Consider the following 42,855-nt stretch of genomic DNA (forward strand, 5'->3'; position numbering starts at 1 on the left):
GCGCGAAGAAGCCGTCCAACGCGGCACGGACCTCGGGGCCACCGTCGAACCCGCGCCACAGCGAACGCAGTTGCCCCACCAGCTCGTAACAGGCGTCGATCGGCACCAGATGGCACGAACCATCGCTCTGTGCCGTACGCCGGATCAGCAGCGCCTCCACGTCCGGACGCAGCACGGCGAGCTCCGGGCTCGACTCGACGACGGCCGCCCAGGCGTCCAGCGGCAGCTCCGACTCGGTGGCCCCGGCGGGCCCGGGGTAGAACGCAACCATCCGGTCCTGGACGGAGTTGCGGAACAGGAAGGCGAGCCCCACGGGAATCTGCAACTCGTCCCAGGCGCGCCCGTCCACGGTCAGCCCGGCGAAGTGCAGATAGCGCTCCGGGACCGCCCGGTAGCGCAGTTCCGCCTTCTCGTCGGTGAACAGCAGATAGCAGGCCCGGCAGCCGCACATCAGGGCGCGGCTGTCGAGGTTCACCACATGGGGGTGGCTCTCGCCGATCGGTTCCGCGCACATCTCGCAGCGCTCACCGGCGGGCGGCCTCGGCCGGTCGCGCATGAGCCGCAACAGGGTGGAGGCCGGCGAGGCGGAACGGCCGGCGGCGATCACGGTGCCACCGCCGCGGGGACCGACACCGAGACCGCGGCACCGTCCGACAGCAGGGGCAGCGGGGTCAGGTGCGCGCTGTCCCCGTCGAGGCAGACCCCGGCCCGCCGCACGTCGTAGTGCGCACGGCACCCGGCGCAGCGCAGGACCGCGTCCCCGGACCGACCGCCCAGCCGCCGTGCCAGCGCGGCACCCTCGAACGGCCGCTCGCAACGCGCGCACCGGTCCTCGAAGGCGAAGAGGTCCGTGCCGACCCGGCAGGCCACCACCCGCATCGTGCCGACACCGAACCGGGCCACGGCGCCGGACTCCAGCCCCGACAGCTCCGGCACGACCTCCCACGACGCGCCGTCGCCGGCCGTCCCGGACTCCGCGTGCAGCCGGGCGAACAGCGAGTCCACCGGTACCAGCGGCCCCGCCGCCCCGGCGTCCTCGTCGGCCGCGGTCTCGACCTCGATGGAGGTGATCTCCGGCGCCGCCGCCTCCACAGCACCCTGCACGGCCAGCTTGAGCGTGACCGAGGACGACGGGCAGCCGTCACAACTGCCCAGCAGCCTCAACCGGACGGTGCCCTCGTCGGTGACGGCGAGCAGCTCCACATCACCGCCGTGCGACCCCAGATACGGTCGTACGCTCTCCAGCGCCCGCTCGACCCGGGTCTCCACGCCGTACGGATGCAGCCCGTGCACCAGCAGGACGCCGGCCACCAGCTCGTCGTCGGCCAGGGCGGCCAGGACGTCGTCGTCCAGCCGCCCCCGCTCGTGCACAAGGCCGAGCAGCCGTTCCAGCCCGGCACCGTAGAAGTCGGCGACGAGCCGGACCAGTTCCTCGCTGCGCTCGCGGGCGACCGCGCCGCCCGAGCTGCTGGCGGCGATCAGGGTGTCGATGCGTTCACCGGTCGTCCGCCAGTCGGGCGTGGCCGGGGACTCCTCCCGCGCCATCACTCACTGCCCGCGGACTGGGTGGGGGAGTGCAGGAGTTCCAGCTTCTTGCCCTCGCCGAGATACATGTGCACTCCGCAGGGCAGACAGGGGTCGAAGCTGCGCACCGTGCGCATGATGTCGATGCCCTTGAAGTGCTCCCGGTCGTTCTCCTCGAAGATCGGCTGGCCCTGCACGGCGTCCTCGTAGGGGCCGGGCGTGCCGTAGGTGTCGCGGGGGCTGGCGTTCCACGGAGTCGGCGGGTACGGGTGGTAGTTGGCGATCTTGCCGTCCCGGATCACCATGTGATGGGAGAGGACACCGCGGACCGCCTCGGTGAACCCGCAGCCCACGCCCTCCTCGGGCACCTCGAACTTCTCCCAGGTCTTGGTGTTCCCCGAGCGGATCTCCCCGAGCGCCTTCTCCGCGAAGTGAAGCGCGCAGGCGGCCGCGTAGGCCTGGAAGTAGCTGCGAGCCCGGTTGCGTTCGATGGTGTTGCTCCACTTCGGGACGTGCCACTCCAGCTCCACCGGCCCCTTGAGGGCGGTCTTGGGGAGGTTGATCTTCACGCTGTGGCCGGTGGCCCGGACGTAGCCGATGTCGACCAGACCGGCCAGCGCGGTGGTCCACAGCCGCGCGAGCGGCCCGCCGCCCGTGTCGAGCGCCAGGTAGTCCTTGCCGTCGAACCACCGGGGTGACATGACCCAGCTGTACTTGTCGTCCAGGTCCCGCTTCTGCGGCTGCGGGTTGGTGTGCTGGTTCCACGGGTGGCGCCGGTCGACCGGATTGCCGAGCGGGTCGTGGGAGACGAAGGTCTCCTGCTCGTCCCAGTCGTTGTAGTACGACGAACCGAGCAGGATCCGGATGCCGAGGTTGATCTTCACCAGGTCGGTGGTGACCAGCTTCCCGTCGACGACGACACCGGGGGTGACGTACATCTTCCGACCCCAGTCGGTCATGTCCTTGTACTCGAAGTTGCAGTGCTCCGGGTCCTGGAAGGATCCCCAGCAGCCCAGCAGGATGCGGCGGTTGCCGACCTGCTCGTACCCCGGCAGGGCTTCGTAGAAGAAGTCGAAGAGATCGTCGTGCATCGGCACGACCTTCTTCATGAACTCGATGTACCGCTGGAGGCGGGTGATGTAGTCCGTCATCAGCTGGATGGTCGCCACGGTGCCGACCCCGCCGGGATAGAGCGTGGAGGGGTGGACGTGCCGGCCCTCCATCAGACAGAACATCTCCCGGGTCATCCGGCTGACCTGGAGCGCCTCGCGGTAGAACTCGCCGGTGAACGGGTTCAGCGATCGCATGATGTCGCCGATCGTCCTGTACCCGTGCGCGTCGGCGTGCGGGGAGGGGGTGCGGTTGGCCTGTTCCAGTACCCCGGGGTTGGTCTCCGCGACCATCTTCTCGCAGTAGTCGACCCCGACCAGGTTCTCCTGGAAGATGTTGTGGTCGAACATGTACTCCGCGGCCTCGCCGAGATTCACGATCCATTCGCCGAGGTGCGGCGGCTTCACTCCGTACGCCATGTTCTGCGTGTAACAGGAACATGTGGCGTGGTTGTCACCGCAGATTCCGCAGATGCGACTCGTGATGAAGTGCGCGTCCCGCGGGTCCTTTCCCTTCATGAAGACCGAATAGCCGCGGAAGATGGAGCTGGTGCTGTGGCACTCGGCCACCACCTTCTGTTTGAAGTCGATCTTCGTGTAGATACCCAGGCTGCCGACGATCCGGGTAATGGGATCCCACGCCATTTCGACCAGGTCGTTCTTGCCCTGGCCGCCTCCGGCACCTCTGTGCTGTGTCGCGGTCATTGGCCGCCTCTTCCTTCTGTCCGTTGCGGTGATGTATGTGGTCGCTCACCAGGTGCGTGTGGCGCCGGTCGTGAGTTTCCCGCCGGGCCGACGCCATTTCGGTTCGCGGTCCAGGGTGTGGGTGGTGAGGTGGCGCAGCCGCCGCATCGTCGACCCGTACAGGCCGACCGCGTTGGTCGAGAGCTTTCCGCCGGGGGGCTCGTCCATGAACGGCATGAACTTGTCCGGGAACCCGGGCATGGTGCAGCCGATGCAGATGCCGCCGACATTGGGGCAGCCGCCGATGCCGTTCATCCAGCCGCGCTTGGGCACGTTGCACTTGACCGCAGGGCCCCAGCACCCCAGCTTGACGATGCACTTCGGCGAGCCGTACTCCGTCGCGAAGTCGGCCTGCTCGTAGTACCCGGCACGGTCGCAGCCCTCGTGGACCGTCGACCCGAACAGCCACGTCGGCCGCAGCGCGTCGTCGAGCGGGATCATCGGTGCCTGGTCGGTGGCCATGTAGAGCAGGTAGGTGAGCGTCTCCGAGAGGTTGTCCGGCTGGATCGGGCACCCGGGGACGCACACGATCGGGATGCCGGCCTTGGACTTCCAGTCCCAGCCCAGGTAGTCGGGAACCCCCATTGCGCCGGTCGGGTTGCCCGCCATGGCGTGGATGCCGCCGTACGTCGCGCAGGTGCCGGCCGCGACGACCGCGGTCGCCTTCGGAGCCAGCCGGTCGAGCCACTCGCTGGTCGTCATGGGCTGGCCGGTGGCGGGGTCGTTGCCGAACCCGCACCAGTAGCCCTCGTCGTGCAACCGTTCGTTCGGAATGGATCCCTCGACCACAAGAACAAACGGTTCCAGTTCTCCGCGATCGGCCTTGAAGAACCATTCGAGGAAATCGTCGGCGCCGCCGTTCGGACCGCATTCGAAATCGATGAGCGGCCAGTGGACGGCGATCTGCGGAAGTCCCGGCAGGGCGCCGAGCGCGATCTCCTCGATGCTCGGCTGTGTGGCGGCGGTCAGGGAGACGGAATCGCCGTCACAGCTCAGTCCTGCGTTGATCCACAGCACGTGGATCAGTGTGTCCTCCGCCTTTACCGCTTCCTCTGTCGGCATGGCAGTGCCGCCTTTCAGGATGACGGCCTACCGGCCGTCGGCCCCCACAGGTGGGTATGCGCACATTGCTACCATCACGCCTCGATTCGCGGGCACCGGCAACAGGGGAATTCGCCGCACCGCCCCGTCACCGGGGTCCGAATGACGGCATGCGGTCGGCCGCTCGGGTGATCCGGGCGGGGGACCGGTCCCGTCGGACGGCGCCACGGTCCTCCCGTGGCCCTACGGTCGGAGCCACCCGCGGAAGGACGAGGCACCGGTGCACGAGCTGGCCATCACACAGAGCGTCGTCGACTCGGTGTGCGAACGCGCCGGGGGGCGTCCGGTCCGATCGGTCCGCGTCCGCGTCGGCGTGCTCACGGCCGTGGTGCCCGACTCGATGCGGTTCTGCTTCGGCCTGGTCACGGAGGGAACCGCCGCCGAGGGCGCGCAGCTGGAGATCGACCAGCCGCCCGGCGCCGGCCGCTGCCGCACCTGTGCCGTCGAATTCACCTTGACCGACCTGATTCTGCTGTGTCCCTGCGGCAGCGCGGATGTGGAGATCACATCGGGACAGGAACTGCAGATCGTCTCCATGGAAGTGGGCTGAACCATGTGCGGTACCTGCGGCTGTGCCGAGGAGTCCGGCGGGACCAGGATCGTGATGCTGCGGGAGGACGGTGCACCGGACCACGGACATCCGCATCCGCATCCGGGCGCGCACCCTCATCCGCACGAGCGTCGTCAGCCGAGTGGAGCCGGTGAGACCGTCACCATCGAGCAGAAGGTACTCGCCAAGAACGACCTGCTCGCGGAGCGCAACCGGAGGTGGATGACCGACCGCGGCGTCGTGGCCGTGAACGTGATGAGCTCGCCGGGCGCAGGCAAGACGACCCTGTTGGAACGCGCCGTCACCGACCTCGGCGGCCGTCGGCCGGTGGCCGTCGTCGAGGGCGATCAGGAGACTAGGCTCGACGCCGACCGGATCAGGCGTACGGGCTGCGCCGTGGTGCAGGTGAACACGGGGGCGGGGTGCCACCTGGACGCGGAGATGATGCGGGACGCCCTCACGGCGCTGTCCCCGGCCGAGGGTTCGCTGCTCATGGTGGAGAACGTCGGGAACCTGGTGTGTCCCGCCCTGTTCGACCTGGGGGAGCGCAGCAAGGTCGTGATCATCTCGGTCACCGAGGGCACGGACAAGCCGTTGAAGTACCCGTACATGTTCGCCGCCGCCGACCTGATCCTGATCAACAAGTCCGATCTGCTGCCCTATGTCGACTTCGACGTGGAGCAGTGCGTCCGGCACGCGCGCTCGGTGAACCCGGACGTGCGCGTGCTGACGGTCTCCGCGACCACCGGCGAGGGCCTGGCCCACTGGTACGACTGGCTGGCGGAGCAGCGGTAGCCGCTCCGCCGGCCGCACCGCGGTCAGTCCCGGGGGACCGGGGGTTGCGGGACCCCGGTGCCGGGCGCGGGGCGCTCCTTGCGGACGAAGGCCCGGCGCAGCCCGTGGTACGGGTGGTGCGGGTCCGCGAAGATGCGGTGCATGCGGGCGAGTTCGGCCTCCCGGTACGGGGCCAGGTCGACCCGGTCCCGCTCCTCCTTCTTCGCGTGGATCCGGGACTGCGTCGCGGGCAGGGCCGTCAGGCGGGTCGCCAGGGCGCCGACTTCGGAGTCGAACGACCGAGGGGCGCACGGGATCACCCTGTCGACCAGCCCGAGCCGGTGGGCCGCGGTGGAGCTGACCGGCAGGGCGTCCCGCATGAGCCGGCCGGCCGCCGCCGCACCCACCCGCCGCGGCAGCGTGTACGTCCAGTACTCCGATCCGTACAGCCCCATCAGGCGATAGTGCGGATTGAACACCGCGCCCGCCCTGCACCACACCTCGTCGGCGGCGAGGGCCAGCATCACCCCGCCCGCTGCGGCGTTCCCGGCCAGGGCGGCGACGACGAGCCGGTCCGTGGTGGTCAGCACCGCCTCCACCAGGTCGTCCATGGCATTGATGTTGGCCCAGGACTCGGCGCCGGGATCGGCCGCCGCCTCGATCACGTTGAGGTGGATGCCGTTGGAGAAGAAGTCCCGGCCTCCGCCGACGACCAGCACCGAGGTGGGCCGGGAGCAGGCGAACCGGTAGGCGCGCAGCAGGCGTCGGCACTGCGCCGTGCTCATCGCTCCGCCACGGAACGAGAACGACAGGAAGCCGGTCCCGGCCTCCTCCCGGTAGCCGATCTCGGACCAGGTGTCGTCGTCCCCGGTCCGGTGCACCGGAGCCGGCCGCTCGGGCACGGCGGACAGCCGCCCGGCCAGCGCCGAGGTGGCGGGGAGCTTGAAGGTGGCCGGGCCGCCCGGCGCCCGCCGCGGCCGCAGCTCGGGGATCCACACCGCGCCGTCGGTGGTCGCCCGGCAGATCGCGCCGTCCCGGGTGGCCACCACATCCCCCGGACGCCCGCCCAGCCGGGACTCGGGGTACCCGCCGTGCAGGAACCACTCGCCGCCCAGCAACTCGTCGAGCACACCGGGCTGGGAGTCCGCCGCCCTGAGCTTACGGACCACTGTCGCGGTGGAGTCCGACTGCCAGTCGATGCGACGCAGCGACTGCCGGAACAGGGGGCGGCAGCCTTCGCCGGCGCCGGAGGCCTGCGGCACCGGGGTGTACGTCCCCGACGTGAAACGTCCGACCGCCACGAGCACCGCCTCCACGGCGGCGTCCGAGATCTCGTTGCGGTACAGGTCGCTCTTGCCCGCAGGGGGCAGCGGACAGGTCACGGACGCCCAGACGTCGCCCGCGTCCATCTCCGCGTTCGCCTGAAGTACGGTGACGCCCCAGCGGTCCGCTCCCTCGTGGACGGCCCAGTCCAGGGAAGAGGGCCCGCGGTCGCCGACCGGCCCCGGATGGACGACGAGACAGGTGTGGACCGACCAGACGTCCCTCGGAATCGCGGTCTTCAGGTACGGCGCCACAACAAGGTCCGGACACTCCCGGCGAACGGCTTCCCGGACCGGGCCCTCCTCGTGTGCGAGCTGCACGGCAACGGAGTGCCCGTGGTCCCTCAGCTCCGCCTGGACACGTTGGGTGAGGCTGTTGAAGGCGCTTGCGACAAGCAGGATGTGCACGGCGATCTCCCGGTGGCTGCGGTCCGTCCTGATCGAGCGTGAGCGTGGACGCCTGCTCGGCGGAACTCACTCGGCGGGAACATGCCGGGAATTCACCCGAAGCACACAGCGAACGGTGAGCCGACGCGCGATTTCGCTCGCGAGGCACAGGCCAAGTGCTGTGGCAGGTGAGCTGTGGTCGTCGGCGGTGCCGTCGAGGGTGAAGTGCGTCGTGCTCGCGCCTGCGAACGTACGATCGCTGTGCGGGCGGACCTGGGAGGGCACAATGGAACATTTCGAGGGCTTCGACGTAGCCGGGTTCTGGGACGATTCGGCGTACGCGCTGAAGGAGTACGTGGAGGAGAACCCACCCACGCAGGAGCTGATCGCGTCGGTGGAGGAGGAGCTCGGTGGATACCGGCTGCCCGACTCGTACATCGCGCTGATGACCGCGCACAACGGCGGCGTTCCCAACCGGGACCACTTCCCCATGGCCGAGCCGACCTCCTGGGCCGACGACCACATCGTGATCACCGGCATCAGAGGCATCGGACGGACAAGGCCGCAGTCGCTCGGCGGTGAGTTCGGTAGCCGGTTCTGGACCGACATGTGGGAGTACCCCGACATCGGTGTGTACTTCGCCGACACACCATCGGCCGGCCACGACATGCTCGCCCTCGACTACCGCGCGTGCGGCAGGGACGGCGAGCCGGCCGTGGTCCACGTCGACCAGGAGGGCGACTTCGCCATCACCTCGGTCGCGGAGAACTTCGAGGCTTTCGTCACGGGGCTGGTCGACGAGTCCGTCTACGACACCTCGGAGGAGGACCGGATCGACGCCCTGGCCACGGTGCGTGAGGGCGTATCTCCGAGACCGCCGGCGGCTGTCGCATGACGGATGCCGCTGTCACCGCCCTGCTCGACGAACTCGCCGCTGTGGTCGGCGACCGGTAGCCGCGCTCGTCGGGCGACGTCATCAGTTCCCTTCGAAGACGGATCGGGTGCTGGTGACGACGGCGCACTTGCCGGCCGCCCAGCGCAGTGCCATCGCGTGGTCCTCGGCGGAGAAGTCGGCCACCGCGTCGGCCACCACGAACGCCTGGATGTCCTGCATCCAGGCGTCGCACGCGGTCATGAGGACGCCGATGTGGGCGTAGACGCCGGAGACGACGATCTGGTCGCGGCCCTGCTCGCGCAGCCTCTCCAGGAGATCGGTGCGGACGAAACCGCTGTACTTCCACTTGGTGAGCACCGTGTCACCCTCCTCGGGCGCGACGGCATCCGCGATGGCGGCGGCGTCCGGCTCGGCCGGCAGTCCCGGACCCCAGAAGTCCTGCTGCAGACCGCGCTCGACCGCACTCTGGCCGCCGGGCTGCGCGGTATAGAGCACCGGTACGCCGAGACGCCTCGCCTCCTTCTTCAACTCCGCAACGTGCGAAAGAAGTTCGGGGATCGGCGAAGCCTGACGATCGTAGGCCGAGAGGAAGTAGTTCTGCAGATCGTGGACGAGGAGCACCGCGCGCGCGGGGTCGACGGTCCACTCGACCCGGTTGGCGGGCAGCTCATCCGCGGTCGGCATGGGGTACGGGGTGATGGCGGGCAGGGCCATGGTGCTGGGATTCCGTTCGGAGGCGGGTTGGGGGAGAGGGGGAGGCCGGGCAGGTCCGGTCCTGGGTCAGGTGTTCGGGGAGATGGCGGCGCTGCGAGCCGCGGCGGTCCGCAGGTCCTTCTTGGAGATCTTCCCGACACCGGTCTGCGGGAACACGTCCACGAACTCGACCCGGTCCGGCACCTTGTACGCCGCCAGGCCCCGTTCGCGTACGAACCGCTTGATGTCGGCCGGCTTCGGCGGAGCCGCGCCCGGGCGCAGGATCACATACGCGCGGATGCGTTCGCCCAGGTACGGGTCGGGCTCGGCCACCACATTGGCGTCGTGCACGGACGGGTGGGCGAGGATGTGGTTCTCCACCTCCTCCGCGGCGATCTTCTCGCCGCCCCGGTTGATCTGGTCCTTGGCGCGTCCCTCGACGACGATGTGCCCGCTCGCGGTGACCCGGACGACATCGCCCGTGCGGTAGAAGCCGTCCTCGGTGAATGAGCGGGCGTTGTGTTCCGGTGCTCTCCAGTAGCCGCGGATCGTGTAGGGCCCCCGCGTCAGCAGGTGGCCCGTCTCGCCCGGTGCGACCTCGCGGTCCTCGTCGTCGACGACCAGAATCTCGTCGTCCGGCGAGATGGGCCGCCCCTGGGTGGTGACGATCACCTCGACCGGGTCGTCCAGCCGGGTGTAGTTGACCAGTCCCTCGGCCATCCCGAAGACCTGCTGCAGGGTGCAGCCGAACGCCGGCCCGACCCGCCGCGCCGCCTCCTCGCTGAACTTGGCGCCACCCACCAGCAGGACGTCGAGGCTGCTGAGGCCGTACGCGGTGGTGGTCGCCGCCTGGGTCCACAACAGGGCCAGCGGCGGGACCAGCCCGGTGAGGGTGACCCGCTCCCGGTCGATCAGCGGGAAGGCCACCTCGGGCGAGGGCTGCGGGCACAGCACCACGCGTCCGCCGGCGTAGAGCGTGCCGAGCGAACCGGGTGAGGAGAGCGGGAAGTTGTGGGCCGCGGGCAGCACGCAGAGGTACACGCTGTTCTCGTCGACACCGCAGATGTCGTTGGATCCGCGCAGCGAGTAGATGTAGTCGTCGTGGGTGCGCGGAATGAGTTTCGGTACGCCGGTGCTCCCGCCGGACAACTGGAGGAAGGCCAGGTCGTCCGGGCGCGGAGGGGCGCAGCTCACCGGATCCTCCGCCACGTCGGACAGAGCCTCGAATTCGCCCGGGTCCCCGGCGGCGACGAACACATGCCGCAGTGTTCCCGCTCCGGCGCGGGTCTTGGCCGCCAGTTCACGGTAGTCGTAGCCGCCGTGCTCCGCCGCGATGACGTACGCGACCGCCTCGGTGAACTCGCAGAAGTACGAGATCTCCGTCTCGCGGTGGGCCGGCAGCGCGAAGACGGGCAGCGCGCCGATCCGGAACAGTGCGAAGACGACCTCGAAGAACTCCGCGATATTGGGCAGTTGCACCACGACGCGGTCGCCCTTGGTGATGTTCCGGGTGAGGAAGCCGGCGGCCAGCCGGTCGGCGCGCCGGTCCAGCTCCGCGTAGCTCCACCGGACCTCCGCGACGGGATCGACCACGGCGATCCGGTCCGGGTGCGCCTCGGCGCGCTCCCGGAGCATGGAGCCGAACGTCTCCCCGCGCCACCAGCCCGCGGCCCGGTACCGTTCGGCGAAATCGGGCGGCCAGGTGGGTGCGTCGTCGAGGTTCACAGTTCGGCTCCCAAGGCACTGAGAAACGTACGGAACTTGGCTGCCGTCTCGGCGGTCTCCGCCTCGGGCTCGGACGCCGCCACGATGCCGGCCCCCGCGTAGAGGCGCAGTGTGCGCTGCTCGGCCTCGGCGCAGCGGATCGTGACGACCCACTCGCCGTCACCGAAGGCGTCGCCCCAGCCCACCACCCCGGTGAAGAAACCGCGGTCGAACGGCTCGGTCTCCGCGATGACCCGACGTGCTGTTGCGGTCGGGGTGCCGCATACGGCGGGAGTCGGATGCAGGGCACAGGCGAGCGCCAGGGCCGAGGTGTCGGGGGAGGCGAGCGTGCCGGTCACCGTGGTGGACAGGTGCCACATGGTGGCGGTGCGGATCAGCGTCGGCCGGGCGGGGACGGTCAGCTCCGTGCAGTGCGGGGCCAGGGCCTGGTGGACGGCATCCACGACGACGGCGTGCTCGTGCAGGTCCTTCACGGACTCAAGCAGCGCGGCGGCCCGGCGGACGTCCTCGGCGAGGTCGGTGCTGCGCGGGGTCGACCCGGCGAGCGGATTGGCGACCACCTGTTGCCCCTGCCGGGAGACCAGCAGTTCCGGGCTGGCGCCGATGAGGGTGCGGCCGGCCCCCGTCGGCAGCGCGAAGGTGTAGCCGACGGGGTCGCGGCGGGCCAGGCGCTGGAGCATCGTGGGCAGGTCGAGAGGGGCGGGGGAGGTGAGTTCGAGGGTGCGGGCGAGCACCACCTTGCTGAACTCCCCGCGCCACATGCGCTCCACGGCCGAGGCCACGCCCGCTCCGTAGACCTCGGGGCCGGGAACCGGGCGTATCCGCCAGTCCGCCGAGCCGGACACACCGACGGGCAGGGCGATCAGCGGATCGGAGGCGAGCGGTGGCGCGACGCGCAGTGCCGCCGGCACGCTCAGGGCGGCCGGTGCCCCGTGGCCGAACGGGACGGCGCCGATGACCACGGGCGATTGCTGTCCGGCCGCGCCGGCCTCGGCCAGGGTGGCCTTCACCCGGTCGTCCAAGGGTCTCCCGTCGTGCGGCACAGGGCGTGCCGCACCGTGTGCCAGCAGGGTGCGGCCAGGGGTGGCGAGGAAGCGGTCCCCCGGTGTGTAGGCGTCCAGCAACGAAGTGGCCGCGCCTACGGCCGGGTGGGTCGGATCAGCCGGGGGTACGTGCGTGGCGACCTGGGGTGCCGTCGACACGGGGGCTCCATTCTCGATGGTTCCGTCAGTGGGTGCGGTGGATGCGGGGTACGGATGAACCGATGACCGTTCAGCGCAGGGTGGCGCCGCCGTCGACGTACAGCTCCTGCAGGGTGATGTGGCGGGCGCGGTCCGAGGCGAGGAACGCGACGGCCTCGGCGATGTCCTCGGGGGCGGCGATGCGGCCGAGCGGTATGCCGGTGCGGTAGGTCGCCGGGTCCCCGTCGACGACACGCCGCTCGGCACCGGAGTCGGTCCACAGAGCGCGTTGCATCGCCGTGTCGGTGGAGCCGGGGGCGACCACGTTGCAGCGCACTCCGCTGCGGGCGAGTTCGAGGCCCAGACATTTGGTGAACATGACGGCGGCAGCTTTCGACGCGGCGTAGGCGGCCATACCGGTGCGAGGAATCCCGGCGGCGTTGGAACCGACGGTGATGACGCAGCCGTTGCCGCGGCCGGCCATCAGAGGTGCGAGGGTCTGCGAGACATGGAAGACACCGCTGGTGTTCACCGCGAAGGTGTCCGACCAGTCCTTCGCGGAGAGTTCGGCGGCGGGGCCGGTGCGAAGGATGCCCGCGACGTTCACGAGTACGTCGACGGGGCCGAGTTCGCGCTCGGCACGCGCCACGGTGCGCTCCACCGAGGGCCGGTCGGTGACGTCCATGACGTACGTCTCCAGACGGCCTGCCGCGCAGTCGCCGCCCGGGTTCTTCTCCTGTCGCCGGTTCCACTCCGCGGCCAGGGCCTCGATGCCGTCCGGCGCGCAGTCGGTGGCGGCCACCCGGGCGCCGAGGCCGGCGAACAACTCGGCGACAGCCGCCCCGATGCCTTGTGCGGCACCGGTCACCAGGACAGTGCGGCCGTCGAACTCGCCGCTTCTGCCCGGTATGTGCTCAGGCATGAGCAACCTCCTGTGGGGAAAGTTAGGCAAGGGTAACCTAACTTATTGCTGTCGATGGAGGTGTATCGGTGGGGTGTGCGGCGACATGACGGATGGTCGCGCGGGCGGAGTTGGGGCAGGGGGGTGTGCGACGCCGGATCCCGGGTCACGCGTTCGGCGTCAATAAGTTAGGTTAGCCTTGCCTATGTTCGAGGTGGGGGTGTCGGCGTCCCGTCGAGGCCGCCGTCTTCTCCCGTTCTCCCCCCACGCCACGACCGGGCGCACGTCGCCCCGCGCCCTGGCGTCGTGACCACCACCGCCGACGCGTCGACCGCGCTGTCGGCGCCCATCCCGCAGGAGCAACCCGATGCATCAGACCTTGTCGCCCGAACGCGTCCGAGCAGACGTCGCGGAACTCCTCGACTGCGACCCCGCCGAGATCGCGCCCGAGGAGAATCTGGTCGACCTGGGCCTGGACTCGGTGCGGATCATGACCTTGGTCGGGCGCTGGCGTGCCGCCGGAGCGGTCACCCTGGAGTTTCCCGACTTGGCCGAGCAGCCCGAACTGGCGCACTGGACGGCACTTCTGACGGGCGATGCCGCATGAGCCGGGTCGACCACCGCCACCGGCACTTGGACCGGATCGCGGAGGTCCGGGCGGGTCTCCATGCCGAGAAGGTGGGCTACCCGATCGGAATCCGGGCGACCGAAGTCGTACGCGTGGTCACGGTCGGCGCCGGCCTGCTGCGGGTGACCCTGGGCGGGGCGGACACCGAGGGGTTCGAGGCCCACTCACCGGACGAACACGTGAAACTGATCTTCCCGGATCCGGACGGCACGCTGCGGCTGCCCGAGCCGAACGGGGCGATGCTGCGCTGGCCGCGGCCGGCGCCCACCTCGCGGGAGTACACCGTGCGCCGCCACGACCCGGTGGCGGGCGAGATCGACATCGACATCGCCGCGCATGACGGCGGCCTCGCATCGGACTGGGCGCGTGCGGCCCGGCCCGGCGACATCGTGCACGTCGCGGGGCCGCCCGGTGGACTGATCGTCCCGCACAGCTACGACCGATACCTGCTCGCGGGCGACATCACGGCCCTGCCCGCCATCGCGCGATGGCTGGAGGAACTGCCCAGGAGCGCGAAGGGCTGGGCGTTCGTCGAAGTCGCCGACGCCGCAGAGGAGATCGAGCTGTCCGCGCCCGACGGCGTCGAAGTGCGCTGGCTGCACCGCGGCGATCTGCCGGCGGGCGCCGGCGACGCGCTGGCAACGGCCGTGACCGCCGTGACCGTGCCCGAGGGGGAACGGGTGTACGTGTGGGTCGCGGGTGAGGCGGGACAGATCAAGCCGCTGCGCCGCTGGGTCCGCGACGAACTGCTCCTGGACCGGGCCGATCACGACATCACCGGCTACTGGAAGCGCGGCGTCGCCGACTTCGACGAGGACGACCACTGACCGGCCGGTCGGACAGGGGCAGGCGTGACGCCGCCTCCCCGTCGTACCACCACAAGGCCGTCGAACAGGACGGGCCTCAACCAGCAAGGAGCACCACATGTCCATACGCAGATCGATCGGCCTGGCCGGCGCCGTGTCGCTGGCCCTCGTCCTGACCGGGTGCGGGTCGTCGTCGGAGGGCGGGTCGGACGCCGCCGGCAAGGGGAAGACCCGCGTGTTCGCCGCGGACAACGGCAAGATCACCATCCCCGCCGATCCGACGCGCGTGGTGGCCACCGGCTATGCCGTGCCCGTCATGATCGAGGCCGGCGCGCCTCTCGTCGGGATCTCGTCGTGGAAGCGCGGTGAGCCGATGATGACCAAGGAAGACCTGGCCACGTACAAGAAGCTCACCAAGGTGGCGGGCGAGCAGGCCGCCGAGACCAATTACGAGGCCGTCGCCGAGGCCGATCCCGACCTGATCGTCATCGGTGTGCCCGCACCGGTGCTCGGCGACATCGACATCAAGCGGCTGGAGTCGATCGCCCCGGTCGTGGCGATCGGTCCGACCGTGCCCTCCGCATGGCGCGAGCTGTCCCACAAGCAGGCCGACGCCGCGGGCGCACTCGAGCAGTTCGATGTCGCGAAGAACAAGTACGAGGCCAGGGCCGCAGAGTTGGCCAAGAAGTACAAGGACGTGCTGCCCCAGCTCAAGCTGGGTCACGTCGGCGCGTACGGTGACGCCGCCAAGGGCACTTTCCAGCGCGAGTTCAACGGTTCGTGGGGCACCAACATCGCCGAGGACCTCGGCGCGAAGTACTACGGCAAGGTCAAGAAGCCCGGCCCCGGTTCGCAAGCGGTCAGCGAGTACCCGTCCATCGAGGAGCTCCCGGCCGCCTTCCGCGAGGCCGACGTCATGACGTACTCGGTCAACGCCGACGGCAGCATCCCCAAGTCCGTCCAGTACGTCCTGGACTCGAAGCTCTGGAAGAACCTGCCCGCCGTCAAGGCCGGGAAGGCCTTCCCGTTCCGCTGCACCGAGGCCGCGACCTACGGCGAGGCCATTCGGACCCTGGACGCGATCGACAAGTCGCTCGCTCCGCTGCTGAACCGGTGACCGTCGCGGGCCGCGCCTCCCGGACGGCGAGAACCGGGCGAGCCGGGCCACGGATCGGCCTGCTCGTCGGCGGACTGCTGCTGCTGGCAGCGATCGCCGTGCTCGGCATGGGCATCGGGGCCCGCCACGTTCCGCCCGCCGAGGTCGTGCGGGCACTGTTCGACCACCAGGGCACCGACGACCAGGTGATCGTGCGCGACATCCGGGCGCCGCGCGCGCTGCTGGCCATCGCGGTGGGCGCCGCGCTCGCGGTGGCCGGCGCGCTGATCCAGACGCTGGCCCGCAACCCGCTGGCCGAGCCCGGCATCCTCGGGGTCACCGCGGGCGCCGGGTTCGCCGTCACCGTCGGATCGGCGCTCGGGCTGGCCGGCGGACAGGCGGGCGAACTGGGCTTCGCGATCGCCGGATCCGTGCTCGCGGCCCTGCTGGTCGCCGCGGTCGGGCAGCGCTCACCGTTGCGCCTGGTGCTCACCGGTGTGGCCCTGACCGCGGTGCTGGGCGGCGTCGCGCTGGGCATGCGGCTGATGCTCCCGGACGTCTTCGACGCCTACCGGTTCTGGTCGGTCGGGTCGCTGGCGGGCCGTGAACAGGCACCGCTGGCACTGCCGTTGACCGCGATCGCCGTGTCCCTGCTCGGCGCGCTGCTGCTGAGCCGGGCGCTCAACGCCCTGACACTGGGCGAGAGCGTGGCCCTGACACTGGGCGCGGGTGTGGGCCGGGTACGGGCCGCCGCCCTGGTGCTGATCACCGTGCTCAGCGGGGCGGCGACGGCGGTGGCCGGGCCGATCCTGTTCGTCGGGCTGATCGTGCCGCACCTGGTACGCAGGCCGGCGGCGGGTTCGGTCCCGTGGTTGATCCTCTACACGATGGTGCTGGGCCCGATCCTGCTGCTGGTCGCCGACATCGGGTCGCGGGTGCTGCTGCCCACCGGTGAGGTGCCGGTGGCCATCGTGACCGCGTTCCTCGGCGGCCCCATGCTGATCTGGGCCGTCCGTCGCTACGGGGCGGGATCGCTGTGACCGTACTCGGTTCGAGAGTCGAAAGCCGCACGGTGCTGCTCGTCGCGGTGCTGGTGACCCTGATGCTGGGCCTGGGCCTGCTCGGGCTGTGCTACGGCGCCTCGTGGTCCTCCCCCGGCAGGGTGTTCGCCGTGCTGACCGGGGCGGAACACTCCGTGGTGATCCGGGACTGGCGGTTGCCACGGGTGCTGGCCGGGCTGGTCTTCGGCGCCGCGCTCGGGGTGGCGGGGGCGATCTTCCAGAACCTCACCCGCAACCCGATGGGCAGCCCGGACGTCATCGGCCTCGACGCGGGCGCCTACACCGGCGCCCTGGTCGCCCTCACCGTGCTGTCGGGCACGTCCGCCCAACTGGCCGTCGGCTCGGTGGTCGGCGGGCTGGCCGTCGCGGCGGCGATCTACCTGCTGTCGTTCGAACGGGGCTTCTCCGGGATGCGGTTGGTGGTCATCGGAATCGCGTTCAACGCGATGGTGACCGCGATCAACTCGTGGATCGTGCTGCGCGCGGAGCTGGAGGTGGCGATCGCCGCCGTCGGCTGGAGCGCGGGCTCACTCAACGGCGTGGGCTGGGCCGACCTGGGGATTCCGTTCTCGGTGATCGCCGTGCTGCTGATCCTGATGACCACGAGGGCGCACGCCATGCACCAGGCATCGCTCGGCGACGCGATCGCGGTGACCACCGGGGTCGGGCTCGACCGGCTGCGGCTGCTGATGGTGCTGGTCGGCGTCGGCTGTACGGCCACCGTGACCGCGGTGGCCGGCCCGATCGCGTTCATCGCCCTGGCCGCCCCGCAGATCGGCCGCAGGCTCGCGGGCGCGGCCGGGGTACCACTGCTCCCGGCCGCGCTGACCGGAGCGGTGCTGCTCCAGGGCGCCGACCTGATCGCCCAGATGCTGCTGGCGCCCGTCGCGCTGCCCGTCGGCGTGGTGAGCACCGCGATCGGCGGCTGCTACCTGATCTGGCTGCTGACCAAGGAGGTGAGGCGCGCATGACCGCACGCCTGACGGCGCGGGAGATCACCCTGCGCTACGGAGACCGGATCGTGGCCACACGTCTGAGCCTCGACATCCCCGACGGTGCGTTCACCGCCGTCGTGGGCCCCAACGGCTGTGGCAAGTCGACCATGCTGAGCGCGCTGGTCCGGCTGCTGCGCCCGGATTCCGGGCACGTGGAACTCGACGGCCGCGAGGTCGGCGGCTACGCGACCAAGGCACTGGCCAAGAAGCTCGGCTTCCTGCCGCAGGACCCGCTGGCACCCGACGACATCAAGGTCCGGCAGCTGGTGGGCCGGGGGCGGTTCCCGCACCAGTCGATGCTGGCGCTGTGGTCGCGGGAGGACGAGACGGCCGTCGACGAGGCGATGGTTGCCGCCGGTGTCGAGGACCTGGCCGGCCGGCCGGTGCAGGAGCTGTCCGGCGGACAGCGGCAGCGGGTGTGGATGGCCATGGTGCTCGCCCAGCGGACGCCCTACCTGCTGCTCGACGAACCGACGTCGTTTCTCGACATCACGCACCAGTACCAACTGCTCGGCCTGCTGGCCAGGCTGCGCAACGAGGGCCGCACGGTGGTCGCGGTCCTGCACGACATCAATCAGGCATGCCGGTTCGCCGATCACCTGGTCGCCATGAAGGACGGCCGGGTGATCGCCGAGGGCGACCCCGGGGACATCGTGGACGCCGCGCTGATCAAGGACGTGTTCGACCTGCCGAGCGTCATCGTCCCCGACCCGGTGACCGGCACACCGATGGTCGTTCCCACACTTCAAGGAGAGTAAGTTGAGCCCCGCAAGCGTGCCCTCGGACGGCCTTCTCGCCCTGACCGGCGCCCAGTTGGGCATCTGGAACGCGCAGCGCCTCGAACCCGACTCGCCGTACTACGTGGTCGGCGACGTGGTGGAGATATCCGGCAGCGAGCCGGTCGACGTGGACGCGCTGGCGGAGGCGGTCCGGGCGACCACCGAGGAGGCCGAGACCCTGCGGCTGCGGGTGTACGACACCCCGGACGGGCCGCGGCAGGCGGTGAGCGGGGAACCGGTCGGGCTGCCCGAGGTGATCGACGTCAGCGGTGCGGCCGATCCCGCGGCCGTGGCCCAGGCGTTCGTCGAGGACGAGCGAGGGCGGGCCGCCGAGGCGTGCCGGGGGATGGTCGACCGGGTGCTCTGCTCACGTACCGTCATCAAGCTTTCGGACCACGAGGTCTGGTACACCCAGCTCGGCCACCACCTGGTCTTCGACGGCTACACCGCCTCCATGCTCGCCCGCCGCACCGCCGCCCGCTACACCGCCCTGGTACGCGGGACCGAGGTGCCGCGGTCGACGTTCGGCCGGTTCGCCGACCTCGTCGCCGCCGACCGGGCCTACCGGGACAGCGACCGGTGCGCCGAGGACCGCGCGTACTGGGTCGAGCGGTTCACCCCGCTGCCCGACCTCGGCGATCCCGGTGATCCCGGCGCCGCCGCCGGTCTGCCCGGCCGCACCCTGACCGCCCGCGCCGTCGTCACCCCCGACGAGACGGCCCGGCTGCGCGCCTTCGCCGACCGGGTCGGCGTCACCTGGGGCGAGGCGCTGATCGCCGGCTACGCCGCCTTCCTGCACCGCATGCTGGGCCGCACCGATGTGGTGTTCGCGCTGCCGCTGATGTGCCGGGCCGGCTCGACCGAACTGCGCACCCCCGCCATGGCGGTCAATGTGCTGCCGCTGCGGGTGACCGTGCGCGCCGGGGACGACCTCGTGGAGCTGAGCCGGCGGGTCGCCGCCGCCCTGCGCGAGATGAGCGACCACCAGCGGTACCGGGGCGAGGACCTGCCCCGGGACCTCGCGGCGCCCGGCGCGGGCGCGCTGCTGCACGGGCGCGGGATCAACCTCAAGGCGTTCGACCTGGCGCTCGACTTCGCAGGTGCCGCAGGTGTGATGCGCAACGTCGCGGGCGGTCCGCCGGAGGACATGGGCCTCAGCGTCCTGCCGACCCGTGACGGCGGGCTGCTGCTCGGCTTCGAGGTCGACGCCCGCTCCAAGGACCAGGCCGCGGTCGACGGTCTGCTGTCCGGGCTCCGGGCACTGCTGTCCGGGCTGACCGAGGGCCTGCCCGTCGGACGGATCGCCCTGACCGACGACGTGGACCGGCTGCTGAGCGACTGGTGCCCGCCCGTGCTGCCCGGCACACCGGTGGACGTGCCGACCGCCTTCGACGCGATGGCCGCCGCCGACCCCGGGCGTACCGCCCTGGTCTGCGGGGATGACCGGCTGTCCGCAGCCGGACTGGCGTGCCAGGTACACCAGTTGGCCCGTGCCCTGCGGGCGCGCGGGATCGGGGCCGACGACGTCGTGGCGCTCGCGCTGCCGCGCTCGGCCGACTCGGTGGTCGCCCTGCTGGCGGTGCTGGACGCCGGCGCCGCGTTCCTGCCCCTGGACGCCGCGCACCCGCCCGAGCGGCTGCGCGAGCTGATCGACGACACCCGCCCCGCGCTGGTACTGACCGCCGGTGCGACAGACGGACTGCCGTGGAACACCCTGCTCGCCGAGGCCGCCGGGCTGTCCGGCACTCCCCTGACCGCCGACGAACCGGCCGCGCCCCGGCACCCCGAGCACCTCGCCTACGTCATCCACACCTCCGGGTCGACCGGACGCCCCAAGGGCGTGCTCGGCCGGGTCGGCGGCCTGGCCGCGCTGCTGCACCACCAGCGGTCGACGGTCGTCGCCGAGGCCGAACGGGCCGCGGGCAGACGGCTGCGCGCCGCCCACACCTACTCGTTCGCCTTCGACTCCGCCTTGGACCACCTGGTGTGGCTGCTGTGCGGGCACGAACTGCACGTCTACGACACGGAGACCGCCCGCGACGCCGACGCCCTGCTCGCCGCGTACACCCGCGACGGCATCGACATCGTGGACACCACACCGTCGATGGCCTCGCCACTGGTCGACGCCGGCCTGCTGGACCTGCGGCCGACGCTGCTGGTCCTCGGCGGAGAGGCCACCCCGCCCGCGCTGTGGCGGCGGGTCGCCGAGTCGGGGGTCACCGCGCGCAACATGTACGGGCCGACCGAGGCGACCGTGGACAGCACCAGCGCGCGGATCGACGGCGGCGAACCGACCATCGGCCACCCGCTCGCGGGTACCCGGATCTACGTGCTGGACAGCGCGCTGCAGCCGGTGCCGCACGGCACGGCGGGCGAACTGTACCTGGCCGGGCCGCACCTGGCCCGCGGCTACCTCGGCAGGCCCGGGGCGAGTGCCGAGCGCTTCGTCGCCGACCCGTTCGGCGCGCCGGGCGAGCGGATGTACCGCACCGGCGACCTGGCCCGCTGGGTGCCCGGCCGGGGCCTGGAGTACCGGGGCCGGGGCGACGGACAGGTCGAGATCCGCGGCCACCGGGTGGAGACCGGCGAGGTCGAGGCAGCGCTCGCCGCGGTGCCCGGGGTCACCGCGGCGGCCGCCGCGGTGCGGTCGTCCAGGCTGGTCGGCTACGTCGTGTCCACCTCGGTCACCGGGGACGGGGCGCGTGCCCGCCTGGCCGAGCGGCTGCCCGAGCACATGGTGCCCGGGGCGGTGGTGGTGCTGGACCGGCTGCCGGTCACACCCAACGGCAAGCTCGATCGCGCCGCCCTGCCCGCACCCGCGCTGCCCGGCGGCGGCCGGGAGCCGAGCACCGAGCGGGAGCGGCTGCTGTGCGCGGTCCTCGCCGAGGCGCTCGATGCCGAACGGGTCGGCGTGGACGACGACTTCTACGCCCTCGGCGGGGACAGCATCACCGCGATCACCGTCAGCAGCAGACTGCGGGCGGCGGGCCTCGGACTGCGGCCGCGGGACCTGCTGGCACGCCGCAGCTTCGCCGCTCTGGCAGCCTCCGCCGAGCTGCTGGGGGAGACTCCCGAGCCGGTGGACGACCCGGTCGGGCCCGTGCCCGCCCCGCCGATCGTGCACGATCTGCTCGCCCCGCATCCCGACGTGGACGTCGTCGCCGGATACGCGCAGTGGACCGCCCTGCGGGTCGACGGACTCGACCACGACGACCTGGTCACGGGCGTGCAGGCCGTGCTCGACCACCACGACGCCCTGCGGCTGCGGGCGGCCGACGGCCTGGAGACACTGCCCCGCGGCCTGGTACGGGCCGTTGTCGGCGAGGTCCACGGCGAGGACGTGACGGCCCTGGCCCGGCGGCTGGCGGGAGAACTCGACCCGCGGTCGGGCGACCTGCTGCGGGCAGCCCTGCTCCGTACCGACGACGACACGTCGGACCGGCTGGTCGTCGTCGTGCACCACCTCGCCATGGACGGCGTGTCCTGGCGCATCCTGCTGCCCGACCTGCACACGGCCTGCACGGGCGGCACTCTCGAACCGGTCGGGGCGTCCTGGCGGCGGCACGCCCTGCTCCTCGCCGGCCAGGGGGAATCCGGCGCACGGCGCGGCGAACTCGACCACTGGCGGACCGCGCTCGACTCCGCGTCCAGGCTGGGCGCCCGGCCGCTGGACCGGACGCGCGACACGGTGGCGACCGCCCACCGGTCGGTCACCGTGGCCTCGGCCGAGGCCACCGAGGCGCTGCTGACCACCCTGCCCGCGGCGTACCGCGCCGGTGTCGACGAGGTACTGCTGGCCGCGCTCGTGCTCGCCCTGCGGGGCTGGGGCCTGCGCGGCGACGCGGTGACCGTCTCGATGGAGGGCCACGGCCGCGAACACCTCGACCTGTCCCGCACCGTCGGCTGGTTCACCAGCGAGTACCCGGTGCGCGTCCCCGCCTCCGACGACGTGGGGCAGGCGCTCCGCGCAGCCAAGGAGGCCCGGCGCGCGGTCCCCGACGGCGGTGTCGGCTACGGCGTCCTGCGCCACCTCGACCCGGAGGCCGGCAGCGAGCTCGCGGCCACCCCGCCACCGGACGTGCTGCTCAACTACCTGGGGCGATTCGCCCCGTTGACCGGCACCGGATGGCGCCTCCCGGAGCACGACGCCTTCTCGGTGATCGAGCCCGACGCCAAGGCCCTGGAACAGGTGCTGGCCCTCAACTGCTTCGTCCACGAGGAGGACGAGCCACGGCTCGCCGTCGAATGGACCGCCGCGACCGGGGTGCTCGGCACCGACGCCGTGCAGGCCCTCCAGCAGTCCTGGGCCGCGGCCCTGGACGCGTTGGCCGCGCACGCGCTCCACACCCCGGGCGGGCTCACCCCGTCGGACCTGCCGCTGGTCGACCTCGACCAGACCGCCATCGACGTCCTCGAACGCACCGGCCGCATCGCCGACGTACTGCCCGCCACACCCCTGCAGGTCGGGCTGTCCTTCCACACCCTGGTCCGCGACGACCACGACACCGACGTCTACGTCGTCCAGGCCGTGACGACCCTGGCCGGCGAACTGGCGCCGGCCAGGATGGCCGAGGCCGCGCGCGAACTGCTGCGCCGCCACCCCGCTCTGCGCGTGTACCTGGGCACGGCCGGGGACGACGTGGTGCAGGTGGTCCCCGCCGATGTCGCCCTGGACTGGCGGGAGGACGACCGGTTTCCCGAAGCGGCCCGCGCCGATCTGGAGCGCCCCTTCGACCCGGCCCGGCCGCCACTGATCCGCTTCCTGCTGTCCCGGGTCGGGCCCGCCGAGCACAAGTTGGTGATCACGAACCACCACGCCCTGCTCGACGGCTGGTCGATGCCGCTGGTCGGTCGCACCCTGCTCGCCATCTACGCCGAGCTGAGCGGCGGCCCCGCCGCACCTGCCGCCCCGCCGCTTTCGGAGTACTTCCGGTGGCTGGCGGGCCGGGACCGGGAGGCGTCGCTCGCCGCGTGGCTGGACGCGCTGGCCGGCGTCGACGACGCGACGCGGCTGGCACCCGCGAGCACCGGGACCGGCGTCGAACGCCCCGGCCGCGAGAGCGTCGCGCTGGGCCGCGCGTTCAGTGACCGGCTGCGCGCGTTCGCCCGTGAGCGGGGAGTCACCCTGACGACCGTGCTCCAGACGGCGTGGGGTCTGCTGCTGGGCAGACTCACCGGGCGCCGCGACGTCGTCTTCGGCTGCCCGGTGTCCGGGCGGCCCGCCGAGGTCGACGGCGTCGAGTCGATGATCGGTCAACTCGGCACCACGGTCCCGGTACGCGTCAGGCACACCCAGGACCAGACCGCGCTGGACCTCATGGCACAGGTGCACGCCGAGAGCGTCCTACTGGCCGAGCACCACCATGTCGGCCTGCCCGAGATCCAGCGGGCGGTGGGCATCGGCGAGCTGTTCGACACGATGCTGGTCATGGAGAACTTCCCGCTCTCCAGCCGGAAGCGCACTCCGCTCGCCCCCGGACTCGATCTGGCCGGGGTGGACATCACCGACGCCACGCACTACGCGCTGACCGTCATCGTGATCCCGGACGAGGAGATCACCATCGGCCTCGGCTACCAGCCGCGCGCCTTCGCCGCGGCGACCGTGCGCGACTACGGCCGCTGGCTCCGCAACCTCCTGCGGGAGATCGTCGACGACCCGGCCCGGCCCGCGATCCGGCTGCCCGCGCTCGACGCCGACGAGCGGGCGCGGATGCTGCGTACCGGCACCGATGTCGTCCCCGCCAGGGCCCGCGGCCACTGGCTGGAGGAGTTCGCCGCCTGGGTGCGCCGCAAGCCCGGTGGCGAGGCCCTGGTCTGCCGGGACCGCAGCCTCAGCTACGGCGAGCTGGACCGGCGGGCCAACCGGCTCGCCCGGGCGCTCATCGCGCGAGGGGTACGGCCCCAGGACCCGGTCGCGGTCCTGCTCGGCCGCGACGTCGAGATGACCGTGGCACTGTTCGGCGTGGCCAAGGCGGGCGCCGTGTACGTACCGATGGACGCGAGCTACCCGCGCGAGCGGCTGGCCCACATGTTCGACGACATCGCCCCGGCCGCGGCCGTGACGACCGGCGCCGAACTGCCCGTCGACCGTGAGATCCCGGTCCTGCGGCTGGACGACCCGGCCACCCTCGCGTCCGTACCGGACACCGACCCGGCCGAGGCCCGCGCCGGGCTCACCGAGGACGCGCTCGCCTACGTCATCTACACCTCCGGAACCACGGGGCGGCCCAAGGGCGTCGGCGTGACCCACCGGGGAGTGCCCGACCTGATCGCGCTGCAGGAGGAGGTCGTCGGGGTCACCGAGCACGACCGGTACCTGCACTTCGCGTCGACCGGCTTCGACGTCGCGTTCTGGCAGACCATGGTGCCCCTGCTCTCCGGCGGCACGTCCGTGATCGCGCCCGAGGAGGTGCGCGTCCCCGGCGACGAACTGCTCGACTACATCGTCGAGCACCGGGTGACCGGAGTGAACCTGCTTCCCTCGTTCCTGGCTGCGATGCCCGACGACCGCACCGTCGACCCCGACGTGCTCTTCGTCGTCGGCGCCGAGCGCCTCGACCCGGAGCTGGCGCGACGCTGGGGCCGGGGCCGCCGGGCGCTGTTCAACGCCTACGGCCCGACCGAGGTCACGATCAACTCCACGACCTGGCACTACGACCCGGACGACGCCGGGCCACTGCCGATCGGCCGCCCCGACCCCAACGTCCGCGCGTACGTCCTCGACGGCGGGCTCCAGCCGGTCGGCGTCGGCGTGACGGGCGAGCTGTACCTCGGCGGGCCGAGCCTGGCCCGCGGCTACCTCGGCCGGCCCGCCCTGACCGCCGCCGGTTTCGTGGCCGACCCGTTCGGCCCGCCGGGCGAACGGATGTACCGAACGGGCGACCTGGTGCGGTGGCGGCCGGACGGACAGCTGGTCTTCCTCGGCCGCGCCGACCACCAGGTCAAGGTCCGCGGCTTCCGCGTCGAGCCGGGCGAGATCGAGTCCGCTCTGACCGGCCACCCCGATGTGCGCGCCTGCGCCGTGATCATGCGGGAGGGCAGGCTCGTCGGCTATGTCGTCCCGACCGACGACGCCGACCTGGACCTCGCACGGCTGCGCGCGTACCTGGCCGGGGAGTTGCCCGACCACATGGTGCCGACGGCGTTCGTGCCGATCGACCGGCTGCCGCTGAGCCCCGGCGGCAAGCTCGACTCCGCCGCGCTGCCGGCCCCCGGTACCGCGGTCACCGCGCGGCGCGAACCCGTCACCGAGGCGGAGGCGGTGCTGCTCGGGGTGTTCCGCGACGTCCTGGGCACCGACGACATCGGCCCCGACGACAGCTTCTTCGACATCGGCGGGGACAGCATCGTCTCGCTTCAGCTCGTCTCGCGAGTCCGGCGCCAGGGGCTCGGCCTGACCCCGCGGGACGTCTTCGAGGGAGCGACGGTCGCCGGGATCGCGGCGCGGGCGCGCGCCCTCGACGGCGGTGAGGCACCCGCCGTCGGGGACGCACCGCTGACCCCGGTCATGCGGGACCTGCTGCGCCGGGCGGGGGCCGCCGCGGACGGATTCTGCCAGTGGGTGGAGATCTGCGTCCCGCCGGGCGGCGACGAGACGACCTGGCAGGCCGTGCTCGACGACCTCCTGGCCCGTCACGACGTGCTGCGGGCCCGCCTGGCCGGCGACATGCTGCACATCCCGCCGGTCGGCGCGGTGACCGGTGCCGAGGTGCTGACCCGCGTACGGGCGGCGGACGACCTGCGGGCCACCGTCGACTCCGGGATCGCCGCCGCCCGGGAGTCGATGGACCCGCGCACCGGCCCCGTGCTGCGGGTGATCTGGGTGGACGCGGGACCGGACCGGCCGGGCCGGCTCGTCCTCGTCGCTCACCACCTGGTCGTCGACGGCGTGTCCTGGCGCATCCTGCTGGACGACCTGGAACACGCCCACTCCGGCGGATCACTGACCCGGCACGGCCAGTCGTTCCTCGGCCGGGCGCGTTCGCTGCGCGACGCCGACCGGCGGGCCGAACTGCCGCACTGGCAGCGGATGAGCGCCACACCGGCCCTCACCCGCCCGCTCGACCCGGCCCGGGACACCGTGGCCACCGCGACGCACCACGAGATCGCGCTCGACGCCGAGTCGACCCGTGCCCTGATCACGAACCTGCCGGCCGCCCACCGCACCACCCCGGACGCCGTGCTGCTGACGGCGCTCGCCCAGGCCGTAGGGGCCTGGCGCGGGACGCCGGAGGTGCTGGTCGCGCTGGAGAGCCACGGCCGCCCGCGGGAGGTCGACCTGTCCCAGACCGTCGGCTGGTTCACCGCCGTCCATCCCGTGCGGCTCGACGCGGGCGACGACGTGACGGTGGTCAGGGAGCGGCTGCGCGCGCAGGGCGACGGCCTCGGCCACGGCATCCTCACCGCGGCGGGCCTCCTGGACCCCGTGGAACCCGAGATCGCCTGGAACTACCTCGGCCAGTACCCCGGCGCCCCGGACCGGGAGACGCCGTGGCAGGCGCCCCCGGACGCCGACCCGCTCGGTTCGGGCGGCTCCGACGCGATGCCCCTGCCGTACAGCCTGATGGTCAACGCCCTCGTGCGCGACGACGCGCTCGGGGTCCGGATCACCTGGCCGTCCGCGCTGTTCACCGCCGCCGAGGTCGAGGACCTGGCCGGGCACCTGCGGACCGCTCTGCTGCGGATCGCCGCCGCACCGGAGATCGGGCCGCTCGACCGGGACCGCCCGGTCGCCGGCGTACAGCCGCTCACCCCGCTGCAGGAGGTGATACTGCGGCACTCGCGCACCGAGCGCCCCGACCCGTACACCGTGCAGTCGGCGTTCTCCCTCGCCGGCCGGCTCGACACCGACGCCCTGCGGGCCGCGGGCGACGACCTGCTGGCCCGTCACCCGAACCTGGGCGCCGTGTTCCCCGCCTCCCTGGCGGTGATCCCCACATCGCCCCGGCCGGACTTCCGCGTCTGCGACGGGCCGGCCGACGAGGTGCTGGCGGCCGACCTCGCCGAGCCGTTCGATCTCGCCCGGGGCCCGCTCTTCCGCCTGACCGTGATCCGGCGCGGCCCCGAGCGTGCCGACCTGGTCCTGACCAGCCACCACGCGCTCTTTGACGGCTGGTCGGCCCCGCGCATCCTCACCGAGCTGTTCGCCCTCTACACGGCGAGGGTGCGCGGCGAGGCTCCGGATCTGCCGGCCCCCGTGCCGTTCGCCGACTACCTGAGCTGGTGCGCCGAGCACGAGCCCGACCTCGGCGCCTGGGCGGCCGAACTCGACGGACTGCCCGAGGGCGACTACCTGGGCGGCGGCGAACCCGGTCCGGCGTGGCAGGAACCCGAGGTCATCGAGTTCGACGCGGCGCTGGTGGCCGACCTCACGCGCCTCGCCGCCCGGCGCGGTCTGACCCGGAACACACTGGTGCAGGGCGCGTGGGCGGTGCTGCTCGCGCGGCGGTCCGGCCATGCCGACGTCTGCTTCGGCGCCATGGTCTCCTGCCGGCCCCCGGAGCTGGAGGGCGTCGAGGAGATCATCGGGCTGCTGGCCAACACCGTGCCGGTCCGGGCACGGCTCGACGGCACCCTCGCCGACACCCTCACCGAACTCCAGTGCCGGCAGCGGGCGCTGATCGAGCACCACCACGTGGCCCTGCCCGACCTGGAACGGCTGACCGGGCGGCGCAGGCTGTTCGACAGCCTGGTGGTGTTCGAGAACTACCCGGTCGACCCGGACCGGCTCCGTGAACCCGCCCCCGGGCTCACGGTCGTCGCAACCCGCTTCCGGGAGTCCACGCACCACCCCGTGACCCTGACCGTCATGCCGGACGGGGACGGCTGGACCGGCGTGTTCGCCCACCGGGCCGGCACGGACGCCGACGGGCTCGCCGAGGAACTGCTCGACCTGCTCCGCACCCTGGACAAGCACCTCGACAACGACGTGCGCGACCTGCTGGAGGGCCGATGAGCCGGAACACCGCGCCACCGGCCGAGCGCGTGGACAAGCAGTTGCTGAGGACCGCGTTCATTCTGGTGCTCGGCACCTTCATGGCCACACTGGACGCCACGATCGTCAGCGTCGGCATCGACGGCCTGGCCCACGATTTCGGCGCCTCCGTCGCCGAAATCCAGTGGGTCACCACGGCCTACCTGCTGGCCGTCGTCGCCGCCGTGCCCGCGTCCGGCTGGCTGGCCGACCGGTTCGGCGGCCGGCGGACGTGGCTCGTCGCCGTGGGCGTGTTCCTGCTCGGCTCGGCCCTGTGCGCGTCCGCCCGGTCGGTGACCAGCCTGATCGTGTTCCGGGTGATCCAGGGCCTCGGTGGCGGGCTGCTGCCCGCCACCGGGCAGGCCCTGCTGGCCCGGATCGCGGGCCCCGGCCGCACCGGGCGGGTGATCAGCGTCGTCGCGGTGGTCCCGCTGCTGTCACCGGTGCTCGGCCCGCTGGCCGGCGGCTCCATCCTCGCGGTGGCGCCATGGCCGTGGCTGTTCCTGGTCAACCTGCCGGTCGGCGCCGTCGCGGTCCTGCTCGCCCGCCGCCACGTGCCCGCGGTGCCGCCGTCAACCCGGCGCACGGCATTCGACCTGCGAGGAGCCCTGCTGCTCTCGCCCGGCCTGGCCGTGCTGGTGTTCGGGCTGACCGAGGTGGCCCACGGCCGCACCCTCCCGGCCACGGCCGGCGTGACCGCGGGGCTGGCGATGCTGGCCGGCTTCACCGTGCACGGGCTGCGGACCCGCCGCACACCGCTGGTCGACCCCCGGCTGTTCGCCAGGCCACCCTTCGGGGCCGCCGCCGTCGCGCTGCTCGTCCTGGGCGCCTCGGTGTTCGGCACGATGTTCCTGCTGCCGCTGTACTTCCAGACCGGCCGCGGCATGTCGGCGTGGGGGGCCGGACTCCTCCTGGCCCCCCAGGGGCTCGGCGCGGCGGCCGGGTCGGTGCTGGTCAACCGCACCATCGACAAGGTCGCGCCGCGAACCCTCGTGGTCACCGGCATCGTGCTGATTCTCGCAGGTACGGTTCCGTTCACCCAGCTCGGCCACGAGGTCCCGGACGCTGTGATCGCCCTGGCCCTCGCGGTCCGTGGCGTCGGGATGGCCATGGTCGGCGCGCCCGTGATGAACATCGTCTACAGCCGCATCGAACCCGAATACCTCCCGCGCGCGTCCGGAGCGCTCAACCTGCTCAACACCGTGGGCGGTTCGGTCGGCACCGCTGCCCTCGCCGTGGTCCTGCAGAACCGGCTGTCCGCCCGCGGCCCGGACATCTCCGGGGCGTTCGGCGACACCTTCTGGTGGGTGCTCGGCTTCTGTCTGCTGGCCGCCGCCGGAGCCACGAGGCTGCCCCGGACCCGGGCCGCGAAGTCATGACGTGACCGCCGGACGCCGACCGGTGGTCATGGGAAACCACGGCTCTGATAGGTTCCGGGCCTTGATCCGCCGGATCGGTCGATCCTGGCAGTGGGACTGGGGGAGGGGGCTCCGTGGACCGGGTGCCGTCATGGTTGCGCAAGCCGCTGTTCATAGGGGTGCCGCTCGTGCTGGTGGTCACCGGGGCGGTTTTCCTCTCCGGTGCCGACCGGTCGGACGGCAGTGGTCATTCGGCGGCGAACCGGGCGCAGTTGAAGCGTGCCTGTGCGGGACTGCTGCCGTACGAGGAGCTGCGGGGCCTCGTGCCCGACGACGTGGCGGGCGTGGTGAGCCAGTACGGCACCGTGCTCGATCCAGATGAGGAGAGCCGCTCCCTGGTGAACTGCTCCGTCGCCTGGCCGGGGCATGGGTCGGTGCGGGTCCGGGCCGTCGCGCTCGTCTCCCGGATACCGATGACGGTGCGGGCCGAGGACATCCTGCCCGGCGGTGACGACGAGGGGTACGAGGCGCCCGGAGTCACCGGCCGGGTGGACAAGCGCGGGCGGACATGGGTGGTGGCGGAGTGCCCCGGCGGGCTGGAGGGACGGGTCCGTGAGGTGTCCGGGATGTATGTGACGGCAGATGTCGATCTGCCCGTGCCCGGCAAGGGCGAGCAGGCCGAGTACCTCGCCGACTTCCGTACCGCCGTCCAGGTCGCCAACGGGATCACCGCCGCTCAGAAGTGCGGTGGCTCGCCCCTGAAGATGCCCACCCGGGTCGTCGGGACGTACGAGACCCGTGTCACCACGGACGCGGACGGTGGCGACACGAAGGTCGAGAAGATCGACCCGCCGGGCCTGGGTGTGAAGAAGTGCCGGGGGCTCGGCGAGCGCGCGGGTTTTCCCGGCAGGTGGACCGTCGCGGGCGATCTGCAGGACTCACGGCTGCTGAGCGTCTGTGACGCCACCATTCTGGACCGCAAGGACTCGATGGACACCGATCCGACACCGCCCGACGGCGCGGTCGTCGATGTCTCGGCGGCGAGTTGGGCCGGGCCGCTCGGTGAGTCCGCCAACGGCCAGTACTACCGCACCGGCGACAGCTTCGGCTCCCGCGAAGGGGAGCGCACAAAGGTCATCCGCGACTTGAAGCCGCACGAACTCGCCCTGTGGGCACGGTCGGAGTGCGCCGCGGGCGCGACGTACCACCGGGTCACCGTCCGCACGGAGACCCGCACCATCAGCTCGCGCACGCTCAGCGAGGCGGAGCGGACCAGGTTCTCCAAGGACGCCCGTAAGCTGATGGACAGCTACCTCGCCGACCCCGACGGCTGGCCCGGACAGCAGGGGTGCCACAGCACCCAGATTCTCGGAGAGGTGGAGGGATGGCGGTGAGGCGGATCGTCCTGCGGGCGGTCGCGGCCGTGGTCGCCGCGGCCGTCGCCGTGGCCGGGTATCTCCTGGTGCACGGCGACTTCCAGCGCTGGAGCGACGATGCGGCGCTCGACGGAGCCTGCGACGGCCTGCTCGACCGGAACGTGGTGCGAGACGTCCTCGGTCCGGGAGCCGTCGAGGTCGAGGACGGGACGAGCGGTCCGGGCCTGGTGGGCTGCGAGGTGCACGTCCAGGACGGCGGCACTGCCGAGATCAGCGTCCTGGACACCACCCACGTCGGACGGAACCAGGACTCCCTGCCTCTGGGGTCGTCGAGTGTGCTCGCCGTACCGGTCGGCCACGGATGGACGGGACTCTTCGGAGCGGTCCCCGACCGTTTCGGAGCGAGCGACCCCTTCGAGGCCGACGCGGACGAGAAGGCGATCACGAGCCTGGTCCTCGAATGCGCCGGGGGAAACAGCGCCGACAGCCTGTCCGTCACCGTCGAGACCACCCTCGACAAGTCCGTGGACGACCCGGCTGTACGACCGGAGTTCGCCAGGATCGCCACCTCCACCGCGGCCAGGGTCTCGAAGGCCCGGCACTGCGGGGCCAGGCTCGGGAATCCCGTCAGCAGCCTCGGCCTGTCGGTGCACGAGGACGAGTACGAGCCGCTCGGCACGGCCGACGGAACCTGCGCCGGCATTCCCGCCGCACGCGGCGTGACGATCGCCACCGAGACCGCCCGCGGGGGAGCGCCGCACGAGACGTGCCGGATCGGCGACGCCGACCGCAGGACACGCTACGTACTCGAAGCGGACTACGGCCCCTATGCGCAGGAGCGGTTGCGCGGCTACGAGGAGGGGTTCTACGAGGACGTACCGAACAGCGACACACCCGCGCACCACCGCGACCGCGACGGCCGGACGAGCTGGACGACGGCCAAGTGCGTGGGTGGCCGGGCCCTGTTCACCTTGGACCCTGCGAATGGGAAGGGGGAGAGCCGCAGGCCCCCGAGCAGTGACGCGGACCTTGCGTACGAACGTGCCGTACTGAAGGCTTTCGCCGAGCGCTCGGCGAAAGCCCGTGGGTGCTCCGCCCCGGTCAGCCCGTGAGGCCGTCCCGGGTGTGGGGCCGTCGCCCCGGTCACCGGCCTCAGAGCCCGGTGACCCTGGCGCTCGCCGACAGCTCGTAGACCAGGGTGACGGTGCGGAAACCGCCGGGCGGCAGAGGCACGTCCCAGCGGACGATGCCCTCGGCGTCGACCGCGTCGGGCGCCGGGGAGCACGCGTCCTTGCGCAGCCGTATCTCCACCGCCGAGACCTCGGAGACCGGTATCCGCTCCCGCAGGACGACGACCCGCTCGCCGCGCTCCCCGGGGGCGGAGAACCGGGACAGGTGCAGCCGCACCGTGCGGGTGACCACGGTCCGCTGGGTGAGGGCGGCGGTGTCGCGGGACTCCTCGGCCTGCCGGACCACCCGGTGGTCGTCGCAGCTGCCGAAGGCCAGCTCGACGGGGGCGCCGGGGGCGGTGAAGTCCAGTGTGCCCCGGCCGCTGAATCCGCCGCCCCGGACCAGATCCACGGGACCGGCGAGCAGCGCGTGGCCCGACAGGTTGTCGAACCGCACCACCTGGGTGACCAGCGGCGACAGCTCCGGTGAGCAGGCGTACTCACTGAGCGCGGCCGTGGTGAACGCGGAGAGCCGCACCCGGTGGGCGCGGCCGTCAGCGGGCACCGAGACCGGCGCGGGCGATCTCAGCACCCGTGCCTCGCCGCCGTCGTCCACCCCCGGCAGGCCGAGCACCGGGGCCGGGCCGAGGGCCCCGATCTCCTCCTCGCGCAGCTCGACGTCGACCGTGCGGCGCTCCGCCGCGGAGCGGTCCTTGAGCGTCAGCCGGTCCTCGCCCAGCCGCGGCGGATCGGTGGCCGGCGCCGAGCGGGCCGTCGACAGGGTCAGCCGTACGTCCGACCAGTCCTCGCCGGTGCGCTGCCAGACCATCGCGTCGGTCTCCAGCGTCAGCGAGTCCCCGTCGAGCACGGCCCGGTAGGCGGGCCGCCACAGCGCACACGGGGTGAGGTGGCTCAGGCGCAGCCCGACCGGCCCGGCGGCCGCGGCCTCCACGGTCAGCTCGACATGGCCGACCAGCTCGGCGGGCTCCTCCTCGGCGAGCCGCAGGACCCGCTGGGCTTCCCCGAGTTCGGCGGCGAGGGCGGTCAGCCGGGCCTCCACGGTGCGGAGTTGCTCGCCGTGCGCGTCGCGCTCGGCGTCCACCCGGTCCAGTTCCCGGGCCCAGCGGGGCCGTTCGGTCTCCCCGGAGCCGGCGCCCTCGCCGATCTCCCGCAGCAGATCGGCGGCGAGGCGGCCGAGCAGGCCGAGGCGGGCCCGCAGCCGGTCACGTCGCTGTTCCAGGGCCGGCTGCTCCTCCTCGAGGGCGTGTACGCGCCGGCGCAGGGCGGAGTCGTCGTCGGTGGACCGCTGCGGGGCGCGCGGCGTCCAGCTGCGGACGATCCGCACGTCGAGAACGGTCGCGGGGTGATCGGCGGTCAGCTCGGCACGGAGGGTCCGGTCGACGGCCAGTGCGCTGACCGGCCCGAGACGCAGCCGCTGGACCCCGGCCTCCAGGTCGAGCACGACGGCGCGCTCGACCTGGGCGCGATCCTCGAGACATGTGACGGCGGTGACGGGGAGGGCGATCGGCTTGGGGGCCGTGGACATGGCGTGTGTCAGCTCCTGCGGTTGCCGCCGACCAGGGCCTTGCCGGTCGGGATGCGGATCTCGTAGCCGCCGTCGAGGGCGGCAGTGGCTCCTGCGGGCAGGTCCAGTCGCCAGACACGGGTGCCCGGCGCATGCCGATCGGGCCCGGCGCCCTCCTCCGGCGTCGTCCAGTCGGCCCGTTCCTCGATCCGGACGTCCGGATCGGAGGTGACCGGCACCCGCTCCAGGACCTCCATGGCGACGGGCCTCGCGAGCCCATTGGCCAGCTCCACGTGGACGCGGTGGTCGAGCACGGTGGTGTTGTTGCGCAGGCCCGAGGTCGACTCGTGCAGGTTCGTACGGCGGGTGACCCGGATGCCCTCGGCCGGCCCGAGCCCCATCCGGCGCACACCGCCGGGGGCGAGCGTGGGCAGTGCGGCGGTCAGCAGGTAGTCGTCGTCGACGGTGACCTCCACCGGGCCGGCCAGCAGCGCCTGGCCGGTGGCGTTGGAGAGCACCAGCGTCGCGTAGACGGTCTGCTCCACGGACGGCACACAGAGGTACTCGGTACGCAGTCCGACCGGGATCTCGCCGACGGTGACGGTGTGCCAGGTGCCGTCCGACGGAATGTCGGCGCGGGCGGTGGCATCGAAGCGGTGGTCGAAGGAACCCGCCGACTCGCGGGGACGCACAGCATGTCCGGGCAACGGCAGCGCGGCCACCGCCTCGGCGCGGCGGCGGTACTCGGTCGCCACCGGGTCGAAGGCGGAGCCGGGAAACAGCCGGCCCCTGCGACCGCCCTGCTCGTCGGGGCCGCACAGGACGAGGGCGGCATAGTCGAGCTCGGCGCCGCTCGGCTGCGGCGGACCGGTCACCGGTGCCGGGGGAGGAGGCGGCGCGGCCCGGCCGGGAGCCGCGGGCGCCATGGGAGCGGGGGCACCCGCGAAGGGCATCCCGCCGCCGAAGGCCCCAGGGGGAGCCCCGTATCCGCCGCTGGGCACCGGCTCGGCGGCCGGCGCGGCGCCGTAGCCCCGCGGTGCCGACGGCGGGGGAGGCGGCGGTGGCGGAAGGGGACCGGACGCGGAGCCGGCTCCGACGGCGATGGGCACGGAGGCCGGGGCAGGGCCTGCCGCGTCGTACCCGGAGAACAGGCCGACGAGCCCGGCCGGGGGCTCGCGCCAGCCGGAAGGCGCGGGGGCGGGCTGACTGCGTCCGATCCGGATCGAGCGGAGCCTCGGCAGGTCGGTGCGGCGCCGGAGATCCGCGGTGGCCAGGGAGATGCGCACGCCGGTCCAGTCCTCGCCGGTCCGCTGGGCGACCGAGGCGCGCAGCACCAGACGGCCGCTGTCGTCGCCCTGACGGTGGGTGAGGCGGTAGGCCGGCACCCAGACGGCGCCCGGCACCCCGTATTCCAGCTCCAGCTCCAGCTCCAGCTCTGCATCACCGGCGCCGTCCAGGGACAGGACCGCGCGGACCGTGGCCTCCACGTGCGCCGACGGGGCGTCGGTGGAGGCCCGGTCGAGCCGGTCGGCGGCGACGGTGAGCTCGTGCTCGGCGTTGCGCAGCGCCTCCTCCAGCTCGATGAGGCGCTTGTGCAGTCCCGCCAGCCGTTCCTCGACGAAGTCGGCGAGTTCCAGCCATGCGTCGACGGGGGTGCGGCGGTGCGGGTCGTCGCGCCTGCGGGCGGGCGGGACGGGGTGGAGAGCCCTGATCTCCTCGATCAGGCTCAGCTGCCGGTCCCGGCGTCCCTCCGCCGCCGCGCACTCGTCGCGCAGCCGCTCGAACTCGTGGCGCAACCCGTCGGGCGTGCCCGCGCCGAGTGGCTCGGCCTCGACCTCCACCCGGACCTCGCCGACGCGCACGCCGGGGGCGCCCAGGACACGGGCCCGCAGCGAGTCCGGGTCCAGCGAACGGGGCAGTCCCGTCACCCGCACCCGGCCGTCGGGCGACACCCTGCCCCGGGCCAGGCGCCGGCAGAGCGCGCCCTGCGCGTACACCACGACCGAATCGAGGGTCGATCCCCACCTCTGTACCGGCTCAGCCGTCATGTGCTCCGCCCCCGTCGTGTCCATGCTGAGCGAAGCTTACGCCCGGGGCGGTCTGCGCCTCCGCCTCGCGTCAGGAGGTCCGGGAGGATGGCGTCCGGGCCCGCACGGCCGGTGGCAACGCGGTGCTGCGGTACGGGGGTTGTCGCGCCCGACGGTGTGGTTGGGTACGTCGCATGGGTCTCAGGCTCCTGCTGTGCCCGATGCTCGACGACCGCGGCAGCACCTTCTCCAGCCACCAGATGACGGGCCTGGGCGTATGGGACCTCACCTCCAACACCACCGCCTGGCAGGCACTGCTGGGTGACCGCCACGGCGCCGCGGACCTGCCGCCCTACGCGGCTCCGGCCCGCGCCACGGACCTTTCCGGACTGCCCCCGGCCTATGTCGAGGTCGGGTCGGCCGAGATGTTCCGGGACGAGGACGTGGCCTATGCCGACGCCATCTGGCAGGCGGGCGGCCAGGCCGAACTGCATGTATGGCCCGGCGCCTGCCACGGCTTCGACGGCCTGGCACCCCGGGCGGCCCTCAGCCGGGACGCACGCGAGGCCCGTACCCGCTGGCGCCGGCGCCTCCTCGCGCAGTCCGGCACGGGCAACCGTCCCGGAGCCGGGGCCGATGGACGGCACACGTAGCGGGCCCGCTCCCGCCACGGCGCGACGATGCCCGATTCGTCCGCCGCCCCTACGGTGGAGGGATGGCGGTGATCAACGGTTGGAGGCCCGGAGCGCTGGCCCGGATCCGCGCGGCGGACGGGACGGGCGCTGCCGTGCTGTTCGTGCTGTCGGTCGTGGCCGCCTCGATCGAACCGCACAAGCACCAGTTCCTGCTGCGCTGGCCCGCGGTGCTGGTGGCCGCCGTCGGCTGCGGTGCGCTCGTGCGGCGGCGCCACCACCCGTTCGGCGTACTGGCCGTCACCGTCGCCTGCGGAGTGACCTTCCAACTGATCGGGGTCCGGGACAGCCCGCTGGTGGTGAGCCCGGTCCTGGTGGCCGTCTACAACGTGGCCGTGCGGACCGACCGGCGTACCGCCTGGACCTCGGCAGTTGCCTCGGCCTCCGTCCTGGCGAGCACCGCCGCCATATTCACCCCGCAGACCTGGCTGGAACCGGACACGGTCGCGATGGTGGCCTGGACGGCGTTGCCGGCCGCGATCGGGGACGGGGTGCGCTCACGCCGCGCCTATGTGGTGGCCGTGGAGGAACGGGCGGAGCACGCGGAGCACACCCGCGAGCAGGAGGCACGCCAGCGGGTGGCGGCCGAACGCGTCCGGATCGCACGCGAACTGCACGACATCGTCGCGCACCACATCGCCCTGATCAACGCGCAGGCGGGCGTCGCCGTCCATCTGGTGGACCAGCGGCCGGAACAGATCCTCACCGCGCTGGAGGACATCCGGGACACCAGCCGCTCCGCGCTGGACGAGCTGCGGGTCACCGTGGGCCTGCTCCGGCAGTCCGACGACCCGGTGGCGCCCCGCGACCCGATGCCGGGCCTGGCACAGGTGCCGGACCTGCTGGCATCGTTCGAACGCGCCGGGCTGGCCGTGAGCCACACCCGGTGCGGCGACACCGAACCGCTGGATCCGGCGGTCGATCTGGCCGCGTACCGCATCGTGCAGGAGTCACTGACCAATGTGCGCAAGCACGCCGGCGCCGATCACGCCCGGCTGTGCCTGCACTACCACCGGGAGCGGCTTACGATCACCGTCGAGGACGACGGGTCCGCCGGACCGCACCGTCCTCGCCCCGGGGCCGGTCACGGGCTGATCGGCATGCGTGAGCGGGCTGCCACGATCGGGGGCAGGCTGCACGCGGGACCACGCCCCGAGGGCGGATTCACCGTGACGGCCGAACTTCCGCTGCGCACCGGCCGCCCTGGCCCGGCACGGGATCGGAGAGACGGGCATGACGATTCGTGTACTGCTTGCAGATGACCAGGCCCTGCTGCGGGGCACCTTCAGAATGCTGTTCGACGCCACGGACGACATGGAGACCGTGGCCGAGGCCTCCAACGGTCGCGAGGCGGTCGAGCTGGCCGGCACACAGCACCCGGACATCGTCCTGATGGACATCCGCATGCCGGAGATGGACGGCCTGGAGGCGACCCGGCTCATCAGCGAGTCCGAGGACCTCGCGGGCGTGAAGGTGCTCATCCTGACCACCTTCGAGGACGACGAGCACGTCGCCGAGGCGCTGCGTGCGGGGGCCAGCGGCTTCCTCGGCAAGGGTGCGCGGCCCGAGGAGCTCCTCGACGCCGTCCGCACGGTCGCGGGCGGCGAGGCGCTGCTGTCCCCGACGGCGACGCGAGCGCTGATCACGAGGTTCCTGGCCCAGCCGAACCCGTGCCCGGTGGCCGTGCACGAGCGGCTGGAGTGCCTGACGCCGCGGGAGCGCGACGTCACGATCCTCGCCGCGTTGGGCCTGTCCAACGAGGAGATCGCCGATCGCCTGTTCGTCAGCCCGCTCACCGCGAAGACCCACGTCAACCGGGCGATGACCAAGCTGGCGGCCCGGGACCGCGCCCAGCTCGTGGTCGTCGCCTATCAGTGCGGACTGGTCACCGCGACGGGCGAGCCGAGCACCCCCGAGGTGCCCGCGTGACGGTCGGCGCGGGGGTCCGGAGCCGGTCCCGGCAGTAGTCCGGCGGACCGGATACCGCATCCGTGGTAGTCGGGAATCACTGTGCGGGGACGATGTGCCGGGGGGTGTCGCGGGGCGATGGTGGGACCATGAACGGAGGTTTCGCCATGACCGAAGCCCACTGCCCGACCCAGCCGTCCGGCGAGAAGACTGTTCCCGCACACCTGATCCTGCTGCGCGACGCCCTTGCCCACGGGCAGGGCCGCAACACCCGGGCCTGCGTGGCCGGCCGCAGCCACACGTCCCCCCGTCGCGGGTCGGACCGGACCGCCCCGACTACGCAGATCACCCTGGCCCAGTGGGTCAGCAGGACCACCTCGTGCATCAGGTGAGCCGCGCAACGGGTCGGCGGACCCGGCGGGGCTCTCCACAGGACCGGCACGGCCCGCCCATACAGGTCATGGGCGGGCCGTGCCGGGCTCAGCCGGCGGTGAGGACGCGCCGGTCGCGCGAGCCGATGTCGGCGGGCGTGCCGTCGAGGACCCGGGCGGTGCGCGTCGCCGGTTCGAGAGCGACCGCCGCGAGGCTCGCCCGGCGCCGACCGAGCGGCTTGTCGGGATCGGGCAGGCAGGCCACCGGAGGCTCGCCGTCCCCTGGCCCACGAGCTCGTCGGGCGTGGCCGGCGGCTGTGCCTTCGCGAGACGCGCGCACGAAGTCGTAGCGCTCGCCCGAGTCGGGCTGGTAGAGCCAGCTCTTCTCGTCGGCCGCAGGGACCGGCGTCAGGAAGTGGTTGGTGCGCACCGGCGTGTCGTGTTTGGGCTGCATCGAGAACACTGTTGACGCCGATCTTGCCGAGGATGCCGTCCTCGGTGATGCCGACGAAGTCGTGCCGGCCGCGAGCCAGCAATCTGCCCTACGCACGTAGGGCGCGCGGAGCACGGCCGACCACCTCGAACGCGTCCTTCCAGCTGATCGGGACGTAGTGGTCCGACTCGGGGTCGTAGACCATCGGCTCGGTCAGCCGGCCCTGGTTCTCCAGGTCGTAGTCGCTCCACCCGGACAGCTCCGTCACCGAGTGGAAACGATCCTTTCGGGCAGGCTAGCCGCGCCTGCTCCGGGCTGCACCCCGGTGCGGGCGCGGATAGCGTGGACGTACCCGTCCCGGCCGGGCACGGTGATTCACTGAGCCATCGAGGTGGTCACCCTTGATGTCCAGGAAGCACTGGCCGACGCTCTCCGCGGTGCCCCGGCTCGTCGCTGCGGTGGTCGCCGGCGCGGTGATCGGCGTGGTCACCGCCGTGCCGGCCAACGGGCCGCTGGGCGTCCTCGCCGGAATCGCCGCGGCCGAGACGCTCTTCGTGGCGACGGGGTGGATCGTGCTGTGGCCCATGGACGCGGCCACCACCCATCTCAACGTCCGGCGCGAGGAGTTCCGGCCCGTCGTCGAGGAGCTCGCCGTCGTCGCGGCCTCCCTGTGCGGACTGGTCGGCATCGTGGTGCTGCTCCTGGTCGGCCATTCGGACCTGAGTCACGCGGCGGCCGCGACGGCGCTGTGCGGTGTGTTCATGGCCTGGGCGTCGCTCCACCTGATGTACGCCACCCGTTACGCGTACCTCTACTACGTGCCGTCCGAGGGCGGGATCGACTTCAACTCCCACGACCCGCCGAAGTACATCGACTTCCTCTACTTCAGCTACAACCTCGGGATGACCTACCAGGTCTCCGACACCGGCGTCTCCAGCTCCGCCATCCGCGCGGTCGTCCTGCGGCACTGCCTGCTGTCCTACGTGTTCGGCGTCGGCATCCTGGCCACCACGATCAATCTCGTCGCCGGGATCGTCACGAGCTGATGCCGCGGCACCCACGGCCGGGGCCGCCGGGGGTGCCGCGCCCTGACATCGTCAGCGCAGCGCCTCGGGCAGCTCCTCCCGGTGGACGATGCCCAGGCGTTGCGTGGCACGGGTCAGCGCCACGTACAGGTCGCCGGCCCCGAACCCGGCGGGCTCCACGACCAGCACATGGTCGAATTCGAGCCCCTTGGCCTGCCGCGGGCCGAGCAGTACCACCGGCCGGGTCAGATCCGGCTCGGCACCGGCCGTGATCCCGTCCAGCGGTGCCGCGATCTCCTCGTGGAGCGCCTGCGGCGCGATCACCGCGAGGCGGCCCTCCTCGGGCGTCAGCTCCGCGACCGCCTGCGCCACGGCACCCGCCAGATCCTTCCCGGCCTGCCGCGTCCACGGCACCTCGCCGGTGGACCGCACCGAGCGGGGTGGCTCGAAGGAAGGGTCCTCGGCCCGTACGACCCCGGCGGCCAGCTCCATGATCTCGGCGGGCGTGCGGTAGTTGACCTTGAGTTGGACGTGTTCGAAGCGGTCATCGACGTACGGCTGAAGGATCTTCTCCCACGAGCCGACACCGGCCTCCTCGGAGGTCTGTGCCGGGTCGCCGACGAGGGTCATCGAGCGCGTCGGCGAGCGGCGCATCAGCAGCCGCCACGCCATCGGCGACAGCTCCTGCGCCTCGTCGACGACGATGTGCCCGAACGCCCAGGACCGGTCCGCGGCGGCGCGCTCGGCCGCGGTGCGGTGATCGGCCTCCTCCTGCCGCTCCGCCATCCGTTCGGCATCGACGATGTCGTGGGCGGCCAGGACCTCGGACTCCTCGTCCTCGAACTCGTACGTCTCCGAGCCCCTCGAAAGCTCCAGCACGCCCTGCGCGTACGCGATCCGCTCCTGGCGCTCGGCCTCGGCCGCCGCCCGTTCGGCGCTGTCGTCGACCCCGAGGAGTTCCGCCGCCTCGTCGAGCAGCGGAACGTCCGCGGGGGTCCACGCCCCCTCGCCGGGCGCGCGCCGGATGGCTTCGGCGTCCTCGTCCGGTACGTGCACGGGGTCGGCCAGATAGCCGGTGAGGAACCCCTCCGGGGTGAGGGCCGGCCACAGCTCCTCGATGGCGGAGTGCACCTCCTCGGCGGCCGCGACGCTCTTGCCGAGCTGGGCGATGTCGTCGGGGCCGAGGAGGTTGGGACCGCCGTACGGGTCGGCGCCGATCCGTACGGCGAGCTGCGAGGTGAGGGCGTCGATGATCCGGAAGGCGAAGTACGGGCGGGCGAGATTGTGCGGCAGGCGGGTGTCGCGGGCCGCCTGCCGGGCCTCGTGGGCGATCTCCCGGTCGAGTACGAGTTCCCCGTCGTCGTGCGGGACGACCATCGGTGCGCCGGATTCGGGCAGCCGCTGTCGGTCGCGGACGGCGAGGGCGAGCGCCTCCGCCATCCGCTCACCACCCTTGACGGCGGCGGCGCGGGGCGTGTCGGCGCCGTCGGCGTGGACCCCGGGGAAGAGTTCGGCCTGCGTGGCGAGCAGGGCGCCGGTCTCGCCGAGCGCGGGCAGCACCTCGCCGATGTAGTGCAGGAAGGCGGGGTTGGGGCCCACGATCAGGACGGCGCGCCTGGCGAGCAGCTCACGGTGCTCGTACAGCAGGAAGGCCGCCCGGTGCAGCGCCACCGCTGTCTTGCCGGTACCGGGGCCGCCCTCGACGACGAGGATCCCGCGGTGCGGGGCACGGATGATGCGGTCCTGCTCCGCCTGGACGGTCCGCACGATGTCGCCCATGCGGCCGGTGCGGGCGGAGTTGAGGGCCGCGAGCAGCACGGCGTCGCCGCTCGGGTCCTCGAAGCCGGTGCGCTCCCGGTCCCGGAGGTCGAGGATCTCGTCGTGCAGCTCGGTGACGGCGCGGCCCTCGGTGGTGATGTGTCTGCGCCGGCGCAGCCCCATGGGCGTGTGACCGGTGGCGAGGTAGAAGGGGCGGGCGACCGGTGCACGCCAGTCGATCAGGAGAGGCGTGTGCGCGGTGTCGTCCTCACGGATTCCGATACGCCCGATGTGGTGGGCGGTGCCGTCGGAGAGATCGATGCGGCCGAAACACAGCGAGCCGTCCACCGCGTTCAGGGCGGCCAGCAGACCTGAGCGTTCGGCGACGAGCACATCGCGTTCGAGACGGGCCTGCAGGCCGGTCCCGACCGGTGTCAGCGCGTCCTCGACGCCTCGCGCGGCGACTCCGCGCAGGGCGTCGACACGGTCGTAGAGCCCGTCGATGAATTCTTGCTCCTTCTGCAATTCGGCGCTTTCCCGATTTGACAAAATGGCTCCCTGCCGGATACGGTGTTTCTTAGTGGCCCTGTGTAGGGCCTTTTCTGTGGGCACACAGAAACACTCAATATACCCGGGAAAATCCCCGGCCCACAATTGCGGGCCGGGGATTTTCTGTGCTGTCGGTGCCGCCGTTCCCCGGGTTTCAGTCCCAGCGGTCCTGGTTGATGAAGCGGCTGAAGCCCCGCCAGGAGTTGGGTCCCATGACGCCGTCGATGGGTCCGGTGTAGCCGTGTGTGGCGGCCAGTCGTTGGACCGCGGCCCAGGTTTTGGGTCCGGGTGCACCGTCGGCGGGTCCGGTGTAGCCCCAGTCGCGCATGTTCCGCTGGAGCGCGGCGTAGGTGTTGGGGCCAGGGATCCCGTCGATCGGGCCGGTGTAACCGGACTCGATCCGCAGCCAGTTCTGCGTCC

32 protein-coding genes and 1 pseudogene (1 of these 33 running past the window's edge) are annotated in these 42,855 nt (G+C 72.2%); 18 read left to right on the forward strand and 15 right to left on the reverse strand.

The genetic code is table 11. The features are described from left to right. The 4 genes in view from BT364_RS19140 to BT364_RS19155 are tightly spaced (at most 45 nt apart) and all read right to left on the reverse strand, a layout consistent with a single transcriptional unit that may run on beyond the window. A protein-coding gene (locus tag BT364_RS19140) for a DUF5947 family protein (protein ID WP_256260064.1) crosses the window boundary here: on the reverse strand, window positions 1-607 show its 5' portion. Its footprint begins 47 nt before the window's first position; only the first 607 of its 654 coding nucleotides appear in the window; its start codon is at window positions 605-607; its stop codon lies off the left edge, out of view. Further along, window positions 604-1,545, reverse strand: coding sequence for a NifU family protein (locus tag BT364_RS19145; protein WP_072486393.1), 942 nt, complete (start codon window positions 1,543-1,545; stop codon window positions 604-606). Before BT364_RS19145 ends, BT364_RS19140 begins: the two co-directional genes overlap by 4 nt. Beyond that, window positions 1,545-3,338: a nickel-dependent hydrogenase large subunit gene (locus BT364_RS19150; protein ID WP_072486394.1), complete on the reverse strand. Its 1,794-nt coding sequence runs from the start codon at window positions 3,336-3,338 to the stop codon at window positions 1,545-1,547. The genes BT364_RS19145 and BT364_RS19150 overlap by 1 nt, the downstream gene beginning before the upstream one ends. Window positions 3,339-3,383: 45 nt before the next feature. Further along, the gene (locus BT364_RS19155; RefSeq protein ID WP_072486395.1) at window positions 3,384-4,439 is read right to left on the reverse strand and encodes an NADH-quinone oxidoreductase subunit B family protein; all 1,056 of its coding nucleotides are present in this window, start codon (window positions 4,437-4,439) and stop codon (window positions 3,384-3,386) included. A 259-nt stretch (window positions 4,440-4,698) separates the two neighbouring features. Here BT364_RS19155 and BT364_RS19160 point away from each other — a divergent pair, with 259 nt between their 5' ends. Then, window positions 4,699-5,028 (forward strand): hydrogenase maturation nickel metallochaperone HypA/HybF, encoded by a 330-nt coding sequence (locus tag BT364_RS19160; protein ID WP_072486396.1) that lies wholly within the window; start codon window positions 4,699-4,701, stop codon window positions 5,026-5,028. Between the two features lie 3 nt (window positions 5,029-5,031). Next, window positions 5,032-5,823: a hydrogenase nickel incorporation protein HypB gene (hypB, locus tag BT364_RS19165; RefSeq protein WP_072486397.1), complete on the forward strand. Its 792-nt coding sequence runs from the start codon at window positions 5,032-5,034 to the stop codon at window positions 5,821-5,823. 23 nt (window positions 5,824-5,846) lie between these two features. Here the strand turns inward: hypB and BT364_RS19170 are convergent, their stop codons facing one another. Next, window positions 5,847-7,532 (reverse strand): hydrogenase maturation protein, encoded by a 1,686-nt coding sequence (locus BT364_RS19170; protein ID WP_072486398.1) that lies wholly within the window; start codon window positions 7,530-7,532, stop codon window positions 5,847-5,849. A gap of 265 nt (window positions 7,533-7,797) precedes the next feature. On the opposite strand from BT364_RS19170, the gene BT364_RS19175 reads away from it, so the two are divergent. After that, window positions 7,798-8,406: an SMI1/KNR4 family protein gene (locus BT364_RS19175; RefSeq protein WP_072486399.1), complete on the forward strand. Its 609-nt coding sequence runs from the start codon at window positions 7,798-7,800 to the stop codon at window positions 8,404-8,406. 81 nt (window positions 8,407-8,487) lie between these two features. Here BT364_RS19175 and BT364_RS19180 read toward each other — a convergent pair whose 3' ends face one another. The 4 genes from BT364_RS19180 to BT364_RS19195 all read right to left on the reverse strand — a co-directional run bounded on the left by BT364_RS19180 (window position 8,488) and on the right by BT364_RS19195 (window position 12,927). Then, window positions 8,488-9,120, reverse strand: coding sequence for an isochorismatase family protein (locus BT364_RS19180; RefSeq protein ID WP_072486400.1), 633 nt, complete (start codon window positions 9,118-9,120; stop codon window positions 8,488-8,490). Between the two features lie 66 nt (window positions 9,121-9,186). Further along, window positions 9,187-10,824 carry a (2,3-dihydroxybenzoyl)adenylate synthase gene (locus BT364_RS19185; RefSeq protein WP_072486401.1) on the reverse strand — a complete coding sequence of 546 codons (1,638 nt, stop codon included), beginning with the start codon at window positions 10,822-10,824 and terminating at the stop codon, window positions 9,187-9,189. Further along, window positions 10,821-12,026: an isochorismate synthase DhbC gene (gene dhbC / locus BT364_RS19190; protein WP_072486402.1), complete on the reverse strand. Its 1,206-nt coding sequence runs from the start codon at window positions 12,024-12,026 to the stop codon at window positions 10,821-10,823. Before dhbC ends, BT364_RS19185 begins: the two co-directional genes overlap by 4 nt. 70 nt (window positions 12,027-12,096) lie before the next feature. Next, window positions 12,097-12,927 carry a 2,3-dihydro-2,3-dihydroxybenzoate dehydrogenase gene (locus BT364_RS19195; RefSeq protein ID WP_072486403.1) on the reverse strand — a complete coding sequence of 277 codons (831 nt, stop codon included), beginning with the start codon at window positions 12,925-12,927 and terminating at the stop codon, window positions 12,097-12,099. Between the two features lie 346 nt (window positions 12,928-13,273). On the opposite strand from BT364_RS19195, the gene BT364_RS19200 reads away from it, so the two are divergent. From BT364_RS19200 to BT364_RS19245, 10 genes are all read left to right on the forward strand, one after another. Then, window positions 13,274-13,513 (forward strand): phosphopantetheine-binding protein, encoded by a 240-nt coding sequence (locus BT364_RS19200; RefSeq protein ID WP_072486404.1) that lies wholly within the window; start codon window positions 13,274-13,276, stop codon window positions 13,511-13,513. Beyond that, complete coding sequence (locus BT364_RS19205; protein WP_072486405.1) at window positions 13,510-14,361, forward strand: siderophore-interacting protein; 852 nt, start codon at window positions 13,510-13,512, stop codon at window positions 14,359-14,361. The genes BT364_RS19200 and BT364_RS19205 overlap by 4 nt, the downstream gene beginning before the upstream one ends. Before the next feature lie 97 nt (window positions 14,362-14,458). Next, on the forward strand, window positions 14,459-15,457 hold the full coding sequence (locus tag BT364_RS19210; protein ID WP_072486406.1) for an ABC transporter substrate-binding protein: 999 nt from the start codon (window positions 14,459-14,461) through the stop codon (window positions 15,455-15,457). Then, window positions 15,454-16,476: a FecCD family ABC transporter permease gene (locus BT364_RS19215; RefSeq protein WP_072486407.1), complete on the forward strand. Its 1,023-nt coding sequence runs from the start codon at window positions 15,454-15,456 to the stop codon at window positions 16,474-16,476. The genes BT364_RS19210 and BT364_RS19215 overlap by 4 nt, the downstream gene beginning before the upstream one ends. A gap of 62 nt (window positions 16,477-16,538) precedes the next feature. Beyond that, window positions 16,539-17,468, forward strand: coding sequence for a FecCD family ABC transporter permease (locus BT364_RS19220; protein WP_256260075.1), 930 nt, complete (start codon window positions 16,539-16,541; stop codon window positions 17,466-17,468). After that, entirely contained in the window at window positions 17,465-18,250 is a 786-nt protein-coding gene (locus tag BT364_RS19225) for an ABC transporter ATP-binding protein (RefSeq protein WP_072486409.1), read from the forward strand. The genes BT364_RS19220 and BT364_RS19225 overlap by 4 nt, the downstream gene beginning before the upstream one ends. 1 nt (window position 18,251) lies before the next feature. Further along, the gene (locus tag BT364_RS19230; protein ID WP_072486410.1) at window positions 18,252-28,226 is read left to right on the forward strand and encodes a non-ribosomal peptide synthetase; all 9,975 of its coding nucleotides are present in this window, start codon (window positions 18,252-18,254) and stop codon (window positions 28,224-28,226) included. Further along, a complete protein-coding gene (locus BT364_RS19235) occupies window positions 28,223-29,623 on the forward strand; it encodes a DHA2 family efflux MFS transporter permease subunit (protein ID WP_072486411.1) in 1,401 nt (466 codons plus the stop codon). The genes BT364_RS19230 and BT364_RS19235 overlap by 4 nt, the downstream gene beginning before the upstream one ends. Window positions 29,624-29,736: 113 nt before the next feature. Then, window positions 29,737-30,996 carry a hypothetical protein gene (locus BT364_RS19240; RefSeq protein ID WP_143166515.1) on the forward strand — a complete coding sequence of 420 codons (1,260 nt, stop codon included), beginning with the start codon at window positions 29,737-29,739 and terminating at the stop codon, window positions 30,994-30,996. After that, complete coding sequence (locus tag BT364_RS19245; RefSeq protein WP_072486413.1) at window positions 30,987-32,090, forward strand: hypothetical protein; 1,104 nt, start codon at window positions 30,987-30,989, stop codon at window positions 32,088-32,090. The genes BT364_RS19240 and BT364_RS19245 overlap by 10 nt, the downstream gene beginning before the upstream one ends. Window positions 32,091-32,130: 40 nt before the next feature. On the opposite strand, the gene BT364_RS19250 is transcribed toward BT364_RS19245, so the two are convergent. Then, window positions 32,131-33,693 carry a mucoidy inhibitor MuiA family protein gene (locus BT364_RS19250; protein WP_072486414.1) on the reverse strand — a complete coding sequence of 521 codons (1,563 nt, stop codon included), beginning with the start codon at window positions 33,691-33,693 and terminating at the stop codon, window positions 32,131-32,133. An 8-nt stretch (window positions 33,694-33,701) separates the two neighbouring features. Then, window positions 33,702-35,720, reverse strand: coding sequence for a DUF4139 domain-containing protein (locus BT364_RS19255; protein ID WP_072486488.1), 2,019 nt, complete (start codon window positions 35,718-35,720; stop codon window positions 33,702-33,704). A gap of 92 nt (window positions 35,721-35,812) precedes the next feature. On the opposite strand from BT364_RS19255, the pseudogene BT364_RS19260 reads away from it, so the two are divergent. The 4 genes and pseudogenes from BT364_RS19260 to BT364_RS19275 form a co-directional block, all read left to right on the forward strand. After that, a pseudogene (locus BT364_RS19260) lies at window positions 35,813-36,352 on the forward strand (alpha/beta hydrolase fold domain-containing protein); the annotation flags it as partial. 62 nt (window positions 36,353-36,414) lie between these two features. Further along, window positions 36,415-37,653: a sensor histidine kinase gene (locus BT364_RS19265; protein WP_107408261.1), complete on the forward strand. Its 1,239-nt coding sequence runs from the start codon at window positions 36,415-36,417 to the stop codon at window positions 37,651-37,653. Beyond that, entirely contained in the window at window positions 37,625-38,320 is a 696-nt protein-coding gene (locus BT364_RS19270) for a response regulator transcription factor (RefSeq protein WP_072486415.1), read from the forward strand. Before BT364_RS19265 ends, BT364_RS19270 begins: the two co-directional genes overlap by 29 nt. A 146-nt stretch (window positions 38,321-38,466) precedes the next feature. Beyond that, window positions 38,467-38,691: a hypothetical protein gene (locus BT364_RS19275; RefSeq protein WP_072486416.1), complete on the forward strand. Its 225-nt coding sequence runs from the start codon at window positions 38,467-38,469 to the stop codon at window positions 38,689-38,691. 88 nt (window positions 38,692-38,779) lie between these two features. Here the strand turns inward: BT364_RS19275 and BT364_RS19280 are convergent, their stop codons facing one another. Further along, window positions 38,780-39,124 carry a C45 family peptidase gene (locus tag BT364_RS19280; protein ID WP_143166516.1) on the reverse strand — a complete coding sequence of 115 codons (345 nt, stop codon included), beginning with the start codon at window positions 39,122-39,124 and terminating at the stop codon, window positions 38,780-38,782. Window positions 39,125-39,212: 88 nt separating this feature from the next. Then, entirely contained in the window at window positions 39,213-39,371 is a 159-nt protein-coding gene (locus BT364_RS41620) for a hypothetical protein (protein ID WP_177328169.1), read from the reverse strand. A 136-nt stretch (window positions 39,372-39,507) separates the two neighbouring features. On the opposite strand from BT364_RS41620, the gene BT364_RS19285 reads away from it, so the two are divergent. After that, on the forward strand, window positions 39,508-40,149 hold the full coding sequence (locus BT364_RS19285) for a DUF1345 domain-containing protein (protein ID WP_072486418.1): 642 nt from the start codon (window positions 39,508-39,510) through the stop codon (window positions 40,147-40,149). A 51-nt stretch (window positions 40,150-40,200) separates the two neighbouring features. Here the strand turns inward: BT364_RS19285 and BT364_RS19290 are convergent, their stop codons facing one another. Beyond that, on the reverse strand, window positions 40,201-42,411 hold the full coding sequence (locus BT364_RS19290) for a HelD family protein (protein WP_072486419.1): 2,211 nt from the start codon (window positions 42,409-42,411) through the stop codon (window positions 40,201-40,203). Window positions 42,412-42,589: 178 nt separating this feature from the next. Beyond that, window positions 42,590-42,855: peptidoglycan-binding domain-containing protein (locus BT364_RS19295; RefSeq protein ID WP_371268616.1), on the reverse strand; the 266-nt coding region annotated here is incomplete at its 5' end.

This window comes from Streptomyces atratus (genome assembly GCF_900119365.1).
Classification (GTDB): Bacteria; Actinomycetota; Actinomycetes; order Streptomycetales; family Streptomycetaceae; genus Streptomyces; species Streptomyces atratus_B.

Coding starts and splice junctions, on each gene's coding strand:
- BT364_RS19145 (WP_072486393.1), bottom strand. CDS start 1,545: ATGGCGCGGGAGGAGTCCCCGGCCACGCCCGACTGGCGGACGACCGGT.
- BT364_RS19150 (WP_072486394.1), bottom strand. CDS start 3,338: ATGACCGCGACACAGCACAGAGGTGCCGGAGGCGGCCAGGGCAAGAAC.
- BT364_RS19155 (WP_072486395.1), bottom strand. CDS start 4,439: ATGCCGACAGAGGAAGCGGTAAAGGCGGAGGACACACTGATCCACGTG.
- hypB (WP_072486397.1), top strand. CDS start 5,032: ATGTGCGGTACCTGCGGCTGTGCCGAGGAGTCCGGCGGGACCAGGATC.
- BT364_RS19175 (WP_072486399.1), top strand. CDS start 7,798: ATGGAACATTTCGAGGGCTTCGACGTAGCCGGGTTCTGGGACGATTCG.
- BT364_RS19180 (WP_072486400.1), bottom strand. CDS start 9,120: ATGGCCCTGCCCGCCATCACCCCGTACCCCATGCCGACCGCGGATGAG.
- BT364_RS19195 (WP_072486403.1), bottom strand. CDS start 12,927: ATGCCTGAGCACATACCGGGCAGAAGCGGCGAGTTCGACGGCCGCACT.
- BT364_RS19200 (WP_072486404.1), top strand. CDS start 13,274: ATGCATCAGACCTTGTCGCCCGAACGCGTCCGAGCAGACGTCGCGGAA.
- BT364_RS19205 (WP_072486405.1), top strand. CDS start 13,510: ATGAGCCGGGTCGACCACCGCCACCGGCACTTGGACCGGATCGCGGAG.
- BT364_RS19210 (WP_072486406.1), top strand. CDS start 14,459: ATGTCCATACGCAGATCGATCGGCCTGGCCGGCGCCGTGTCGCTGGCC.
- BT364_RS19220 (WP_256260075.1), top strand. CDS start 16,539: ATGCTGGGCCTGGGCCTGCTCGGGCTGTGCTACGGCGCCTCGTGGTCC.
- BT364_RS19225 (WP_072486409.1), top strand. CDS start 17,465: ATGACCGCACGCCTGACGGCGCGGGAGATCACCCTGCGCTACGGAGAC.
- BT364_RS19235 (WP_072486411.1), top strand. CDS start 28,223: ATGAGCCGGAACACCGCGCCACCGGCCGAGCGCGTGGACAAGCAGTTG.
- BT364_RS19245 (WP_072486413.1), top strand. CDS start 30,987: ATGGCGGTGAGGCGGATCGTCCTGCGGGCGGTCGCGGCCGTGGTCGCC.
- BT364_RS19250 (WP_072486414.1), bottom strand. CDS start 33,693: ATGTCCACGGCCCCCAAGCCGATCGCCCTCCCCGTCACCGCCGTCACA.
- BT364_RS19255 (WP_072486488.1), bottom strand. CDS start 35,720: ATGACGGCTGAGCCGGTACAGAGGTGGGGATCGACCCTCGATTCGGTC.
- BT364_RS19265 (WP_107408261.1), top strand. CDS start 36,415: ATGGCGGTGATCAACGGTTGGAGGCCCGGAGCGCTGGCCCGGATCCGC.
- BT364_RS19270 (WP_072486415.1), top strand. CDS start 37,625: ATGACGATTCGTGTACTGCTTGCAGATGACCAGGCCCTGCTGCGGGGC.
- BT364_RS19275 (WP_072486416.1), top strand. CDS start 38,467: ATGACCGAAGCCCACTGCCCGACCCAGCCGTCCGGCGAGAAGACTGTT.
- BT364_RS19280 (WP_143166516.1), bottom strand. CDS start 39,124: ATGCAGCCCAAACACGACACGCCGGTGCGCACCAACCACTTCCTGACG.
- BT364_RS19285 (WP_072486418.1), top strand. CDS start 39,508: ATGTCCAGGAAGCACTGGCCGACGCTCTCCGCGGTGCCCCGGCTCGTC.